Origin of the sequence: Enterobacter chengduensis (assembly GCF_001984825.2) — a bacterium.
Taxonomy (GTDB): Bacteria; Pseudomonadota; Gammaproteobacteria; order Enterobacterales; family Enterobacteriaceae; genus Enterobacter; species Enterobacter chengduensis.
On the sequence record NZ_CP043318.1, the window covers coordinates 1,827,324 to 1,883,497 of the forward strand.

Here is a 56,174-nt window from a genome sequence, read left to right on the forward strand (position 1 = left end):
GCGAAGCGTCAGGCGAAGATGCGTGCCGCGCTTGAGCAGCTGAAAGGGCTGGAAAACCTGTCTGGCGATCTGTACGAGAAGATTGCTAAGGCACTGGCCTGATGTAAAAAAGCCCGGTGGCGCTGCGCTTACCGGGCCTACATAGGGTTTTCTCCCTCTCCCCGTGGGAGAGGGCCGGGATGAGGGCATCAGGCATTAGCCTTAGCTCGCGCTAACTCCGTACCCCCACGCCTCATTACCCGATCCAACACTTCCGCCTCCAGCTCCGCCAGTCGTGCAGAGCCCACGCGACGAGGTCGAGGAAGATCCACCGTCAGATCCAGACCAATTTTCCCATCCTCTATCAACAGCACCCGATCCGCCATCGCGACGGCTTCGCTCACGTCATGCGTCACCAGCAGCACCGTAAAGCCGTGCGCCTGCCACAGGGATACAATCAAATCCTGCATTTCGATCCGCGTCAGGGCGTCGAGCGCGCCAAGGGGCTCATCAAGCAGCAGCAGGCCAGGACGGTGAATCAACGCTCGCGCCAGCGCCACGCGCTGCTTCTGCCCGCCCGAGAGGGCAGCAGGCCATTCACCCGCTCGATTTTCCAGCCCAACGGCCGCCAGCGCCTGACGGGCTTCGTCCCGCCAGCTGCCCTTAAGACCGAGCCCAACATTGTCGATAACCGTTTTCCACGGCAGCAGGCGCGCGTCCTGAAACATCATGCGGGTATCGTCCTGAATATTCGCAAGCGGCGTTGTCCCTGCCAGGATGTCGCCGCCGTTGGGGGCTTCCAGTCCGGCCAGCAGGCGTAGCAGGGTACTCTTGCCGCCGCCGCTGCGCCCGACAACGGCCACAAACTGGCCGGCGGGAATATGCAGATCCAGCCCGTTAAGAATGGTGTTTTCGCCGTAGCGTTTGGTCACGCCGTTCAGCAGCAACGGCGTTCCCTGGTTCAGTCGTGCCGTATTCATGCTTTCACCTCCTGAAGGGTATAGGCCGGGTTCCAGCGCAGCCAGCTGCGTTCCAGCCACTGGGCGCTGACGTCGGCGAGTTTGCCGAGCAGGGCATACAGAATGATGGCAACCACCACCACGTCCGTTTGCAGGAATTCGCGGGCGTTCATCGCCAGGTAGCCAATGCCGGAGTTGGCCGAGATGGTCTCCGCCACAATCAGCGTCAGCCACATCAGGCCGAGCGCGAAACGCACCCCAACCATGATGGAGGGCAGGGCGCCCGGCAGAATCACGTGAACAAAGAGGGAAAAACCCGACAAGCCGTAGCTGCGCGCCATCTCCACCAGCCCGCGATCGATATTGCGGATGCCGTGCCAGGTGTTGATGTAAATCGGGAACAATGTGCCCAGCGCCACGAGGAAGATCTTGGCGCTCTCATCGATTCCAAACCACAAAATCACCAGCGGGATCAGCGCCAGATGCGGCACGTTGCGCAGCATCTGTATCGACGTATCCAGCAGCCGCTCGCCCCAGCGGGACAGGCCGCTGAACAGGCCCAGAACCAGGCCGATGCTGCCGCCGATGGAAAACCCGATTACCGCGCGCCAGGAGCTGATCGCCAGATGCTGCCACAGCTCGCCGCTCACGCTCAGCGACCAGAACGCTTCTACAACGCCCTCAGGTGAGGGCAGAATGCGGCTCGACAGCCAGCCGGTAGACGACGCGAGCTGCCAGAGAGCCACAATGCCGACGGGTAAAAACCACGGCGCGGCGCGCAGCAGCCATTTTTGTGAGGTGGCAGACATGGTCACTCCTTAGCTCTGCGCGGCTTTGCGTGGAATAAACTCGTTCGCCACGGCTTCGCCCTGAAGCTGCAGCCGCTGCGGCTGCGGAATTTCCGGAATGGCGACGTCCAGGTGCGGGAACAGCAGCTCGCCCACCTTGTAGGCCTCTTCCAGGTGCGGATAGCCGGAGAGAATAAAGCTGTCGATGCCCAGCTCGGCGTATTCATTGATGCGCGCGGCCACGGTCGGACCGTCGCCGACCAGCGCCGTGCCCGCACCGCCGCGCACCAGGCCAACGCCCGCCCACAGGTTCGGGCTAATCTCCAGGTTCTCGCGCTTGCCGTTGTGCAGGGACGCCATCCGGTGCTGCCCGACGGAGTCGGTTTTGGCAAACGCGGCCTGCGCCTTCGCGATGGTCTCATCATCCAGATGGGAAATCAGACGGTCGGCGGCCTGCCACGCTTCTTCATTGGTTTCGCGCACAATCACGTGCAGGCGAATACCGAAGCGAACATTGCGGCCATGGGCGGCCGCCTTAGCGCGTACCTGGGCAATTTTTTCTTTCACCAGCTCGGGCGGTTCGCCCCAGGTCAGATAGAGATCGACCTGCTCGGCCGCCAGATCCAGGGCAACGTCCGACGATCCGCCAAAATAGAGCGGCGGGCGCGGCTGCTGCACCGGCGGGAAGTAGAGCTTCGCGTCGCGAACGTGAATATGCTTGCCTTCAAAGGTGACGGTTTCCCCTTCGAGCAGGCGTCGCCAGACGCGGGTGAACTCGGCGGAGGCCTCATAGCGCTCGGTATGGTCGAGGAACACCCCATCGCCCGCCAGCTCCTGCGGATCGCTGCCCGTCACCAGGTTAAACAGGGCGCGGCCGTTGGACAGTCTGTCAAGCGTAGCCGCCTGACGCGCCGCCACGGTGGGAGAGACAACGCTCGGGCGTAACGCCACCAGGAACTTCAGACGCTGGGTGACCGGGATCATCGACGCGGCGACCAGCCAGGCATCTTCACATGAGCGTCCGGTCGGGATCAGCACCCCGGTGAAGCCGATGCGGTCCGCCGCCTGCGCAATCTGCTGCAGGTAGCCGTGGTCAACCGGGCGCGAGCCCTCTTCGGTGCCAAGATAGTGCCCATCACCGTGGGTAGGTAAAAACCAGAAAAGATTCAGACTCATGATTTAGCTCCTTCTTTGCCTGCGGGCTGCCAGATGCGTTCGCGAATAGTGACCTGTTTTGGCACCAGGTGGTTTTGATAGAAGAGGTCAGCGGTTTGCTGCTGAAGCGCGGCGACGTGCGCGTCGACGGGCGTAATGGTGGTCGGTGGACGGTGGTTGAGATAGCTCGCGATCACCGGCTCAGGTAAGCCCATGGTTTTCGCCAGCAGGGCAATGCTCTCCTGACGCTGGGTCTGGGTCAGCGCGTCGGCCTGGGTAAAGGTATCCAGCACGCCCTGAATAAATGCGCCGTTCTTTTCCGCATAAGGGCGCGCGGCCAGATAAAATGAGCCGGTCTGCTTCAGCGTGGTGCCGTCTTTCAGCACGCGAACGCCGCCCTGCAGCAACGCGGCGGAGTAGTACGGATCCCAGATGGCCCAGGCATCCACGTTCTTCTGCTGGAACGCAGCGCGCGCGTCGGCAGGCGTCAGGTAAACGGGCTGAATGTCGGTGAACTTAAGCCCGGCCTCCTGCAGGGCGCGCAGCAGCAGATTGTGTGAGCTGGAACCTTTCTGGAACGCGACCTTATGACCTTTAAGGTCGGCGACGCTTTTAATGCTGCTGTTTTCAGGCACCAGAATCACTTCGGCCTTCGGCTTGGGCGGCTCTACGCCTACATAGACGAGATCCGCCCCTGCCGCCTGGGCGAATATGGGTGGAATATCCCCCGTACTGCCGAGATCGATACTGCCGACGTTCAGGGCCTCCAGCATCTGCGGGCCTGCCGGGAACTCCACCCAGGAGAATTTGGTGTCCGGGAAGCGTTTTTCCAGCAGCTGGTGGCTTTTCGCCAGCACCATGCTGACGCTGCCCTTCTGATAGCCGATTCGTAAACTTTCCGGCGCCGTTTCTGCGGCATGGGCCAGCGAGGTGAGCGCCATCAGTCCTGCCAGTCCGATGCGGGTTAACGTTTTAAACATGGGCGACTCCTTGAGGCTGACCAAACGCCGGGGCCTGGATATCCCGGCGGTGCAGGGCATGCCAGAAGGTTTCCAGAGCGTTGTCGAGGCGGGTTTGCAGGTTGGGCGTAAAGTGGGGTTTGTGCTGATAGTCGATGACCTGGGAATCATCGGCGAAAACGCCGTGGAGGATCTCCTGCGCCTTCAGCGCGTTCAGCACCGGCTTGAGGGCGTAATCTACGGCCAGCAAATGGGCGACCGTACCGCCCGTTGCCAGCGGCAGCACCACCTTACCGTCCAGGGCGCGTTCCGGAAGCAGGTCGAGCAGGGTTTTCAGCGCCCCGGAAAAAGAGGCCTTATAAATGGGCGTTGCCACAATTAAGCCGTCAGCGCCGTTAAGCTGCTCGATGAGCGTTTTCAGCGCCGGGCTGTCGAAACGGGCATAGAGCAGATCTTCAGGTTCGAAGTTATGCAGGTTCCAGTGGCACACTTCCACATCAAGCGCATTGAGTTTTTCGCGGGCATATTCCAGCAGGGCGCTGGAGCGAGAGGGGAATCGTGGACTTCCGGCCAGGGTAATGACGCGCATACTTCCTCCTTATAACCAATTGTTTGCTTTTATCTAACATTCATAACAATTTGAAGGAGTGTGACACCGCGCGGTTATTCCACTAAATGATTTATCTGCAATTAAAATGCGAAAAAGTGCATAAGAATTAAACGGGCAGGAAAACGATTGCGCTTTACGCTGATTTTTTGCCGCAGGTCAATTCCCTTCCGCGCGCGGATCGCCCATAATCCCCTCCCGGTTTGCACACCGGGAATCCAGGAGAGTTCATGTACTACCCCTTCGTTCGTAAAGCCCTTTTCCAGCTCGACCCTGAGCGCGCTCATGAATTGACATTCCAGCAGTTACGTCGCATTACCGGAACGCCACTGGCCGCGCTGGTGCGTCAGCATGTGCCGGTAAAACCGGTGCAGTGTATGGGTCTGACCTTTAAAAATCCGCTGGGTCTGGCGGCGGGTCTGGACAAAAACGGCGAGTGCATCGATGCCCTGGGCGCGATGGGCTTTGGCTCCATTGAAATCGGTACCGTCACCCCGCGCCCGCAGCCGGGAAATGACAAGCCGCGCCTGTTCCGCCTGGTTGAAGCCGAAGGGCTGATCAACCGCATGGGCTTTAATAACCTCGGTGTTGATCACCTCGTTGAGAACGTAAAAAAAGCCCATTTTGACGGAATATTAGGCATCAATATCGGCAAAAATAAAGACACGCGGGTAGAGCAGGGTAAAGATGACTACCTGATTTGTATGGAAAAAGTTTACGCCTATGCCGGTTATATCGCGGTGAATATTTCTTCACCCAATACCCCGGGTCTGCGTTCCTTACAATATGGCGAAGCGCTGGACGATCTTCTGAGCGCCATTAAAAATAAGCAAAATGAACTCCAGGCGATCCACCATAAATATGTTCCGGTCGCGGTTAAGATCGCCCCGGATCTTTCTACCGAAGAATTGATCCAGGTTGCCGACAGTTTAGTCCGTCATAATATTGATGGCGTGATTGCGACCAATACGACGCTCGATCGTTCTCTCGTGCAGGGAATGAAAAACTGTGACGAAGCGGGTGGGTTAAGCGGACGTCCGGTGCAATTAAAAAGCACTGAAATTATTCGCGCTCTGTCTGCGGAATTAAAAGGACGCCTGCCGATTATTGGCGTCGGCGGTATCGACTCCGTCATTGCTGCGCGCGAGAAGATGGCGGCGGGTGCGTCACTGGTGCAAATCTATTCCGGCTTTATTTTTAAAGGACCGCCGCTGATTAAAGAAATCGTTACGCATATCTAATCTTTTCTCCTAATCAGACAACCGGGGCTTTATTTCCAGCCTTGGTTGTTTTATATTCCGTCACTGTTGCTTATTTAAACATTATAGTCTTTTATTAATGGTGTTATAAACGAGGCGGCAAACAGGACATTTTTAGTACAGGACGTTTCGGGGACGGGAGAGAGACATGCGAATTAAACCTGACGATAACTGGCGCTGGTATTTTTGCGACGAGCACGATCGTATGATGCTCGATTTGGCCAATGGCATGTTGTTTCGTTCTCGTTTTGCCCGCCGCATGTTAACTCCGGACGCGTTTTCCCCGTCGGGCTTTTGCGTTGACGACGCTGCACTTTATTTCTCCTTTGAAGAAAAATGCCGCGATCTAGTGCTGTCAAAAGAGCAGCGTGCCGAGCTGGTATTAAATGCGCTGGTGGCGATTCGTTTCCTGAAGCCTCAAATGCCAAAAAGCTGGCATTTTCTTGCGCATGGTATGAGCTGGACTCCGGCAACGGGCGATGCGGCCAGCGTCAATTTGAGCGATACCGCCGAAGAGGTGAGCCTGTTAGTGGTAGAGCCGGGTGAAAATGCCGCGCTTTGCCTGCTGGCGCAGCCCGGCGTAACGATTGCCGGGCGGACGATGCAGCTTGGCGACGCCATTAAAGTGATGAACGACAGGCTGAAGCCACAGCTGCGCGTCGATTCCTTCAGCCTCGAGCAGGCGGTTTAAGCTTCCAGCTGGACGGACGTTTTCGGTACGCAGCTGCAGCACAAAATGGTTCCGTCATCCCCCACCGCCGATTTCTTCAGAGCAGTCACTTCCCCCTCTACCAGCTTAATGCGGCAGCATCCGCAAATTCCCGCACGACAGGAATAGGGTACGCGAATACCGGCCTGCTCCAGCTGTTCCAGCAGCACCTGCTGATTGTTGCCACGAATCACGTTGCCCTGCCAGTGGATATCCACCGCAGAGGCGACGTTCGTCTCAACGTCGACAAACTCCTCCTCCTGGCCCGAACCGTACACTCTTGCAGGCCCGCGGGCGAGGATCTCAACCTCATCACCGACGCGGATGGCGCCGCTGGAGCGTGGGATCAGGTTCTGGCCGAAATCGACGTCGCCGTTGTCCTGCGCGGTGCGGAATGACTGCAGCGTCTTCAGCGGTTCGCCGGAAGGGTGCTTCTGGCCTTTCTCCGGGCTTACCGTCGTGAAAATGCAGCGGCTGCACGGCTTCACCACGTCAAAAATGACGCTGCCGATGCGAATCACTTTCCAGGTGTCTTCTTCCCACGCATCGGCACCCGTTACCACCAGGTTAGGACGGAACTGTTCCATCTGAACGCTGGCTTTGCAGCGGCCTTGTAAATCACGCAGCGAGGCTTCGTTGGTCAGCAGGAACGGGAAGCCGTCGGCAAAGGAAAGCGGTACGGCGTCATGGCGCTTCACGCGACGCGTCAGTTCAGGCCCCACCCAGCGCAGCTGCACGTCGCGAGAGAAGAAGCCGCTCAGCCAGCGGTTAACCTCATCCGGCGCGATGCGCGCGGTAAAATGATTTCCCCACACTTCCGTTGGCGCGTCGACGGGCGCAAAATCAGCAAAGCGAATCACCGCGCTGGAACCGTCCGGCGCGGTCAAATGCAAACCGTCGTGAAGCGGGGAAGGGGTAAAGCGAACCATCTGCGGGAACTGGCGCGCGGTAATGAACGTGCCGTCAGGCTCGGTGACCATAAAAATGCGATCGAAGGCGAATCCGCTCATGTCGGCCAGCGCGTGAGAGACGCCGATGCCGCGCATGGATTTCACCGGATGAATAAAAAGCCTGGATAACGTCGCCACTGCACACTCCCACAAATGAAAATAAGCCTTCAACTTTATGACATACACGCCATATTAGCTATAATGCGCGACAATTTTCTAAGAGTAAAAGTGACGATATGAATTCTCTGTTTGCCAGTACGGCCCGTGGGCTGGAAGAGCTGTTAAAAACTGAACTGGAAAGCCTGGGCGCGCAAGAGTGCCAGGTGGTTCAGGGTGGTGTCCATTTTGAGGGCGACACGCGGCTTATTTACCAGAGCCTGATGTGGAGCCGCCTGGCGTCGCGCATCATGCTGCCGATGAAGGAGTGCAAGGTCTACAGCGATCTTGACCTCTATACCGGCGTACAGATGATCGACTGGACAGAGATCTTCACGCCAAACGCCACCTTTGCGGTGCACTTCAACGGCGTGAACGACGAGATCCGCAACAGCCAGTACGGTGCCCTGCGCGTAAAAGACGCCATCGTGGACTGCTTCACGCGCAAAAATAAGGAACGTCCGAACGTCGATCGCGAAAATCCGGATCTGCGTATCAACGTCTGGCTGAACGGCGACACGGCGAGCATCTCTCTCGATCTGAGCGGCGCGGGCCTGCACCTGCGCGGCTACCGCGATCGCACCGGGATGGCGCCAATCAAAGAAACGCTGGCCGCCGCGATCGTCATGCGTTCCGGCTGGCAGCCGGGTACGCCGCTGCTCGATCCGATGTGTGGTTCCGGTACATTGCTGATTGAAGCCGCGATGCTGGCCACCGATCGTGCGCCAGGGCTGCACCGTGGGCACTGGGGCTTTAAAGGCTGGGCGCAGCACGATGAAGCCCTCTGGAAAGAGGTCAAAGACGACGCGCAGACCCGCGCGCGTAAAGGCCTGGCGGAGTACGCCTCGCATTTCTACGGTTCAGACAGCGATCCGCGCGTCATTGAGCGCGCGCGCAGCAACGCCCGCCGCGCCGGTATCGGCGAGCTGGTCACCTTCGAGGTGAAGGACGTGGCGAACCTGACCAACCCGCTGCCGAAAGGCCCGTACGGTACCGTCATCAGCAACCCGCCATACGGCGAGCGTCTCGACAGCGAACCGGCGCTGATCGCCCTGCACAGCCTGCTGGGCCGCAACATGAAGGACCACTTCGGCGGCTGGAACCTGTCTCTGTTCAGCGCCTCGCCGGAACTGCTGAGCTGCCTGCAGCTGCGCGCCGATCGCCAGTTTAAGGCGAAAAACGGCCCGCTGGACTGCGTGCAGAAAAACTATCATCTGGCGGAGAAGGCGGCCGACAGCAAGCCGTCCGGCGTGGCGGAAGATTACGCCAACCGCCTGCGCAAGAACCTGAAGAAATTTGAGAAGTGGGCGAAGCAGGAGGGCATTGAATGCTATCGCCTGTACGATGCCGACCTGCCGGAATACAACGTGGCGGTTGACCGCTACGCGGACTGGGTGGTGATTCAGGAATATGCGCCGCCGAAAACCATTGATGCGCAAAAAGCGCGCCAGCGCATGCTGGACGTCATTGCCGCCACCATCGCCGTGCTGGGTATTGCGCCAAACAGGCTGGTGTTGAAAACCCGCGAGCGTCAGAAAGGCAAAAACCAGTATCAGAAGATGGGCGAGAAGGGCGACTTTATCGAAGTGGGTGAATACAACGCCCGCCTGTGGGTCAACCTGACCGACTATCTGGACACCGGCCTGTTCCTCGACCACCGTATCGCCCGCCGCATGCTGGGCCAGATGAGCAAAGGCAAGGACTTCCTGAACCTCTTCTCCTATACCGGCAGCGCCAGCGTGCATGCCGGTCTGGGCGGCGCGCGCAGCACCACTACGGTGGATATGTCACGTACCTATCTGGAGTGGGCGGAGCGCAATCTGCGTCTGAACGGTCTGACCGGACGTCAGCACCGCCTGATGCAGGCCGACGTGCTGGGCTGGCTGCGCGATACCGACGAGCAGTTTGACCTGATCTTTATCGATCCGCCGACCTTCTCTAACTCCAAGCGTATGGAAGATAGCTTTGACGTTCAACGCGATCACCTGCGCCTGATGACCGACCTGAAGCGCCTCCTGCGCAAAGGCGGCACCATTATGTTCTCGAACAACAAACGCGGCTTCCGTATGGATCATGACGGCTTAGCGGCCCTGGGACTGAAAGCACAAGAAATCAGCCAAAAAACGCTGTCTCAGGACTTTGCCCGTAACCGTCAAATCCATAACTGCTGGTTGATCACCGCGGTCTGAAAGGAAAAATAAATGTCTTTAATTAGTATGCACGGCGCGTGGCTCTCTTTCAGCGACTCACCGCTTCTCGATAATGCAGAGCTGCACATCGAAGATAACGAGCGCGTCTGTCTGGTGGGCCGTAACGGCGCGGGTAAATCCACGCTGATGAAGATCCTCAACCGCGAGCAGGGCCTGGATGACGGGCGCATTGTTTACGAGCAGGATCTGATTGTCTCCCGCCTCCAGCAGGATCCGCCGCGTCACGTGACCGGCAGCGTATACGATTTCGTGGCGGAGGGGATCTCCGAGCAGGCCGAATACCTGAAGCGCTATCACGAGATTTCGCATCTGGTGATGACCGATCCGAGCGACAAAAACCTCAACGAGCTGGCGAAAGTGCAGGAGATGCTCGATCACCACGGCCTGTGGCAGCTTGAAAACCGCATTAATGAGGTGCTGGCGCAGCTCGGTCTGGAACCAGATATGGAGCTGTCGGCGCTCTCCGGCGGCTGGCTGCGTAAAGCGGCCCTGGGCCGCGCGCTGGTCAGCGGGCCGAAGGTGCTGCTGCTGGACGAACCGACTAACCACCTGGATATTGAAGCGATCGACTGGCTGGAAGGGTTCCTGAAAACCTTCAGCGGCACCATCATCTTTATCTCGCACGACCGTTCGTTTATCCGCAATATGGCGACCCGCATTGTCGACCTCGACCGCGGCAAGCTGGTGACCTATCCCGGTGATTACGATACCTATCTGCTGGAAAAAGAAGAAAACCTGCGCGTGGAAGAGCTGCAAAATGCCGAGTTCGACCGCAAGCTGGCGCAGGAAGAGGTCTGGATCCGCCAGGGCATTAAAGCCCGCCGTACCCGTAACGAAGGCCGCGTGCGTGCCCTGAAGGCGATGCGCCGCGAGCGCAGCGAACGCCGTGAAGTGATGGGCAGCGCCAAAATGCAGGTGGAAGAGGCGTCCCGCTCCGGCAAGATTGTCTTCGAAATGGAGAACGTTAACTATCAGGTCGACGGTAAAGTGCTGGTGAACGATTTCTCCGCGCAGGTTCAGCGCGGCGACAAAATCGCGCTGATTGGCCCGAACGGCTGCGGGAAAACCACGCTGCTGAAGCTGATGCTGGGCCAGCTGCAGGCCGACAGCGGCCGCATTCACTGCGGGACCAAGCTGGAAGTGGCCTACTTCGACCAGCACCGCGCGGAGCTGGATCCTGACCGGACGGTGATGGATAACCTCGCCGAAGGCAAGCAGGAGGTGATGGTGAACGGCAAGCCGCGCCACGTGCTGGGCTACCTGCAGGACTTCCTGTTCCATCCAAAACGCGCCATGACGCCGGTGCGTGCGCTGTCGGGGGGTGAGCGAAACCGCCTGCTGCTGGCGCGCCTGTTCCTCAAGCCAAGCAACCTGCTGATCCTCGATGAACCAACGAACGACCTGGATGTCGAAACGCTGGAATTGCTCGAAGAACTGATTGACGGTTATCAGGGGACCGTGATGCTGGTCAGCCACGATCGTCAGTTCGTGGATAACACCGTGACCGAGTGCTGGATCTTCGAAGGTGAAGGGCGAATTGGTCAATATGTCGGCGGTTATCACGATGCAAAAGGGCAACAGGCACAGTCGCTGGCGACGAAGCAGTCAAAGTCCAAAATAAGTTCTGAACCTGCTGTAACAAAAGCAGAAACTGTCAAGAAAACCTCGGCTAAACTAAGCTATAACCTGCAGCGCGAACTGGAGGGGCTACCGCAGCGTCTTGAAGAGCTGGAGGCCGCGCTTGAGGATCTGCAAACACAGGTTGCTGATGCGTCATTCTTTACTCAATCGCATGACTATACTCAGAAAGTACTGTCAGAACTGTCCGCGGCTGAAAAAGCCCTGGAAGAAGCATTTGAGCGCTGGGAGTACCTTGAGTCTCTGAAAAACGGCGCATAAACAGGGATAACATATGTGTGACCAGCACCATGCCGACAGGCATATTTTATGCTCGCAATGCGATATGCTCGTGGCGTTGCCAGAGCTTGGTCACGGTCATAAAGCCCTGTGTCCACGTTGCGGGACGACGTTGACAACCGAGTGGGACGCGCCAAGGCAGCGTCCCACAGCCTACGCGCTGGCGGCGCTGTTCATGCTGCTGCTCTCCAATCTCTTCCCCTTCATCTCTATGAAGGTGGGGGGGATCACCAGCCAGGTGGATCTGCTTGAGATCCCGGGCGTGATGTTCTCGGAAGATTACGCCAGCCTCGGCACCTTTTTTCTCCTGTTTGTCCAGATAGTCCCGGCGTTGTGCCTGGTCGTCATCCTGCTGCTGGTGAACCGCGTCAGGATGCCGACATCACTGAAAATCCGGCTCGCGCGGATCCTGTTTCAGCTCAAAAGCTGGGGCATGGCCGAGATTTTTCTGGCGGGCATTCTGGTCAGCTTCGTGAAGCTGATGGCCTACGGCGATGTGGGCATCGGCAGCAGCTTTATTCCGTGGTGCCTGTACTGCGTTCTGCAGCTGCGCGCATTCCAGTGCGTGGACAGGCGCTGGGCGTGGGATGATATCGCCCCGGCACCGACGCTTGCGCAGAGGGTGAAGGTCGGCGTGCCCGGTATTCGTCAGGGGCTACGTTCCTGCCCGTGCTGCACCGCCGTGCTGCCCGCCGATGTCGACGTGTGTCCGCGCTGTGAAACGAAAGGTCACGTACGCCGCAAAAATAGCCTGCAGTGGACGATGGCGCTGCTGGTCACGTCCATCATGCTGTATCTGCCGGCCAATATTCTGCCAATCATGATCACCGACCTGCTCGGTGACAAAATGCCCTCGACGATCCTGGCCGGGGTCATTCTGCTGTGGGGGGAAGGTTCTTATCCGGTTGCCGGGGTCATCTTTATCGCCAGTATTATGGTGCCCACCTTAAAAATGATCGCTATCGCCTGGCTCTGCTGGGATGCGAAAGGTCATGGCAAACGCGACAGCGAACGCATGCACCTGATTTATGAAGTGGTCGAGTTTGTCGGACGCTGGTCAATGATTGACGTGTTTGTCATCGCCGTTCTCTCTGCACTGGTGCGGATGGGCGGTTTGATGAGTATTTATCCCGCGATGGGGGCTTTAATGTTTGCACTGGTTGTGATTATGACCATGTTTGCGGCCATGACCTTCGACCCTCGTTTATCGTGGGATCGTGAGCCTGAATCAAGCCATGAGGAAGAGTAAGAGCATGGAAAATAAGAGTGGAGAGGCGAAAGTGCAGAAGGTCAAAAACTGGTCGCCGGTGTGGATATTTCCCATCGTGACTGCGCTGATCGGTGCCTGGATCCTGTTTTATCATTACAGCCATCAGGGACCGGAAGTCACGCTGATCACCACCAATGCGGAGGGCATTGAGGGCGGTAAAACGACCATCAAAAGCCGTAGCGTGGACGTGGGCGTGGTGGAAAGCGCAACCCTGACCGACGATTTAACCCATGTAGAGATTAAGGCGCGTCTGAATGCCGGCATGGAAAAACTGCTGCACGGCGATTCCGTTTTCTGGGTCGTTAAGCCGCAGGTGGGACGTGAAGGGATTAGCGGCTTAGGGACGCTCCTCTCCGGTGCCTATATCGAACTGCAGCCCGGCACGAAGGGTAGCCAACCTGGGCAATACCAGCTTCTCGACTCGCCGCCGCTCGCGCCGCCGGATGCCAAGGGCATCCGCGTGATCCTCGACAGCAAAAAAGCAGGTCAGCTTACGGCGGGCGACCCGGTCCTGTTCCGCGGCTACCGCGTCGGATCGGTGGAGAAAAGCACGTTCGATCCGCAGAAACGCGCGATCAGCTATCAGCTCTTCATCAATGCGCCAAACGATCGTCTGGTTACCAGCAATGTCCGCTTCTGGAAAGACAGCGGCATCGCGGTCGATCTGACCTCGGCAGGCATGCGCGTTGAAATGGGCTCGCTGACAACGCTGTTTGGCGGTGGCGTGAGTTTTGACGTACCGGAAGGCCTGGATCTTGGGCAGCCGGTGGCAGAGAACACCGCTTTTCGTCTCTTTGACGATCAAAAAAGCATTCAGGATGCGCTCTATACCGATCACGTTGACTTCCTGATGTTCTTTAAAGACTCCGTTCGCGGCCTGCAGCCGGGTGCGCCTGTTGAGTTCCGCGGTATTCGTTTGGGTACGGTTGGGCAAGTGCCGTTCTTTGTGCCTGGCCTGCAGCAGGTTCTGGATGATGATTACCGCATTCCGGTGCTGATTCGTATAGAACCTGAACGCTTGATCAACCAGATTGGCGAGAATCAGGATATTGCTACGCATATTTCTCAACTGATGGAGCGCGGTCTGCGCGGATCCCTGAAGACGGGTAACCTGGTGACCGGCGCGCTGTATGTGGATATGGACTTCTACCCGAAAGCACCGCCAATTACCGGTATCCGTGAATTCGGGGGGTACAAGATCATCCCAACGGTGAGCAGCGGTCTGGCGCAGATCCAGCAGCGTCTGATGGAAACCCTGGATAAGATCAACAATCTGCCACTGAATCCGATGATTGAAGCGGCAACCGGCTCGCTCCATCAGAGTCAGGAGACAATGCAGCGTCTGCAAACCACGCTGGATAACATCAACAAGATCACGGCGAGCCAGAGTATGCAGCAGCTGCCGCAGGACATGCAGAAAACGCTGCGCGAGCTTAACCGCAGTATGCAGGGCTTCCAGCCGGGCTCGGCGGCCTACAACAAGATGGTGGCAGACATGCAGCGTCTTGATCTGGTCTTGCGCGAACTGCAGCCGGTGCTGAAAACGCTCAACGAGAAGAGCAACGCGCTGGTGTTTGAAGCGAAAGATAAAAAGGATCCTGAGCCGAAGAGGGCGAAACAATGAAAAAATGGCTAGCGATTGTAGGAGCGATGGTACTCACGGCCTGTAGCTCAGGCAGTGAAACGAAAAGCTACTATCAGCTACCGCTGATGGCGCAGGCAGGTACCCAGAGTACCGCTTCACAAGGCAACCGTCTGCTGTGGGTTGAGCAAGTTGCCGTGCCGGACTACCTGGCTGGCAACGGGGTGGTCTACCAGACCAGCGATGTACAGTACACCATTGCCAACAATAACCTTTGGGCCAGCCCGCTGGATCAGCAGTTGCGCAATACGCTGGTGGCCAACCTGAGCAGCCAGCTTCCGGGCTGGGTTGTTGCTTCCCAGCCACTGGGTAGCGATCAGGATACGCTGAACGTTACGGTAACGGGCTTCCATGGTCGGTATGACGGTGCCGTTATCATCAGCGGGGAGTGGCTGCTGAACCATCAGGGGCAGCTGATTAAGCGTCCTTTCCATCTGGAGCTGAAGCAGCAAAAAGATGGCTATGACGAAATGGTGAAAGTCCTGGCGCAGGGTTGGGCCCAGGAGTCGGCCAGCATCGCGAGGGAGATTTCCCGGCTGCCATAAGTAAAATTCATCATTAAAAACCGCAATTGGCCTGGCGCTGATTGCGGTTTTTTTTTCGTTTTGGCTTCAGGTTGTTACTTGTGCCGGGTCACACTTTTTGTACAAATGATCTTCTGGCTAGCTCACAAATATGACACCCGTATGAATTTTGAACATTGACGCTGCAATGAATTCGGGGTATTCGTTATCTGTGCCTGTGCAATGAGTGCAGACACTGTTTTCTTTCCACCAGACAAAAGAATGAGGGAAACGAGGCATGAAGAGACAGAAACGAGATCGCCTGGAACGGGCTCATCAACGTGGTTATCAGGCCGGCATCGCTGGGCGTTCTAAAGAAATGTGTCCTTATCAGACGATAAATCAAAGGTCACAATGGCTTGGAGGCTGGCGAGAAGCCATCGGCGACAGGGCACTCATAGCCTGATAACGTCTCTTTAAAAAAAGAAACCTCCGCATTGCGGAGGTTTCGCCTTTCTGGAGGTGCCAAAAGCACGATCAGAACGCGGAAGTGTCCTGGAACAGGCCAACTTTCAGGTCGCTTGCGCTATAGATCAGACGACCGTCGACCAGCACTTCGCCATCTGCCAGGCCCATAATCAGGCGACGGTTAACGATGCGCTTGAAGTGAATACGATAGGTCACTTTCTTCGCTGTAGGCAGAACCTGACCAGTGAATTTCACTTCGCCCACGCCCAGCGCGCGGCCTTTACCTTCGCCGCCCAGCCAGCCCAGATAGAAGCCAACCAGCTGCCACATGGCATCCAGGCCCAGACAGCCAGGCATTACCGGATCGCCAATAAAGTGGCAACCGAAGAACCACAGGTCCGGGTTGATATCGAGTTCTGCTTCTACGTAACCCTTATCGAAGTTGCCGCCGGTTTCGGTCATTTTCACGACACGGTCCATCATCAGCATGTTCGGGGCCGGCAACTGTGGGCCTTTCGCGCCAAACAGTTCACCGCGACCAGAGGCAAGAAGATCTTCTTTTGTATAGGATTCGCGTTTATCTACCATGTTCTCAGTAAGCCTTATTTTAGTGAAGGACGCAGGATAGCTAACACGTGTACGCTGAACAAGTCCGATCAGTTCGAACTAAACCAGCCCAGCCAGCGTAACGGCCATGGATAACGGTGGCGAGCATCCTGCTGTGTCGCCTGAGCAATGCGCTCCTGGATAGTCTGCATCAGGGTGGTTTGCCCTTCACCATCCCACACCAGGTTTGTCAGTAAGGGTAGTGCATCCTCAATCCCTTCGATGGCCCAGATAGCGAACTGCTCTTGTTCAACCGCATCCAGAATATCCTGGCTGAGGCTCAAATGGCGCGCATTGGGCGCAGGAATAATCACGCCCTGTTTGCCGTTTAAACCACGCTGCTGACAGATAGCGAAGAAGCCTTCAATTTTTTCGTTGAGGCCACCCACTGGCTGCGCACGACCAAACTGGTCCACCGAACCGGTGATCGCGATATTCTGATTGATAGGCACTTCCGCCAGGGCGCTGATCAAGGCGCACAGCTCCGCCATGGAGGCGCTATCGCCATCCACTTCGCTGTAGGACTGCTCAAACGTCAGCGAGGCGGAGAAGGGGATCTGTTGCTCGAGCTGTAGCTCTGACATCAAAAACGCCTGCATGATCATCATGCCTTTCGCATGAATGTTGCCGCCCAGCTCGGCTTTCCGTTCGATATCGGTGAACTCGCCATCGCCAATGTGCACAACGCAGCTGATTCGGGACGGTTCCCCGAATGCGCGCGGATGGCCAGGAAATTCAATGACCGACAGGGCGTTGATCTGCCCAACGCGTTCGCCTTCGGTTTCCACCAGAATTTGTTCAAGCAGAATTTCATCCTGCATACGGTCAGCAAGGTAGCCTTCTCGCCACTCGCGCTGGGCCAGCATCTGGGAGAGCTGTTCTCCGGTGAACGCGCCGTCACCGCCGATCGCGCCCACTTCACGCAGCTGTTTGCCGATCCAGAGCGGGCAAAGCGGCAGCGTTTCCTGGTCACCGGTGTAGCGTACCGCTTCACGGATTAAGCCCGGCCACGAGTCAGCCGCAGGCGTTGGTAGGGCAAAACGTTCCGCAACGGCCATCACCCACTGGCACCACTGCGCCATATCGTCGGCATCGGCAATCTGGATGTTGTCTTCGTATTCGCTATACACCGCCTGCTCAGCCAGTTCCGGCTCCATTTCCTGGAAGTCAGCCAGCGATTCACGGTCTCCCGTCAGCACGACGGTCAGCGACAGCGGCATAGACGGAACAGAGACTGGCAGAGGACGAGACTCGTCGTAGCCGACCCAGTCGAAACGCTGCTGGTGCACGATGGTTTTCAGACGCATCCACAACAGCGGCTGCGAGAGCAGGGTGCGCAGAGAGATGATGAGAACACCGCCATTTGCGCGGTGTACCAGCCCCGGCTGCAGCGAAAGTTCTCCGTTAAACTGGCGCAGACACCCAAAAAGCTGTTCAGCCTCGACCCAGTTAGCGGTAATCACTTCACCCTTAGCGGCAAAACCGCCATCGGCCTGCGCCGCCGGTTCGAATGTAACATCACGTCCCGCGATACGATACTGGCCGCCAAAAACTGCGTTCGCTTCCGGCTTCAGCTGGCGTACGGCATCTCCGAGCAGCGTCAGGTATTCCGCTTCTTCCGGAGCCTTGAGCAGCATGAAAGGCGCAGTTGCCCACGGGCTTAACACCTGCTCCAGCGCATAATGCAAACGGGGCTGCGTATCGCTAAGGATGAATTCGTGTTCTTTTGCGAGATCTGGCTGTGCAAACAGTTCCTGATAACTTTCGGTATCCGGAACAAGGTCACGCCATGCAAGTTTCGTAATGGTCAAAGTTGATGTTTTTTAGTCAGATGTAAAAGCGTGGAGTATACCGTAAGCGGGGGGCTCTACCCAAGCAGGATTGGGTATTTCGGCAGGCCGATTGGCTGCATTCACTCACAGGATATGATTTCTTTTCAGCAGATTGCTAAAAAACTGATATTCTGAACAGAGTTACGTGGTAACACTGAGATCGCAATGAAATATCAACAACTGGAAAATCTCGAAAGCGGCTGGAAATGGAAGTACCTGGTCAAAAAGCACCGTGAAGGGGAGCTGATCACCTGCTACATCGAAGCCAGCGCTGCGCAAGAAGCCGTGGATATTTTGCTGACCCTCGAAAATGAACCGGTTCAGGTTAACGGCTGGATAGAGAAACACATTAATCCTGCATTGTTAAACCGGATGAAGCAAACTATCCGCGCGCGACGCAAACGGCATTTTAACGCTGAGCATCAGCACACGCGCAAAAAATCAATCGACCTGGAGTTCGTTGTCTGGCAGCGTCTGGCCGGGCTTGCCCAACGACGGGGCAAAACGCTTTCGGAAACCATCGTGCAGTTGATTGAAGACGCCGAGCATAAAGAGAAGTACGCCAGCCAGATGTCGACGCTGAAGAACGACCTTCAGGCGCTGTTGGGCAAGAAGTAGATTTTTACTTTTCTTCAGACAATAAAAAACCCCGCATGGCGGGGTTTTTTTATAAGACGATAACTTATGCCGCTGGCTGAGTTACAACGTCTTTGATGCCTTTAACTTCGATCTCTACGCGACGATCTGGAGCCAGGCAGTCGATCAGTGCAGCGCGAGCTTTCACGTTGTCACAGGTGTTGCCAGTCACTGGGTTAGATTCGCCCATACCACGTGGGGAGATCTTGTTAGCTGGGATACCTTTAGAGATCAGGTAATCAACAACAGACTGAGCACGTTTCTCAGACAGTTTCTGGTTGTAAGCGTCAGAACCGATACGATCGGTGAAGCCCAGAACCACTACGGAACCGTCTTTAGGATCCAGGTTGCTCAGCTGGGTGTACAGCTGATCCAGTGCCTGCTGGCCTTCTGGTTTCAGAGTCGCTTTGTTGAAGTTGAACAGAACGTCAGACTTCAGAGTGAAGTGCTTGGTCTGTACTTCTGGAGCTGGAGCCGGCGCTGGAGCAACAACTGGTGCTGCGTCTTCCTGCTGGCCGAAACGGTAGGAAACACCTACGCTCAGCATGCCGTTGTCTGGACGAACGCCAACGGTAGCACCGTCGCCGATGTTGTTAACCCACTGGTATTCCAGACGGGTAGCGATGTCACGGGTCATAGCCCACTCAACGCCACCAGCGAATACTGGGGAAACACCGGTGTCATGGTCGTCGCCAGCGATGCTGTTGCTGGAGTCAGCGCGCCATACCATGCCGCCCAGACGGGTGTACACGTCCAGATCGTCAGTTACTGGGTAACCCAGTTTAGCGGTCAGCTGAACGCCCTGTGCTTTGAAAGCGCCGTTTACGGTGTCGCCTTTGTATGGCATACGACCTAACCAGTCGTAACCCATTTCAAAACCAACATACGGGTTAACCTGATAGCCACCGAACGCACCTGCACCAAGCTGGCTCTCGTGAGTAGGGCCATCGTTGTTCAGGCTGCTGTTGTACCAGCCGGTGTCGTGGAACTGAGACCAGCCCAGTTTACCACCTGCATACCAGGTATTATCTTTCGGAGCGGCCTGCGCTACGGTAGCGAAGCCAGCCAGTGCCACTGCAATCGCGATAGCTGTCTTTTTCATTTTTTGCGCCTCGTTATCATCCAAAATTCGCCATGAATGTCTCAACTGAGAATCACGGTTAAATCCTTCACCGGGGGGCGTGGTCAAATATAAATCTACCGATATCTTCGGCTTAGGCCGAGCACCCCTAGCGATGTAAAGTCTACAACGTAGCTGAAAACTTACAAGTGTGAAGTCCGTCAGGCATATGAAAAAAAAAGTTCCGTATACCGATTATTTAACATTTTTCGAACGAATTTTGTGCAATAAAATTAAGGAGAACCGCACCAGACAAGCCTTGCCGCAATTTTGAGACCGGGAACTTAAATCCCATCTTGCTGTCAAAAAAAATTCCAGGAAAAATCTTAATTTCACTCAGTGATACAAATTTGAGTGAATTTTCAGCCCAGAAAGTTGTCCTTTGCGGTAAGAATCCGATCGAACCGGACGCATAATGAATCCGATCGCATTTCCTTCTTCAGCGGCTTCCGTCAGACGAAAATGCTCTTCTTCCGTCAACTCTTCCGATAACCATCCAATCACCACGCTGTAATTTCCGGTGCGTAACGCACGAATCATTGACTCAACGGTATCGCACGGTGCGAGCTGATTAATCTGCATGACCTTGGTTAGCGGAAGGCCTGCGGACTGAACCCACTCACGGCTCAGTTTTTGCTGAGGCGTAAGCCAAAGCTGCCAGCGCGATTGCTGACCAAGCTGTTGCAATAACGGCAACAACAGAAGTTGCGTCAACAGGGGCTGGTCTTCACGATAAACCACTTCACTGATAAGCCCCGTGGAAACACGCTCGACGGATTTCTGCGCGACATTGCCTGCGGTGGAAGAGAGAGAGGTTGAGCGATTTGCATAGCCTGAAGTGTGCATATTCATTCCAGCCCTGTAGTTACTGTATGGATATACAGTAACTCCTGTATGCATAAAGATCAACCTCATTTTCGGAAAGCGACTCGCAAAATTCATTCAATCTTGAGGCCCCTTGAAAAATCATCTTGCTCAACGGAGATAAGTTGCCTATTTTCCTGCTAACGGATCCGCTAGTAAGAAATTTCGTTGTTACTTTATGATTTTGAAGGGAAATATCATGAAAAAGATATCTTATGAACGGATTTATAAATCCCAGGAATACCTTTCACCACTTGGCGAGATCCATCATCGCGCGCTGTTTGGAGGCTACACCCTGGCGGTGGATGATGCCGTCTTTGCCATGGTGTCTGATGGCGAACTTTATCTTCGGGCCTGTGAGGAGAGTGCAAAATACTGTGTCAAAAATGCCTCTTCATTTTTAACGCTGATGAAGCGAGGCCGCCCGGTGCTGCTTAACTATTACCGCGTGGATGAGGGATTATGGCAGGACAGGGAGCGGTTGCTCCAGCTCTCTTCCTTTGCGCTCAGCGCGGCAAGAAAAGAGCGCTATCAGCGCCATCAGCGTAACCGACTAAAAGATCTGCCAAACCTGACCTTTCAGATTGAGGTCTTGCTCTTTGAAGCAGGCATCACCAATGAAGAAACGCTGCGGGCGCTGGGGGCCAGAGCGAGCTGGCTAAAGATGCGGGCAAAAAATAAAGCGCTCAGCATCAAGGTTCTCTTTGCGCTTGAGGGGGCAATCGAAGGGCTGCATGAGGCGGCACTCCCGGCAGGCATTCGCCGGGAGCTGACGGAGTGGTTTAATGCGCTGCCTGAGCCACAGGAGAACTACTCCTCCAGGTAGCAATTTGCTGTTGCAGCCGGCAAATTTCAGGCAGCAGAGCGATAAGCAGGCCTATCTGCTGTAGCACCAGCGGCGCTTTGCTGTCGTTTCCTGGATCAAGATGCGCAATGCGTTGAGCCAGTTCATCCAGCGCCTGCTGAACGCGCGGCTCATCGGCCGGGCGGTGGTGAAGTGCGTCATCGACATAGCAGACGGCGTCATCAAGCAGGTTGAGAATTCCCGGGTTGGTGAGCTTCTCTCGGTGGGCGCCCAGCGTTGAAATATAGCTGGTGAACGTATGGTTCAGGCAGAGCAGGCGGAACGCAGTCTCGCGAATCTCCTCCGTGGCGCGAGGCTCCGTCGACATGTTCGAGACAACGGAGGCCAGTTCTGCATCACTATTGTGCGCATCGCGACGGGCTATCCGGTACGCCAGGCGGTTATCGCGCCCCTGGTGGTACTGTTCCAGAATAGCGTCAAGGTAGCGACAGTTGGCGTTCATTGCCCTGTCTACCACCCGCGGCAGATTGCGGAAACGCCAGTCTGGCCAGATAAAGCTGACTGCGGCCCAGGCAATTGCACAGCCAATCAGCGTATCAATCACGCGAGGCAAGGCGACTTCAAACCCTTCACCCAGCAGGTTAAAGCACAGCAGCACCAGCAGCGTGATGAACATGGTGGCATGGGCATACTGCACGTTGCGAAACGCGAAGAACAGCACGCCGGTAATTACGATGAGGATCAGCTGACCTTCGACGGAAGGCACAAAATAGAGCACCGGAAGGCCGATCGCGACGCCAACCAGCGTGCCGATAATGCGCAGCGCAAGACGGTGTCGGGTGGCGTTGTAGTTCGGCTGGCAGACGAACAGGCTGGTCAGCAGGATCCAGTAGCCGTGTTGCAGCCCGGTTATCTGGATAAAGGCGTAACCCACGCACAGCACCAGCGACATTCTCACGGCGTGGCGAAAGAGCGCCGACTCCGGCGTAAAGTTACGGCTCAGCCGTAGCCACATATCGCTAACGCTGTGCACGCTGTCATCAGCAAGCTGATTGTCCACCTCGCTGCCCGGTAGCGCCATCGCCTGTTCGGACTCAATGGTCGCCAGTTGAGCGTCAATCGCCCGCAGGTTGTTCAGCAAAAAACCAAGTGCTTTGATGTGTTCCGGCGACGTTCCGCTGGCCTGAACGCGGTCGAGGGCCGCATCAAGGTGGCTAAAAACGCGTTCAAAGCGCGGGTCATGCTGATAGGGCGTGCGCAGCAGAATGGAGCGCGAGAGCTGCTGGCAGGCCTGGGACTGCATGGACAGCAGACGCTGGAAGCGAAACATCACGTCGCTGTAGCGGAACTTTTCGCGCAGGGCAGCATACTGAACGTGCGATGAGCTGGCGCGTTCATGTATATCCTGGGCAGCAAAATAGTAGTGTAAGGTCCTTCGGGTCCCGCGCTGGCCGCGGTCGCCGCGCAGGCGGGTAAGCAGCGAGGCCTTTGTCTGGTTCAGGGTGGCGACCAGTTGGCCATTTGCCAGCGCCAGATCGTAGAGCGGAGCCTGACTTTCTTCTTCGATATCGGGGTCGAACAGCCGGGATTTGAGTTCCAGATAGTGGGCCAGCTGCTCAAAGCTGCGGGCAAGGTTATCCTGCAGCGGGCGAACCGGGAAGATCAGATGACCGGTCAGCGTCAGCAGGTTGTACCAGACGGCGCCCAGCAGCATCAGAACAGGCTGCTGATACCAGTGGTCGTACAGGGAAACGCCCAGCATGGTGTAGATGGCGATCAGCAGTGCCCCAAACGCGATGGTGGCATAGCGCTGCCCAAGGCCGCCCAGCAAAATAAACCCGCTGGTCGAGAGCGTCAGACCCAGGGCAAACAGCCAGGGCCAGGGGAAAAGCAGCTCAACGGACGCTGACGCGATAAAAAAGCAGACGAGCGTGATGACTAGGTTACGTAAACGCCCGGCCAGGCGATCGTCCAGGTCCGCCAGCGCCCCGGCCACTACGCCAAGGGTGAGCGGAATGGTGAGCTTGACGTCATTCAGCCACCAGGGCAGGGCAACCGTGCCGCAAAGCGCGATAAATATCCTGACGTTATAAAGCCAGGTGCTGTTCCAGGTATAACGGCGAAGCAGTGGGCTTAGCATAAACGCGGCCAGTCCTTATTTACTGAAAACGACGGCGAGCGTTTGCTTCACGCGCCGCCTGGGCCACTTCTACCGGAACAACCCTGCGCCCGACGGGCCAAAGCGCGATAGCGGCGATCTTAAAGTTTGCGATCCCCACCGGAATACCAATAATCGTGATGCATTGTGCAATACCGGCAAAAATATGCATGATGCACAGCCACCAGCCGAAGAATATCAGCCACAGAATGTTAAGCAGGGTTCCGCCCGTGTTCATCAGGGCGTTTTTGCTCTCCGGGTTCAGCTCGTCAACGTGGACGGCTTCGTTCCCGTAAGGAACCAGGGAGAGTTTTGTGATTTCCCAGCAGGAGCGGGTCAGGGGGAGCGTGAAAATCAGGACGATGCTCACCAGCGTGGCAAAAAGCCAGGAAAGGGTGGTGGCAAAACCGCCCAGCACAAAATTCAACACATTCAGAACGGTACGCATAAACCCTCACTTCCTTTCGATAAAATTAACGCCCAATGATTGTAACGTTTTTTTAGGCTGGAGCACCTTAAAACTGGCAGTTAAACTGTCAGGTAAATTATCTCTTCGTGGATGTGGCGGAACATGGAACTGAAAGCAACGTCGTTAGGCAAACGCCTGGCGCAACACCCTTACGACAGGGTGGTTCTCCTTAATGCCGGGGTGAAAGTCTCCGGGGAACGCCACGAATACCTTATTCCGTTTAATCAGCTTCTGGCCATCCACTGCAAACGCGGGCTGGTGTGGGGCGAGCTGGAGTTCGTCCTGCCTGACGATAAAGTCGTGCGCCTTCACGGCACCGAGTGGGCGGAAACCCAGCGTTTCCATCATCACCTCAACGCGCTCTGGCAGCAGTGGAGCCAGGAGATGAGCGTAATTGCCTCCGGGGTGCTTCAGATGGTGCTGGACGATATTGCGCAAATCAACGCGCAGCATTCGTGGCTCACCCGTCAGCAGACCGCCGGGCTGCAGCAAAAAATCCGCCAGGCGCTCTCGGCGCTGCCGATATCCGTGACGCGCCTCGAGGAGTTTGACAATTGTCGCGACGCCTGGCGACAGTGCCAGGCCTGGCTGAATGATAAGGATAAAAGCCGTCTCGCCCATAACCAGGCCTGGACGGACGCCATGCTTACCCAATACGCCGACTTTTTCAGCACGGTGGAGTCTTCTCCGCTTAATCCGGCTCAGGCGCGCGCGGTGGTCAACGGCGAGCAGTCGCTGCTGGTGCTGGCGGGCGCCGGTAGCGGTAAAACGTCGGTGCTGGTCGCGCGTGCCGGCTGGATACTGACGACGGGCGAGGCGGTAGCCGACCAGATTCTGCTGCTGGCTTTTGGCCGCAAGGCAGCCCAGGAGATGGACGAACGGATCCAGGAACGTCTCCATACTCGGGACATAACCGCCAGAACCTTCCATGCCCTTGCGCTGCATATTATTCAGCAGGGCAGTAAAAAAGTGCCTGCCATCAGCAAGCTGGAAAACGACGCGCAGGCGCGTCAGGCGCTGTTCATCAAAACGTGGCGCCAGCAGTGCAGCGAGAAAAAGGCGCAGGCGAAAGGGTGGCGTCAGTGGCTGGAGGAGGAGCTCAACTGGGAGGTGCCTGAGGGCAGCTTCTGGCAGGATGACAAACTCGCGCGTAGGCTGGGTTCGCGGCTTGACCGCTGGGTCAGCCTGATGCGAATGCACGGCGGAACGCAGGCAGAGATGATTGAAAGCGCGCCGGAGGCGATCCGCGATCTGTTTTCGAAGCGGGTCAAGCTGATGGCGCCGCTGCTGAAGGCCTGGAAAACCGCGCTAAAAGAGGAAAATGCCGTCGACTTCTCCGGCCTGATCCATCAGGCCATCATCATTCTTGAGAAGGGCCGTTTTGTCAGCCCGTGGAAGCATATTCTGGTGGACGAGTTCCAGGATATCTCGCCGCAGCGTGCGGCGCTGCTCTCGGCGCTGCGGGCACAAAATAAGCATACGTCGCTTTTTGCGGTGGGCGACGACTGGCAGGCCATCTATCGCTTCAGCGGGGCACAGCTTTCGCTGACGACCGCGTTCCACCACTATTTTGGTGAAGGGGACCGCAGCGATTTGGACACCACCTACCGCTTCAACTCCCGGATTGGTGAAATCGCCAACCGCTTTATCCAGCAGAACCCGCACCAGCTGGCCAAGCCGCTCAATAGCCTGCGCCCGGGGGATAAAAAAGCCGTCACCCTGCTGGCGGAAGACCAGCTGGAGCCGCTGCTGGACAAGCTCAGCGGCTACGCGAAGCCCGATGAACGGATCCTGGTGCTGGCGCGCTACCATCACCTTAAACCCGCGGCGCTGGAAAAAGCGGCCACCCGCTGGCCGAAGCTGCAGCTGGAATTTATGACCATTCACGGCAGCAAAGGGCAGCAGGCCGACTATGTCATTGTGGTGGGGCTGAAAGAGGGCAGCGATGGTTTCCCGGCCCCGGCCCGCGAGTCGGTAATGGAAGAGGCCCTGCTGCCGGTGCCGGAAGACTTCCCGGATGCCGAAGAGCGTCGTTTGCTGTATGTGGCCATCACCCGCGCGCGCCATCGCGTGTGGCTGCTGTTCAATAAAGACGAGCCATCCGCGTTTGTCGATATTTTGAAGAGTCTGGACGTGCCGGTAGCGAGAAAGCCGTAGCGACGACGGGCAAGGATGGGTAGGCCGGGTAAGGCGAAGCCGCCACCCGGCAAAAAAGCTACTTCAGTCTCTCAGAAAGATAACGCTGATAGTCCGGAATCAGGATATCAACCGGCGAACTGAACTGCGGTGATTCGATGATGAAATCCGCCGTCGAGAGGTTTGTCGCCACCGGAATATTCCACACCGTCGCCAGGCGCAGCAGCGCTTTAACATCCGGATCGTGCGGAACCGCGTTGAGCGGATCCCAGAAGAAGATCAGCACATCAATTTTCCCTTCGGAAATCTGCGCGCCGACCTGCTGATCGCCGCCCATCGGGCCGCTCAGCATGGCATTCACCTGCAGACCCGTTTCGCGCTGGATCAGGTTTCCGGTGGTGCCGGTCGCCGACAGGGCGTGCTTTTCCAGCAAAGACTGATGGCGGCGAACCCAGTTAAGCAGCATTTGTTTACAGTGGTCGTGCGCCACCAGCGCAATGTGTTTGCGTTCAGGCAGCGTGCGTGTTGTCAATTCCATAATCATATCCATCAGGTTAACTCACTACACGATGACGGGAACCGCCTGACGCTGCAAGAGAAAGGCGTAAAAAATGTGGCTTATGATGACGGCTGTTGTTTTGCCCACTGTAAAAACCGGGCCCGCGTGTCGGGATCGGCCTGCTGGAACCAGAATTTAAGGCGCTGTTCCGTCAGCGTCTGGGACTGAGGGGGTATAACGTCCAGCTCAGAGACGCCGGACAGCAGCGTGCTGTCGTCCGCCATCATGGTGGCAAATTGCGGAAGCGACGCGCGTTTGCCTGCTTTGTTGTAGGTCTGGGTCGCGGCCTCGTAGTCCGGACCTTTCGGTGAGGCCGTCAACGCCAGAATATCCAGCTTCACCGGAATCGGCATAGCATCCCCGTCCAGCAGCTCAATGCGGGGTGACGCGTCGAAGGCCGCCGATTCCTTCTCCGTTTCAAGGCGAGGAAGGGTAATGTTCACCTGACTGATTTGCCGCGTATTAAAGCTGACGATCAGCGGCGGGGAGATGTACATTCGTTGCTCGTGATTCGCCAGAGCGATCGATTTTTCCACCCGGAAGACCAGCTGGTGCGGCCCGTTATCCAGCTCAATGCTGTCCGCACCGCGCAATAGCGAACTGGAGACCTTTTTTCCGTCCAGGATCAGAAGATCGATGTCGGTCGAGAGCCGGAGCGTCGTAGCAAAAACGCAGGCCGGCATCACTAACGCAATCAGAGCAGTGGCAATACCGGTTTTCATAGAAGGCTCCCGTCAGAAATCCTGTCGCCGCAATAATGTATCTAAATTTTTCGATAATCATGTTTACTAACATATAGACATATTTCGCCGTTTTGCCCTCATGCATCCGTATGGGATGGATGGTTGAGATGTGCGGTTTGGCGTACACTTTTAAAAAAAGCCAGGAGAAAAACCATGAAAGAGAACGACATTGCCGAGATTCTGACATCCACGCGTACCATTGCGCTGGTGGGCGCGAGCGATAAACCCGATCGTCCAAGCTATCGGGTGATGAAATACCTTCTCGATCAGGGTTATCACGTCATCCCGGTCTCGCCAAAAGTGGCGGGGAAAACCTTACTGGGCCAGCAGGGATATGCCACGCTCGCTGACGTGCCGGAAAAAATTGATATGGTCGACGTTTTCCGTAATTCCGAGGCCGCGTGGGAAGTGGCGCAGGACGCTATCGCCGTCGGGGCGAAAACCCTGTGGATGCAGCTGGGCGTGATTAACGAGCAGGCCGCGGTGCTGGCGCGGGATGCGGGGTTGAACGTCGTCATGGACCGATGCCCGGCGATCGACATCCCGCGACTGGGGCTGGCGAAGTAATAAAAAAAAGCCCGTTCATCGGGCTTTTTTTACACGCTTAGTTCCGCAGGCGCGGAGCCTGTAACTGTTTGCGGATAGTCTGAGCAAGTTCATCCATTGTGGGTTGTTCCGGATGTTCTTCCTGCAGCTCGCTGCTCAGCTGCGCTTCGGCCAGATAGGTGTGAACGGGTTGTCCATCATCACCTTCCATCACCACATGGTACCAGGGCGCGGCGCGAAGCTCGGCATTCACCGCCAGCTCGTCTGCTGACGGTTCATCAAGGGAATACTCCGGGTCGATATCCACGACCACACCCAAATACCCGAGCAAAGTGTGGCGGACCTGCTGGCCGATACCGAATTTGCTGGCAATCATAGTCACCTCCCGGGAAATACGACTTACACGTTATGTGCGGGCAATATTTCTCTTTTCAAGTTACATGACGCGACAGGCAAACCCTTTCAGATACAGTCCTTCCGGGTAGGTAGCAATCACGGGGTGATCGGCTGCCTGACGGAACTGCTCTATAAATTGTACATCACGGCCAGCATCTATTGCGGCATCAGCGATGATTTTCTGAAATAAATCTGTGGTCATCAGGCCGGAGCATGAGAAGGTGAGCAGGATCCCGCCCGGGTTCAGCAGCTGGATGGCCAACATATTGATATCTTTATATCCACGGCAGGCACCCATCAGCTGGTTTTTGTTTTCCACAAACTTGGGCGGATCCATCACGATGACGTCGAACGTCTCGCCCTGGTCGCGATACTTACGCAGCAGCTTGAAGACGTCGTCGCGCACAAACTCCGCTTTGCTCAGATCCAGCTTATTCAGCTCAACGTTCTGTTTTGCCACGTCCAGCGCTTCCTGCGACGTATCCACGCTGACGACCTGCGCACAGCCGCCCATCAGCGCCGAAACGGCAAAGCCGCCGGTATAGGAGAAGCAGTTCAGCACGCGCTTGTCGGCGACGTACTGACGCGTCGCCAGGCGGCTGTCGCGCTGGTCAAGGTAGTAACCCGTTTTGTGCCCGCCCTGAATATCCACCAGCAGCTTCATGCCGTGCTCTTCAATCGGCAGCAGGGCTGGCGGCAGCTCACCCGTGACGGGGCCCTGCGTCAGCTCCATCCCCTCTTTTTTGCGCACGGCAACATCGCTGCGGTCATAAATGGCGCACTGCGGGAACAGCGTTTGCAGCGCGCTAATCAGCGCGGCGCGCTGGTATTCCGCCCCGGCGCTCAGGAGCTGCAGCACCAGGAAGTTACCGAAGCGGTCGATGGTCACGCCCGGCAGACCGTCTGACTCACCGGCAATCAGGCGATAGCTGTCCAGACCGTCGCGTTTTGCCAGCCACTCGCGCCACTGCTGCGCCTGCTGCAGGCGGCGGACGAAGAAGTCGATGTCGATGGTTTCGTCTTTATCGAACGTCCAGACGCGCGCGCGGATCTGGGACGCGGGCGAGTAGGCGCCTCGCGCTAACCATTTGCCCTGGTGGTCAACGATATCAATGGTTTCACCGAGGCTGGCTTTGCCTTCCATACGGGCAACCGCGCCGGAAAAGACCCAGGGATGGCGGCGCAGTAATGACTTCTCGCGCCCTTTGGCTAACACTAAACGTACACTCATAATTTGCTGTTCTGTCGATTCAAGAAAATGGCCGCCATTTTCCCGAGTTCAGTGGGGAAATGCAACGCGCCAGACGGATAAGGAGAAGGAAGATGTCAAAAGTCTGCACCATTGCCTGGGTTTACGGCGTCGTTCAGGGCGTTGGGTTCCGCTACAGCACCCAGCGCGAAGCGATTGAGCTTGGGCTGACGGGATACGCGCGCAACATGGATGACGGTAGCGTTGAGGTGGTCGCCTGCGGCGAAGCGGAACAGGTTGAAAAATTGATGGCGTGGCTGAAAGCGGGGGGACCGCGCAGCGCGCGGGTTGATAAGGTCTTAACGGAACCGCATCAACCCGGTCGGGAGTACGTTAACTTCGGTATTCGTTATTAAATGCACTTTACCGGCTTAGGCAGGCCAGCAATTTTTGTTGCCTGTTTTGCCGGGCCCTTCGGGAACAGACGATAGAGATAGCGGCTGTTGCCTTTCTCTTCGCCGAACTTACTTGCCATGGCTTTGACCAGCATGCGGATAGCCGGAGAGGTGTTGAATTCAAGATAGAACTCGCGGACAAAACGCACCACTTCCCAGTGTTCGGGGGAAAGGGTAATCCCTTCGTTTTCCGCAATTTTCTCCGCCAGCGGTTCGCTCCAGAGCGTTGTATCTTTTAGATAGCCTTCGCTATCGGTCTCAATTTCATGGCCTGCAAAAATGAACATAATCTTCTGTCGTAGGTGAAAAATCGGCGACAGTGTAGCAAAAAAGCCGCCTCAGGATAAACCGTGACCTACAGGAGCAGCTGCAGCAGATTGTTGGCATTGAGCTTTTTCAGCGCGTTGCATTTGTGGGTCGACACCTGTTTCTCAGACATGCGCGTCACGATGGCAATGTGGCGCACCGGCAGCCCGGTGAGCATCAGATCGAGCACGTTGAATTCAAGTCCGGTAAGACAGCAGTCCAGACTGCGCACGCGGCGAGGCTCTTTTGCCAGCAGATATGCCGCATCTGCGACGGCGATCCTGTCATCGATGATATAAACGGTTAGCGTGACAAAACGCTTGCGTAAATGCGTCGCCAGCGCCCATCCCTTTTCATTGCAGACCAGATAAAGGCTGCCTTGCCAGCGGGCGGCTTCCAGTCTGAGTAAAATGTTAATCAGCGCCTGATGCGTACCCGCAACGGAAAAACGACAGCGTACGACAACCACGCGGCGGGTAAGCAGGGTTGGCTGCCATTGTACGGTATCGCTTATGACCTCTGGCTGGACGCCACGACGCAGCAGCGCATAGCGCAACCCTTCGGCGTAAAATCGATTATTGTCGAGAATGGCGTAACTCACGGTGACCTCGTTATAACGTGCTGGGCGTGTAGATAACGCGCAGCGTGCCGGTATAGTCACCCGCATTTTTGCTGCTGGCGGCAAATGCAGGCGTTTTCAGGATAATAGGGGCGGGAATGCACAGCACGCTCTCGCGTCCGCCGGGCAGCACGACCTGACGCAGATACTGCGGATCGTTCGTGCCTTGCCAGACGATGGTTTTACCATTGGCGACAGTGTCGGTTGCGCCGGTAACGGGATGGGTAACAAAGACCTGATAGTCGAGACGATCCCGCGCGTCGGTCGGGCTGCCACCGCGTCGCCGGATAGAAAATGCACCTTCGGCACGGCCCGCTGAGGCGAGTCCGTCATCCTCAAATCGCAGATAGGTACGGGTGCTGGTGGCGTTTTTGCCGTCGTACAGGCACATGTCCAGCGAGGCTTCGCCCTGAATCTCGCTGCCGCCGGGGCGACCCGGGAAGTTGGTCAGGTTGAGGTTAACGATCGGCGTTGAGTGGGGGAAGGCGGGCAGATAAATCTGCTGATTGCCGGGATCGACCACCTCGATGCGGATCGATGCCTGCCAGCTGGCGATGGTCAAATATCCCGGGCAGCCCACGTTGCCGTCGTTAAAATTACCGCCGCAGGCGGCGCTGCCCCATTCGCGCAGGTTTTGCCTGAGCGTGGCGGTCCAGATGCCGGCCTGATTGAGCTTGTTCAGCTCGCTTTTCACGATGTAGTAATCAAAATAGGGCTCGCGGTCCCACGCCGCGAGATCGCCCGCGCCGCCGGTGACGTAGCTGGCGAAGGCGTAGGTTTTGCCGTTCATGAACATGTGCTTTTCGCCGTAAACCTTTACGTCCACCGTTTTTTTAGTCACCGAATGGGTAAAGCGCAGGTTAATCGGATAAGGCGATGCCGGGTTGGCCGTAAACCATACCGGTGCGGTCATGCACGCGCCGTAGGTGGGGTCGGTGCGCGACTGGCAGGTGAGGGTATTTCGCCCCCACTTCTGCGGATCGTTGGCGATAAAGCCGCCCGACTCGTGCAGCCAGATGTCCAGGCGCGCCGGAGAGGCCATGCGATCGACGCTCATCCCGACGCTGGTGTTTCTGCCCCCCGCGCTGGCCGCCAGCGCCTGGCCGGATCCTGTGCTTAACAGCAATAAAACTAAGAGTAATTTTTTCACATCACGTTCCTGTCATTATTTTTCAGCGTTCATCGCCGTTGGGCCTGCAGGCGGCATGCGTCCGGCAAGCATCAGCTGCGCCTGCTGCTGCACGGTTTCCGGCAGCGCGGAGAAGGTCAGCTCCTGACAGGTCACCGCGCCGACGTAGCGCACGACGTCGCGCATACTTTTTACGTTCAGCGCACACTGATAAAACTGCTGCTGACGCACCAGGTAGAGGTTATGCAGCAGGGCGTCGCTCTGGGCGCTAAACCCGCCGTTGCCGAGATCGCTCCAGCCGTTAACGTTTAGCGGCACGCCGCCGATAAACGGCGCATGACGCTCGTCGGTTAGCTGGCCGAGCCAGGTGTAGCTTGCGGTGGTTTGCACATCCCGACGCAGCAGTTTGCCCGGCACCATAAACAACGTTCTGCTGCCTGAACCTTGCGTGATCTCGCTGCTGGCCCCCCGGGAGACGTCCAGCGATTCGTTAATCGTCAACGTGGTTTGCTGATAGCCCGGCACCGCGAAGAGGGCGCGGCCATTGCCCGGAATGTCTGCACTGCCGCCGTTATCCAGCGACACGGCGACGCGCGGATCCTGGGTATCTTCCGGCGTTGCCACGTTCACCGCGACGGCGGAAGCAGGGCGCCCGTCGCTCCAGCGGCCCAGCCACAGGCCAGAACGCGACAGCGCGAGCGTTGAGCTGTAGTTGCCGCTGCTGCTGAGCGTATGGCGGCTGTCCTGACGATCCCAGGCGTCGCTGACCGTCAGGCTACCGTTGCCGTATCGGCCGCCCTGTCGCGTATACGCCGAGGCGTTGACCGAGTCGCTATTAATGCCCGAGGCATTGAGGCCAAATTCATTTTCCCCGCGCGCGTCGGTGTACCAGTTATGCGAGGCGCTGTAGGTCATCTGGTCTTTTTGACGCTGCTGGTGCTGCCATGTCGCGCCCAGCGAGGTATAGCTTGATGCATTGCCCTGGCGGTTGTGCGCCATTGACACGCTTACGCTGAGAAATCCGCCCTTGTCGCGCCCCTCCTGAGCGTGGTCGTTACGCATAAACAGGTTGATGCTGCTGTTAACGTTCAGACCTCGCACGCTGAAGGCGTTGCTCAGCCCACCCTGCCACGCCTGCGAGCGCGAGCGGGTCATGTAGACGCTGTCCCATGGAAGCCCCTGGTCGTGACGATCGTCGCGATCCGGGAGCTCGCGGCGCGAGACGTAGCGCCCTTCGTTGCGGTTATCCGAGTAGCCCAGGCTTGCGTACCAGCTGCCGACGGGCACGGAAAACATCACCGACAGCGAGCGGTAGCAGCCGCCGATCGCGTCAAAACCGGTGCTGAAAGAATCACAGCTCTCCGCCGACAGCGCGTTACGGTAGAAGCTCAGCGAAAAGCCGTCGTTGTAGCTCACCTGCTGGATATTGCCGCGCTCGCCTTTGCTGCCATAGAGGTAGCTAAAGCGGGTGCTCAAGACCCCGTCAACGGGGCCAGCGTTGAACCCGCGGCTCCAGTCGAGCGCATTTTCCATGAACTGGTGCCGTTTTGTGGTGGTCGCGCCGCTGGTCAGCGCCAGCGTTGGCGTAACGGGCAGGCGAACGCCCGCCTGCGCCACGGCTGAACGGGATGCGTCAGTACCGTCATTGTCCGTTTCTCCCGCCTGCACAAACCACTCTACCCGGTCAAACGGCGTAATGCCGGTACGCGTAAACGGCACCTGCTCGGTGCGCGTCAGGCGGTTATTTTCATAGACGGACAGGGTCACGGTGTAGCTGCCGTCCGGGAAGGCGCGTGTATCCAGGGTTTGCGCCCCGGCATTCAGGTAAAAGCTGGCCAGCAGCTGGTTGCCGCGGCGGGCGTCGACACGCGCGTCATGGGAAAGCAGCACGGTAATCGGGGTTCCCTTCGACTGCTGAACCGGATTCATCCATGCCCTTGTCGAACCCGCGCGCAGGCCGCGAATTTTGCCCAGCGGCAGCTGGCTCAGCGTGATATTTCCGCCGGCGTTACTGAACAGATCGCGGGTATCCATCTCGCCAAGCTGGACATAGTACTGACGCAAAATGTCCTGGCGGAACCAGGCGTTGTTGACGGTGATGTCCTGCTGCTGCTGGTGCTTTGAACGCTGCCCCAGCCAGGTCCAGTCGAGATTCACATAGCCGTCCTGGGTGAGCGCCAGCGCGCCGTTCCCCTGCACGGTGGCTGACTGGTAATTCCTGTCGGCCACAAAATTAATATTCTGTTGATGGATGAGGGCATTTTCGCTGTCCTGCGTGGGCTGATACCACTGATTTTCTGCGATGGCTTTAGGCAGAAATGTCTTGTCCAAAAACAGGTTAATGCGGGCGTTATTCTCATCATAAATAATGGCCGCGCGGTCGGTATCCATGTAATCACAGCCCGCTGCGGAGCCGTTGCTGCTGCAGGCCAGGTTGCCGTTTCGGGCAAGGGGAACGGCCAGCGCGGCGGACACGGTGGAGATGAGAGCGGGATCGTCATTAAACCGGCGTTTGATAGCCGCTACCACGTTTTCAGGCGCGACAAAACTGACCGTTTCAAGCGTGATATCCGTTTCAAAAAGACCAAGCGATTCGCCGTAGAGGTTCACCTCAGTCCAGAGGCGCTGCGTTTTTGCCAGATCTTCAAAACCTGCCGGGACGGCCATGTCGGCACAGGCGAGTTGGATGGAAGCGGGTAACAAAGCAACAAAGAGGAGAGTATTTCTGTGAAACGCCATGAACGAGCCTCGACATCATCCTGACGTCAGAGGGTAAGCACCCTCTGACGTTATTCCTTAGGTGCTGTGGTGTTACGCACCGCCTTCCGTGGTTGTCGCTTGCGTCAGCATCAGGCTGACAACGCCGCTGTACTGACCGGTTTTCAGAATACCTTTGGTGGTCTGAGAAATGGTCAGGGGCAGCACCGCTGAACCGTTTTCAATGCTGCCCGGGAACAGTTCGGTGCCGGTATATTCAACATCGGCGGTGGTGAGAGTCTTATCGCCCAGCTTTACCGTCATCGGGATGGTGTCAGCGCCGTCGGCATTTGCCAGCTTCGCCGCGCTGACCAGACGAACCTTCACGTTGCTGGTCGCGGAGTTAGACCATACCTTGGTGTTCAGACGGTAGCTTTCCAGACCGCGACCGGGCAGGTACTGCATATCGATGCTTGCCGGCAGCGGCGTGTTATCGGCCTGGGTCATATCCAGCTGTGAATCGACGCTGGCGTTAACGGTAATATCCTTTTGAATCGCCAGCGCGCTAACGGACGTGGTCATCGCGGCAACAATCATCAGAGGTTTAAAATACTTACGCATTGATATCTCCATATTTACAAATGAGCACCCTGGCTCTTTAAACAAACCCTGTGGGGGTTTTTACAGTGACGTCGTGTTATTGCACGACGGGTAAATCAGCTTCTTCAGCGGTTTTATTCAGCCAGTTGAAGTAGCGGAATTTATATTTTTGTCCTTGTACCTTCGCGAGCGTTTTTAATTTCCGCTCGGTGTCCGGATAAATCGTCGCGTCTTCTTTAATCCATTTACACGATGAATCTGCATCACAAATACCGATCTCTCTGAGCGGCACGCGCAGCGTGCCGTTGTTTTTTAACGTTCCCCTGAGAGGGTCAATCGACAGTGAAACCACGCTCTTTTCCGGGGCGAGGTGGATAAGCGCACCCCAAATCACGTTGACGCCCAATGTTGCCGTGGCCGCAGGGCTTTCCGTCTTGCCGGGGATAATGCTGTCAGGTTGCTTTACCCCTTCAAAATAGATGCGCCAGGTGGTCTCTTTTTCCGGCGGCGTAAGCGATATCAGGCGAACCACGCGCATTGCACCCGCCGCAAGGGCAAATTTTTCGGGCGTGACAACAACGCCACCCGCTTTCCAGGAGGCCACATCAACCTCTTTTTCCTGTGCCGTGCCGGGATTAAGAATTTTCTTTTGCCTCACCCGAATGAACTGAATATCATCCGTTTTCGACGCCACCTTAATTTGCGCCGCACCGGACTTATCTACGTTAAGTTCCATGGGGTACACGCTCATATTGGCCATTGCCATTTCTGAGAAAAATGGCAATGACAGCGCGGCGACATAAAAGGCGGTTGTCATGTTCACTCTATTTTTCTGTTTCATATTCAGACTGTCTGCTCTGCGTTTTATCGGCGGCGCGTTAACACCAGGACACCGTCTGCTTTCGTCTTGCTTCAGGGCAGGGAAACTTTAACCAGAACAGGGGTTTGTGAAAATTTGTATTAGTTAACTCGCTAAATACAGTTTTTTATCCTGCTTTCCTGGCTTTAAGGTTGTATAGTTAAGCGAAAATACCGCGACCAGGGATAGGAAGAAAATTCCTTCTGATTACAAAATAAGCAGATCGGGAGGCAGTTTTCATGTCGATGTACCATGGATTAAAAAGCATGCGGTAACAGCCGAGAATAAAAGATGTTTTTTATATGCAATAATTCGTTGTTATTTGATCCTGAAGCACATGCAATAAGTCTTGTTGGACAACCAGAATCTGTATTAACGCTGTCGGCACCCGCCGTTCGGCTTTTACAGGAATTTATTAAGCATAGAGGCCGCGATCTGAGTCGGGAGGAATTGATCGCCCGGGTGTGGGAGGAGTTTGGCTTTACGCCGTCAGGAAATAATCTCAATAAAGCGGTGAGTGAATTACGTAAAAGCGTCCAGGCACTGGGAGAGAGGCATGAATTTATCGTCACCGTGCCCCGCTATGGGTTTCGTTTTGAGGCCGATGTGATTTTTCAACCCAGAGAGAATATTCCGTCCGCCGTGCCTCAGCCCTCGTCCACGCCGCAAGAGGTAAAGCCTCAGCGCGCACCCATAAAAAAACGGGCGATGATAGCCGGATCGATCGTTGCCGCGTTGGGGGCGGGCGTCTACTTCAGCCTACAGCAGGGGATATTCGTTCCGGCGAAGCTCAACCCGGTTAAGGAAAAAATTGCGCGGTGCAGCATCTGGATTATCAACGATCACGGAAGACCATTAGTGCTGTCGAAATTAGCGAAGCAACTGGAGGCGAATAACGTGGCATGCGAGCGGGAGGCGTATGATATTTATTATTTCAGCGCCCGCTTTGCTATATCCGCCGCGGATGAAGTTTTCATTGGTGCCTGCCCGGCCAGTCAAACCAGCCTGTGCAAAACCATTCGTTATAAAAGCGGGGCTGAAAAATGAAAAGAAAACTTCTTTTTGCCCTGGGGGGAACCCTTATCGGCGGGGCAATCGCGTTATTTTTCTGTTCCGGCGTCTTTGATAAAAAGGACGTGCTGGCCTGCAGCACCGAATTTAACTTCACGCGCAATGAGGGAAGAGCAAGTGAAGTGAAGGTCAATAGCGTGGCACAGTTCTATTTTCATCGGGACGGTACCGGGGTGACGACCTACAAAGGCGCGGCAAAGGCCGGCGGGCAATGCCTGATTGTTGACAGAGATGTCGACTTTACCTGGGAGCAGCGGGACGATGATAAGGTCATTGTGTTGAGCTACACCAAAACCTGGCGTCGGCACAATGATAATACCCCGGATGACCAGTGGGGAAGCTTCGCCAGGCCGACCGCACGTTACTACCTCACGATCTCTGAACTCTCGCCCTCCGTGTGGCTAATTCAGGACCGGCGTTATCCGACCTATATTTGCCGGGGCGAGTAGGGCATAAAAAAAGGAGAATGCCGCGGCATTCTCCTTTTTATTTCAGCGAGTCGGCTTAATCGCGGCTGGCGAAGCCCAGGATGCTCAACAGGCTGACGAAGATGTTGTACAGCGACACGTACAGGCTCACGGTGGCGCGAATATAGTTCGTCTCGCCGCCGCGAATGATGTTGCTGGTTTCAAACAGGATCGCGCCGGAGGAGATCAGAATAAACACGGCGCTGATCGCCAGGTGCAGAGCAGGCAGCTGCAGGAAGATGTTCGCCACCATACCCACCAGCACCACCACGACGCCCGCCATCAGCATACCGCCGAGGAAGGACATGTCCTTACGGGTGGTCAGCACGTAGGCCGAGCAGCAGAAGAACACCAGCGCGGTACCGCCCAGCGCCATGCCGATAAGGTCACCCATTCCGGCAGACAGGTACGCATTCAGCATCGGCCCGAGAATGTAGCCCAGGAAGCCGGTGAAGGCGAACGCGGACAGAATACCGACCGGTTTATCAGCGGTTTTGTAGGTCAGGAACATCAGACCATACATCCCCACCAGCGTCAGGATCAGCCCCGGAGACGGCAGCATCAGCACGGTGCTGGCGGTGGCGGTGATGGCTGAGAATGCCAGCGTCAGGCTGAGCATGAAATAGGTATTGCGCAGCACCTTGTGGGTGCTGAGTAGCGATGTGCGGTCGCGCGACGAAGTAATTATACGATCCATGAGTCACTCTCTTATGACAGATGTAATTAGCGGAAAGAATAGGAAACCGCACGCCAGTCTCAAAGTGGTTTTACCCATCTTTACTCAGCACCTTAGCGCCGGAGGCGGTTATTTCTTCTGCAGAAATGTGTTTCATTAGTAGGAATAGCGGTTTGAGAAAATTTACCAGATCAACCTCTTATAGGTTACTGAAAAATATTGCGTTATTACCATCCGAGCGCTAAGAGTTATCTCCGGATCGTCATAAAACAGACAATAAGGCGAAGGACATGAAACCACAAACACGCACGCGCTTTACGCTTTCTTTACTCACCGCCGGGATCCTGTGCGCCAGCACGGCAGCCTGGGCGGCTAACGTGCCGGCAGGAACCGCGCTGGCCGATAAACAGGAACTGGTCAGGAATAACGGCAGTGAACCGGCCTCGCTCGACCCGCATAAAGTTGAAAGCGATGTCGAATTCAATATTATCAGCGATTTATTCGAAGGTCTGGTCGGCGTCTCTCCTTCAGGCGAGATTCAACCCCGGCTGGCGGAAAAATGGGAGAACAAGGACAACACCGTCTGGACGTTCCATTTGCGTCCGGGCATCACCTGGAGCGACGGCACGGCGATTACCGCAGAAGATGTGGTCTGGAGCTGGCAGCGCCTGATCGATCCGAAAACGGCGTCACCGTATGCCAGCTATCCGGGCAACATGCATATCGCTAACGCGGCCGAGATCGCCCAGGGGAAAAAAGCGCCCGATACGCTGGGCGTAAAAGCGATAAACGACACCACCCTGGAAGTGACGCTCACGCAGCCCAACGCGGCGTTCCTCCCGATGCTGGCGCACCCGTCGCTGGTGCCGGTGGACAAAGTGCTGATTGGGCGATTCGGGGATAAGTGGACCAAGCCGGAGCATTTCGTCAGCAGCGGGGCGTATAAGCTGTCGCAGTGGGTGGTCAACGAGCGCATCGTGGCGGAGCGCAACCCGCGCTACTGGGATAATGCGCATACGGTAATCAACAAGGTGACCTATTTACCCATCACCTCCGAGGCCTCGGACGTGAACCGCTATAAGGCGGGCGAAATCGATATTGTCTACACGGTGCCGATTAACCAGTTTGCCCAGCTGAAGAAAACTCTCGGCAGCCAGCTGGACGTTTCTCCACAGCTGGCGACCTATTATTACGAGTTCAACACCACGCGCCCGCCGTTCAACGATGCTCGCGTGCGTAAGGCGCTAAACATGGCCCTGGATAAGGACATCATTGCCGGAAAAGTGTTAGGGCAGGGGCAGCGCCCGGCGTGGCTGATCAGCCAGCCGGACATTGGCGGCGTTAAGCTACAGAACCCGGATTACGCCAGCTGGCCGCTGGACAAGCGCATCGCGGAGGCGAAAAAGCTGCTGAACGAGGCCGGATATAACGCCAGCCACCCGCTGAGCTTTAACCTGCTGTACAACACCTCAGAATCGCACCAGCGCATTGCGATTGCCGCCAGCTCCATGTGGAAGAAAAACCTCGGCGTGGAGGCAAAGCTGCAAAACCAGGAGTGGAAAACCATGCTGGATACCATGCACACCCACAACTTTGACGCGGTGCGTTACGCGTGGATTGCCGATTATGACGATGCGGCGACCTTCCTGAACACCTTCCGCACGGGAGACAGCGAAAACACCAGCCAGTACAGCAATCCGGACTACGACCAGGCGCTGCTCAATGCCGCCAAAGCCAAAACAGCGGAGGAGCGGGGCAAGTTCTACCAGCAGGCGGAAGATCTGCTGGGGCGCGATGTGCCCGCCATTCCGGTGTATCACTACGTCCGCACGCATCTGGTCAAACCGTGGGTGGGCGGATTTACGCCGGATAAGCTGGGGTACTATTACACGAAGGACATGTACATCAAGAAACACTAGGCCTGTGCTGATAAAATCGTCGATGTGTCGTCAGTTCAACCGATTAAACACGTTTTGACTATTTTTACAGCGAACGAATGACGCCACTCTTTACAGCGCGCGGGGAGGTGTTTATAGTTCGCCTCACTTAGGAAGTGTGGCCGAGCGGTTGAAGGCACCGGTCTTGAAAACCGGCGACCCGAAAGGGTTCCAGAGTTCGAATCTCTGCGCTTCCGCCAGATATAAACCCCAGGTTACTCGTTAACCTGGGGTTTTTCTTTTGGCGTGAATGTAAAACCCGACTTTATGAACGAATAAAGACATGTAGGTCGGGTAGCGCAGCGCCACCCGGCAACAAACGCGGCGTTATGAGCGGATAAACGCCAGAATGTCCGCGTTGATGGTATCCGCATGGGTGGTGTGCATCCCGTGCGGGAAGCCCGGATAAATTTTCAGCACGCTGTTCGCCAGCAGCTGGTCCTGCAGCAGGGCCGCATTCTTATACGGCACGACCTGATCGTCATCGCCCTGCATCACCAGAACGGGGACCGTGATGGCTTTTAAATCTTCCGTCTGGTCGGTCTCAGAAAACGCCTTAATCCCCTCATAGTGCGCTTTGGCGCTGCCGATCATTCCCTGACGCCACCAGTTCTGGATCGTACCCTGTGAAACCTCGGCGCCATCACGGTTAAAGCCGTAGAAAGGCCCGCTGGCGACGTCGAGATAAAACTGAGCGCGATTAGCCGCCAGCGCGCTGCGGAAGCCGTCGAAAACCTCGATGGGCGTTCCGCCGGGGTTATTGTCCGTTTTGACCATCAGCGGCGGTACGGCGCTGACGAGCACCGCTTTGGCGACGCGCCCCTGCGGCTGGCCATACTTTGCGACATAGCGGGCGACCTGGCCGCCGCCGGTAGAGTGGCCCACGTGCACGGCATTGCGCAGGTCCAGGCTTTCAACCACGGCCGACGCGTCGGCCGCATAATGATCCATATCGTGGCCGTCACTCACCTGGTCCGAACGCCCATGACCGCGACGATCGATAGCGATAACGCGATAGCCTTCTGCGAGGAAGAAGAGCATCTGGTTATCCCAGTCATCGGCACTGAGAGGCCAGCCGTGGTGAAATACAATAGGTTGAGCTTCTTTCGGACCCCAGTCTTTATAAAAAATATTGACGCCGTCTTTCGTGGTTACGAATGCCATACCGCAGACTCCTCTGTTAAAAACAACACGACCCCTAAAGTGTAGGAGAAATCATAAACGCGGTGGGTTTCATTCCGGTGAAGGATATTCAACTGGCGTTCTGGGCTCTGGCACGCGGTGCCAGAGCCTTCAGGGGAGGGGCTACGGCAGAGGCGTTTAGCGGTTTTCTTCAATATAGCGGGCCAGATCGGCCGGGGTTTTCAGCACCGTCGCCACGTCGGTTGGTGGGATCATACAGCCGTAAACGTCCTGCACTTCCAGCACCATGTCGACCGCCAGGATGGAGTCGAGAATGTCGGATTCAATCAGCTCATCGTGAAAGCCCACCTTACGGGATAACACTTTTTCGAACAGGGCGAGAATTTCTTGTTCCATAATTTTTCCTGGGGTCATTAATTTGTGCGGGCGTAAGCGTCCAGCAGCTTGCGGTCAATTTTGCCGTTAGGATTCAGCGGCAAAGCGTCTTTTACGATAATTTGTGACGGCACCATATAGGGCGGAACCACCTTCGACAGCGAGGTTTTGATGGTATCCGGCGCCAGATCCGTCACGCAGAACGCGGCAATGCGCAGCACGCTGCCGCAGGATTTCATCAGCGGCAGCACCACCGCTTCGTTGATGCCGGACATCGCCAGCAGGCGGTTTTCGATCTCGTTGATTTCAATACGGTAACCGTTCAGTTTGACCTGGCTGTCGTTGCGGCCCTGGCAGTAGATGAGCCCGTCTTCATAGCCCAGATCGCCGGTCCGGTAGCCGCGAAACGCGTCATCTTCCCGATGAAGTAATTTCGCCGCGTTCTCCTGGGGCAGGCCAAGGTAGCCGCGCATGACGTTTTTCCCCCAGATAATCAGCTCGCCTTCAGCGGAAATTTCCATTTTGCTCTCAGGCATCATGACCCCTACCGGCAGCACGGCGCCGTCGCTGTTCAGGATCGCATCCGTGATTTCAACCACGGTTGTCGCGATGGTCGCTTCCGTTGGGCCATAGGAGTTGATGATTTTTGCCTGCGGGAAGCGGCGGCGTAGCTGTTTAACCAGCGCCTTGTTTAACACTTCACCAATGAAGATAAACACGCCGAGTTCAGGCAAATACTCGCTGTTGAACTGCGGGGAAAGCAGCTGCTGGTAGGCAAAAGAGGGGGTGGAGACCCAGGCGGAGACGGCGTTGCTTTTCAGTCGCGCCAGCCAGGTCTCTTTCTGAATGTCCTCTTTGGCGTTCAGGACGATGTGTCCGCCCATCGCCAGATTCGCCAGCAACGGGATCAGGGAGAGGTCAAAGCTGAACACCGCGTGGTTCATCAGGACCGGTTTTTCCGGCAGGGAAAAGTCCTTGCTGACCCATTTCATGAAGTGCCATACGCTTTCACGGCCAATCTGCACCCCTTTAGGCTTGCCGGTGCTGCCCGAGGTAAACATGATGTAGGCCAGATCCTGCTCTTCCAGCACCTTGCCCGACTCACCGGTGGCGATGAACTGCCGGGTCGCGACGTCGTAATAGTAAGGGGCACTCGCCAGATGGCAGATCTCCCGAAGGCGCTCCTGCGGGTAAATGCAGTCCACCGGGATGTACGGAATGTTGTGCAGCAGGCAGCTGTAAATCGCCACGGCGAACTCGGCCTGCTGGTGGCCGTACAAGACGACCGGCGTCCCGACAGCAGGCTGGCAACGCCGATAGCGCGCTGCCCAGTCCGTCACGGCGTCGGAAAGCTGCAGCCAGCTTAAGGCTTCGTCGCTGCCGCTGATGGCCAGCTGCTGCGGGGAGGCGGGATCGCACAATGCCGCACGCAGGAAATCCTGCAGTTCCTGAAGCTCGGTGTGATTTTTCATAGAGGTGACATTCCACTAAAGATGTAAAGGGATCCCGCGGCGCTCGCCAGCGTCAGAATTCGCCCTAAAAACGCAACGGCCGGATACTGCAGCCCGCGGTGCAGTGCCGGGCTACGTTTGGCCGACCACAGCAGCATGTTGTGCGCGACGGAAATCGCGCCAAACAGCGCGCCGCTAATGACGTAATGGCGCTCCAGACCATTCCATGCCCCCATGCAGAACAGGGTGCAAAAAATACCGATATTTTGCGCCAGCGTTTTGTTTTGACGGAAAAAGTTGAACTTCATCAGGTTCATATAAACGGGCATAAAGACCACATCGCGCAGCCATTCAGACAGGCTGATGTGGAAGCGACGCCAGAAATCCTGCGGGTTTTTAGCCAGAAGCGGCATATTGAAGTTTGCCGGAATGTTGAGCCCAAACAGGCGGCCCGCGCCGATGGCCATATTGCTGTAGCCCGCAAAATCAAAGTAGAGGTAGGCGCTATAGGCAATCGACATCACCACGCCCACGGTCAGCGTAAACGGCTTATGGCTCCAGGGCTGGACGACAAGCGAATCAATCAGCATGGCAAACAGGAACTTCTGGACAATGCCGGTAATGATTTGCTCTAGCGCGACTAAAAACTGTTCGCGGTTAAGGGCAAATACGGGCTTGCTGACGTCACTCATCCATGTCCGCCAGCGGTACATCGGGCCAGCCAGGATAATAAAGGGCATAAACAGGTAGCAGAAATAGTGCAGGAAATTCTGCCCTTCCTTTTTGCTGCGATAGAGCAGCACGTCCACCGCGCGGAACGTCATGAAGGAGAGGCCAATCATGCCGAGATGATGATTAACGTGCAGTTTCACCAAAAATAAAGGAAGCAGCGTTAACACAATCGCCTGCCAGGTTTTTAACCATCCCTTTTCTTTTAACGTGGCGACAAGATAAAAGCTGAAAAATACGGCCGCGGGAACCCGGTAGTCACCCTGAAAAATATAGCCCCAGCCTAATGCGGCCAGCACGGATAAGGCCGATAAATAGGTCAGACGATGGCGTAATACGCGATTGACCAGCGCAAACGCCAGGGCGGATGAAAATAAATAGACAAAAAACATTCCCGAGCTGTACATCATTCGGCCTCAGAACTTTTGATATTCAAAATGCAGCTGCATACTCATGCTGTCATCGACAGAGGTCCACGCGACGATGGTGATCGCCAGCAGGAGATAAAGGAAAAAAAGACGGATCGCAATTTTCATCATTTAAAACTCTGTGCAATAAAACGAATCATAGGAACCCAGGCCAGTTCGGAAGGGTGCAAACGATCCCAGTTCCAGCCATTCTGATACGGCATGGCGTACATATCTAAATAGGGGATCTGGTTCTCTTCCAGAATGGTTTTAATTTGCTTATCAACCGGGCGGAAGGTATCGGTATTGTAAAGCGCCCAGGGGTTAACCGGGTCGACGATAGCAATCACCTGCACGTGACGATCTTTCAGCAGCTGAACGGTTTTACGGAAAGCGGCAATTTGCGCAGGCACGACCGGCGTATCATCCCACTGCTGCGGCTTACCGTCCTCTTCGTAAATCGTTTTGTCCATCCACAGCGTTGCCGCGCTCTGCTGGCGTTTTTTATTTAACTCGCGCGCATTCGCCAGCTCTTTATCCCAGTCCGGTGAAATGTGGGCGGCTGGCTGCTGCGGCCAGGGCTGCACCGTCTGGGGCGTCACGTTGAGCAGCGCCAGCCAGTCGTTTTTTATCTGGGTGCAGATGTTCGCAAACTGGAAGCTCAGCTCGTCCCACATCAGGTCGGGGTGCCAGCCAAAGACGCGCATCTGGCCAAAGGTTAAATGGCTTATTTCTTTAGCATCAATATGTTTTAAGTAATTAACCAGCAGCGGGCGAGCCTGCGGATCTTTCATCAGCGGATTGAAGATAGAGCCTGGGAAGTTATCGGCATAAATAGCCGGCGGCAGCCCTTTTGAGTAAAAGCTGTCAGGTGCCAGGAGTAACACCACTTTACTGTTTGCGTTAAGGCTATTTTTAAAACGAGAGAACAGTAAAAATTGCGTTTCATCATCAACAAACGCATCGCCATACGCCACGACGGGCTGGTGCAATTGCTTATTAAAGTAATTATATACCGCGTAATGTTCATCTTCTGAGGTCGCAACCTCAGACGCGCCAATGAAAAAAATAGCATTCCCCTGTAAGGCATGGGAAATAGTCGCAATTTTTTCCGCTTGTTCTTTAGGCGTGCCCGTCATGGATTTAATCAGCGGCTGGAAGGTGAGCGGTGGATTGACGCTCGTCATCAGCGGATGAACACAAATGAACATAATGGCCAGCGTCGCCATCAGGATATGTAAGCAAAACGTATTTTTGATTTTCATCATTAACCAGTAAAACTACGTGGCAGTAATTTCTACAATCTGTAGGCGCTCAGATTTATAACAATTACACAACAAATGGCCGTCTATTTTTGTGGCATTCTATACCAGAGCGATTTAAAAAGATGAGCGTCGCTGTGTTACGGTTTGTACAAGGGAGAAGAGCGTCATGCAGGGAACGCGTTTCGGTGGCTTTTTGCGCAGTCAAACGCCCGCGGGTAAAAATAGAAAAATTCCTGCTTTACAAGGCGCTAATAGATGTTTATAGTGCGCCTCACTTTGGAAGCGTGGCCGAGCGGTTGAAGGCACCGGTCTTGAAAACCGGCGACCCGAAAGGGTTCTAGAGTTCGAATCTCTACGCTTCCGCCAAATTCGAAACCCAGGTCGTTATGCGACCTGGGTTTTTTTGTGCGCGCAGAAAATCCCCCTTTGATTGGTAAAAACTGCCTTAAGCGGGAATCCTGGTGCTGAGGATACTGCGTCGATACTGCAGCGGCGTCTGGCGCATCATCTTTTTAAAGCAGGTAATGAAATAGGTCACCTCGCTAAAGCCCACCGCCAGCGCAATGGCGTCAACAGGCTCATCGCTGTACCGCAGCAGATCGCAGCTGCTTTTTATCCGGCGGGTTAGCAAATACTCATGGATGCTGCCGCCGGTCTGCTGGCGAAAAATGCGTGAGGTATAGCTGCGCGAGAGCCCCAGGTCGTGCGCTAGCTGGTCGAGCGAAAACTTGCTGGCATAGTGGGCTTCGACCCAGCTCATAATCCGCGAGGCGACGGTCTGCTGGCGCGGCGGGTAGGGCTGCGGCTGCTCGGGCAGAAATGCCATGAGCTGCATCGCCAGAAATGCCACCTCGCAGGCTGCGGTCTGCTCGTTATCCTCCAGGCCCTGAAACTGTTCAAGGATCCTCTCGATAAACGCCGCGTGCTCGCTGAGATCGTAGATTTGCGCCGGCAGATTGCTGGCGGCCAGCGCGGCGAACCGGGCCTGATGGCGCGGGAAGGCGCTGAGCGCACTTTCGACGACGGACTGCTCAATGTGCATGGTGGTGCGGTGATAGGGGTTCTTATCGCTATGATCCACCTGCACCTTATGCAAACGGAAGGGCGGGAAGATAAATAGTCGCCCCGGACGCGCGGTATAGTGCTGATTATCCACCACCACGATGCCGTAACCGCTGGAAATATAGAGCAATTCAACGCACTGATGCCAGTGGTAATAAATCGCGCTGGTGGTAGACATGCGGTTAAATGATATTGCCTGCCGATCGAGCGTGATCCGTTCCAGCAGTTGCGTTTCCCTCATTTTACCTCCAGGACAACAGATTTAAATTTTTAGGCCATCGTTTGTAATTTATCCCTCTCGCGGCCAGCAAAATCCAGAAAAAATGAAATAGCGGTTCAATTTTGTGAGTCTGCTCACTCAGCGCCGGGAATAAAAGCAGTTACTCTTCATCCAGACGTCGCACTCATGGCGTTAAAAAGCCTAATAACAACAACTTATCTCTACCCTCGTGTAATGCGGGAGGACCCTGTGCAACCTAAAAACATCAATCTGGATAATCCACTGACAGGCCGGGAAGAGGTGCAGCGGCTGGTCAACGAGATGCTCAACGCGGTGGCGCCCTGGTTTGAAAAAGACGCCAGCCGTATTGATTTAGCAAACTTCACCGCTCACTACGGCCAGCAGGTCGCGAGCATGGAAGCCTTTTCCCGCCTGCTGTGGGGCGTCACGCCGCTGCTGGCTGGCGGCAGCGAGCCGCAACGCTTCTCCTTCTATTTACAGGCGATAAAAAACGGCACCAATCCGCAGCACGCTGACTACTGGGGGGATGTCGGCCCTTACGATCAGCGCATCGTCGAGATGGCGGCCTACGGTCTGCTGCTGGCGCTGGCGGGTGAAACCGTCCTGGCACACTTCACCGAGACGGAGAAAGCGAATTTATGGCGCTGGCTAAGGCAGTGCGAGACCCAGGACATCCCCGATAACAACTGGCACTTCTTCCCGATTCTGGTGCAGGTCGGCTTCCATCACTGCGGCATGCCGACCAACCCGCAGGCGCTGGAGGACCATTTTGCTGCCATGGAGCATTACTATCTCGGCGATGGCTGGTACGCCGATGGTCCGGGCCGGCCGCGCGACTATTACATCTCGATGGGCTTCCATTTCTATGGCCTGATCTACGCGAAGCTGATGGTCGATGTCGATCCTAAGCGGTGTGCAACCCTGCGCGATCGCGCCGCGCGTTTCTCCTCTGACTTCATCCATTTCTTCGCCGAAGACGGCGCGGCGATCCCGTTTGGCCGTAGCCTGACCTACCGCTTTGCCGAGGCGGCGTTCTGGAGTGCGGCGGCCTTCGCCGGGCTGGAGGTCTTTTCGCCGGGCGTGATGAAGGGCATCGTGCTGCGCCATCTGCGCTGGTGGCTGAAGCAGCCGATATTTGACCGCGACGGCATACTGAGCGTCGGCTACAGCTACCCGAATCTGGCGATGGCGGAAGACTACAACGCGCCGGGTTCGCCCTACTGGGGCCTGAAGACCCTGCTGGTGCTGGCACTAGATGAGGGCGACGCCTTCTGGCAGTCCGCAGAGCTGCCGCTGCCGCCGCTGGCAGCGCAGCACACGATAGCCCACGCGGATCAGGTCGTGGTGCATCAGGCCGATCACCTGTGGATGCTGACGTCCGGCCAGCTTGAGCTGAACAACTTCGTCAATACCGAAGCGAAATACTGCAAGTTTGCCTATTCCACCCGCTTTGGCTTCACCCTCGAACGCGGGCGCTATGGCCTGAACCACGCCGCGCCCGATTCGATGCTGCTGCTGGCCGAAAAGGATAACTACTGGCGTGGCCGCCGTGAATGCCAGCAGGTGGTCACCGCTGACGGCACCATTTACAGCCGCTGGCTGCCGTGGCGCGACGTGGTGATTGAGAGCTGGCTGCTGGCGCTGGGCGACTGGCAGCTGCGCGTCCATCGTATCAACACCCGGCGCGCGCTGGACTGCGCGGAAGGGGGCTTTAGCCTGGCGAACCGCCCGCAGCCGCAGGTTCACGAGAGTGACGGCGCCTGCTGGTTGCGCAGCCCCCGGGATGCAACGGCCATTTTCTGTTTACATCCCCACATCCGCCGCGGCGAAACGGTACTGACGCCGCCAAACAGTAATCTGCTGTTCGCCGAGCGCGCGGCGGTGCCGGTGCTGCGCGGCGAGCTCGCCCCCGGTAAGCATGTGTTAATCAGCGCGGTGTGGGCGGGAAATGCCGCCGACTTCGATCCGCAACATTGCCCACAGGCCATCATCAGCGACGACGCGGTACGCTTCGTGACGGCACGACAGGAAACGACGCTCGTTCTGGCCCCGGAGGCATCGCTATGAGCACATCATCGTCCGTACGCGCCGCGCAGTACAAAATGAGTACCTTTATTTTTCTCTATTTCTTCACGTGGTCATCAAGCTTTGGCCTGTACGCCCTGTGGCTGAGCCAGAAAGCGGGCCTCGATAGCGTCACCATCGGCAGCGTGTTCGCCATCAATGGCGTCTTTGCGGTGATTCTGAAGCCGGTTTACGGCTACATCATGGACAAAATCGGCATGAGCAAGTGGCTGCTCTATTTTGTCTGCGCCATTTCCGCACTGATGGCGCCGTTTTTTGCGCTGGTATACCAGCCGCTGCTGCAAAGCCATGCGATGGCGGGGATTATCATCGGCGCGCTGTATCTGAGCCTGGGCTGGTACGCCGGCGTGGCGGCGTCTGAATCCTACGCCGACCGCTTTAGCCGCCTGTACGGGCTGGAGTTTGGCCGCATCAGAATGTGGGGCTCGCTGGGCTGGGCGATGGCGGCGTCGGTCTCCGGGCTGTTGTTTAACGTCACGCCGCTGGCCAACTTTCTGCTCAGCAGCGGCACCTCGGTACTGATGCTGCTGGTGCTGATGAGCCTCAAAATCGGCGATGAGCAGCTGCGCAATAACAGCGTTATTTCCGCCAATAAGATCGTCTTTGCCGACGTGCTGATGCTCCTGAAAAACCGCAAGTTCTGGATGTTCAGCCTCTACGTCGCCGGGGTGGCGTGGATGATGTTTATCGCCGAACAGCAGTTCCCGCGCTACTTCGTGTCGTTCTTCGCCACCAAAGAGCAGGGTAATGCCTGGTACGGCTACCTGAGCACCGTCCAGTCGGGGATGGAGTTCGTGATGATGATGTTTATCCCGTGGCTGGTGAACCATTACGGGGCCAAGCGCGGCCTGCTGTTTTGCGGCTGCGTGGTAGGGGCTCGGCTGATCGCCTCCGGGCTCACGAGCGACCCGATTGTCATCTCCATCATCAAACCGTTTTACGGCGTCGAGATCGCGCTGCTGCTGATCTCGGTCTTCAAATACATCGCCGAACATTTTCATCGCCGGGTTAACGCCACGATGTACCTGCTGGGCTACCAGGCGATGATTTACGTGGGTTCAATTGTGGTCGCGCCGCCTGCCGGCTATCTGTACGACAGGATAGGCTTTGAGCATACCTATCTGCTGATGGGCTGCTGCGCCCTGCTATTTACGCTGATTTCCGCCTTTACGCTGTCGCGCTGCCGGTCGACGCGCGATGACTCACGATCCTTTGCTCCGGCGTTAGATACCGCCCCGGCTGAACCGGCCAAACATTAATTCAGGAGTTGTTATGACCCAATCTGTTATCACCGAAGCGCTGCGGCCGATCGAACTGCATCTGGTCGATCGCCTGGCCCTGAGCCAGAAGCTGGAAGCGGCGTTAACCCGCATCACGCGCAAGCTCGACAGCAATATTGTCGCCTTCGGCGATAAATTTCCCGGCGAAGCCTGCGAGAAGGGGGTTTGGCCGCGCACCGATAACGTGGAGTGGACCACCAGCTTTTGGCCCGGCCAGCTGTGGCTGGCGTGGGAGATGACCGGCAAAGCGCATTATCGCGAAGCCGCCGAGCGCTATTTACCGTCGTTCGCCCGGCGTATTGAGCAGCGCATCGATACCGCAACGCACGATCTCGGGTTCCTCTATTCGCTCTCCTGCATCAGCGCCTGGCGCCTCATCGGCAACGAAGCCGCTCGCCGGTCGGCGCTGCTGGCAGCCGAGCGCCTGATGGAGCGTTTTAATCCGACGGCCAAAATTATTCAGGCATGGGGGGATTTAAACGACCCGGAGCAGCAGGGGCGAATGATCATCGACTGCAATATGAACCTGCCGCTGCTGTACTGGGCCAGCGAACAGACCGGCGATCCGCGCTATGCGCAAGCGGCGACGGCTCACGCCGGACAGGCAGCGAAGTATATCGTGCGTGAAGATGCCTCGACGTATCACACTTACTATATGGACGTGCAGACGGGCGAGCCGCGCTTTGGCAACACCCACCAGGGCTACAGCGACACCTCCTGCTGGTCGCGAGGCCAGGCATGGGGCATCTACGGTTTTCTGCTTAGCTATCAGCACACCGGCGATAAGCAGATGGTTGAGCTGTCGCGCAGCCTCGCGCATTACTTCCTCAACCGTCTGCCGGACGATGATGTCTGCCACTGGGATCTGGCGCTGCTTGGGACCGACGCCGTGCGCGACAGTTCAGCGGCGGCGATTGCCGCCTGCGGCCTGCTGGAGCTGGTCAAGGCGCTGCCGACGCTCGACCCAAACCGCGCGTATTACGAAGAGATGGCGCTGCGCATTGCGCTGTCGCTGACCGATAACTACCTTGCTCGCGACGACGATCCGACCGAAGGGCTGCTGCAGCACTCGGTTTATCATATGGGCAGCGGGAAGGGCGTCGATCAGTGCTGTAGCTGGGGAGACTATTTCTATCTTGAGCTGCTGGCGCGGCTGCGACAGATTTGGCACCCGTACTGGTAACCCTGAAGTCATGGAGAGCAAAATGAAAAGCGTAGCCGTACTATTAGCCCCGGGTTTTGAAGAGGGGGAAGCGATCGTCACCATCGATATCCTGCGCCGCCTGAATCTGACGGTGCAGACGATTGCCTGCGGCGAGAGCCGCGACGTGTTGAGCTATCACGGCATCCCAACGGTGGCGGACAGCACCCTGAAGGCTAGCCTCGAACAGACCTTTGACGCCGTGGTGTTGCCGGGCGGCCCGGAGGGCAGCGTTAACCTGGCGAAAAGCGCGGAGGTTATCGCCTTCGTCCGCCGCCACGATGACATGGGCAAATATATCTGCCCGATCTGTTCCGCCGCCGCCCGCGTGTTGGGCGGTAACGGGCTGCTGAAGGGTCGCCGCTATGTCTGCTCCGGCGAGTTGTGGAAAACGGTCAGCGACGGCATATACGTCAATGCCGACGTGGTGGAGGACGGTAATCTGCTCAGCGGCCGCGGGCTGGGCAACGTGTTCGATTTCGCCTTTACCCTGGCGGCGCGATTGCAGGGCGATGGGGCACTGGCGCGCGAGCAGGCCAGCCATATTGAGTACGCCTGGCAGGATAGCGATCCCGCTTACGGGCTGGCAAAAAGCGATAGGTGAGTTTCGCCCGGCGGCGCTACGCCTGCACGGGCCTACAATAAAACGTGCAACCAATTGAAAAGTCTGCGCAATGTAGGCCGGGTAAGCGCAGCGCCACCCGGCAAGAAAGACTGTGCAGGTGGTTTACAGCCCGATCACCAGCTCCCCGGAGTGGCTCCGCGAGCAGCACAGTGCCACCTGCTGCTCCGTCGCGCTTTTTTCCGCCTCCGACTGCACGCTGTCCCGGTGATCCACCACGCCGTCAATCACCGGCGTCAGGCAGGCGCCGCAGATCCCCATTTCGCAGGACAGCGGCACGTCCACGCCGTTTGCCTGCAAGACTTGGGCAATGGTCTTATCCGCAGGCACCGGCCAGCGTTCGCCGGTTGAGGCCAGCTTGACCGTAAAGATCTCGCCGGCTTCACCGCCAGCGGCGGGCGCGGCGGGCTGAAACGCCTCGCTGTGAATGTGGGCGTCACCCCATCCCTTCGCCGCTGCCACGTCTCGCACTTTGTCCATAAAACCCGCCGGTCCGCACACCCAGGCGTGCAGTCCCGCTCCCGGCGTCGGGAGATGCTCTGCCAGCGCGGTGCGGGGGCTGATGGTGTGTATGAGGCACTCACCGCACTGCGAGAGCTCCCGAACAAACGCCGCGTTTTCCCGGCGTTTAACGTAGTAGTGCAGCGTGAACGGCGTTCCGGCCGCCTTCAGCTGCAGGGCCATCGCGTACAGCGGCGTAATGCCAATGCCCGCCGCCAGCAGCAACACCCGCTCTGCCTGCTGCAGCGGGAACAGATTGCGCGGGGCAGAGATCGCTAATTTCTGCCCGGGCCGCAGCGTCTCGTGAACGTAGCGCGATCCGCCGCGCGAGGCGGTTTCCCGCCCCACGCAGATAAGATAGCTCTCGTCTCCACATGCCCCGGTAAGGGAATACTGGCGCACCACGCCGCAGGGCAGGTGCACGTCAATATGCGCCCCGGGCTGCCACGGCGGCAGCGCGTTACCGTCTTCAGCCACCAGCCTGACGGCGAGGCTCCTGTCGCCTTCCCGCCACAGCCCGTCAACAATTACGCGCAGCATATCGGCCTCCGTCATGCCAGGAAAAATTCGCCAAAGCCCATCTTCTTCAGACCGCGACGGTAGGCAATCGAGCTTTTATCCGCGGGGATATGGGCCTCCAGCGTCAGGTCCAGCGGCAGGCTTTCCGGGCGCTGGGTTTCGACCATCAGGCGATCCTCTTCAAATATCCGCAGATTGAAGGCATGCACGTCCTCCACCGGAATATGCAGATCAAAGTTGCGCGCGATGGGCGCGAACATCCGGGTGACCCGCGAGGACACCGGCGACGCGGCGTTCATGATGACCAGCCGGGATTCCCCCGGGAAATGGATCGTCAGGGTGGCGGTGAACGGCAGATGCATTTCAAAATGGCGCAGCCACTGGAATCCTTCCGGCGCCTGCACGGGTGAACTGGCGGGGTAGTTGCTCACGCTGCTCCAGTAATCGGCCACGAAGCCAAACGGCGTCTCCTGCGGCTGATAGTGGGGCACCAGCGGGTTATCCGGATCCGCAAAGGTATCGGTGTGGATCCAGGCAAAGTGCGCCACGTCCAGAAACCCTTCCACCTGACGCCCGGCGAAGCCGTTCACCTCGAACGCCGGACAGTTAATCTGCTGAAATCCGTCGTCATCCCAGTGCGGCATGGTGGGCAGCGGCACGGGATTGTCCGGATCAAATGCCAGGCAGGTCCAGATCAGGCCGAAGCGCTCCTCCACGGCGTAGTTAATCAGGTTCAGCTTCGCCGGAACGGGCTGCTCGGGGCTGGACGGGATACGGTTGCAGCGCCCGTCCTCCCCGAAGCGTAGGCCGTGGTACGGGCAGATAATGCCGTGCTCGTCGTGAAAGCCCAGCGTCAGCGGCACCCCGCGGTGCGGACACACGTCACGGGCGACCACGACCCGGTCGTTAATCCGGTAAATGACCAGCTGTTCATCCAGCAGGGTCGCTTTAACCGGCGCCGGGCCGACGTCGCAGGCGCGCGCGACCGGGTGCCAGCATTTCGCCAGACGCAGCCAGTCCTCTGGCTCAAAGGTGCAGTGGGCGGGTGGAGTCGGTTCTCTTTTCATCGTTGTCCCTCTTACGTTCAGCCTAACGGGCCGCCCTGAATGGTCTCGCACAGACCGTTGATGATGCGCTCCCCGGTCTCCTCTGCCAGCTCCTGATACCAGGCCTGGGTCAACGCCATGTCTTTCCCGTGGGTGACGTCGCAGCGCTTGCGTGCCTTCAGCACCAGGTCGCGCACCCGGTCGCAGCGCAGCGCTTCGTACTGGCGCAGCGCCAGCGTGATGCTGTGGTTTTCACGCAGGCACTCGCCCAGCACCACGGCATCTTCCATCGCCGCGCAGCCGCCCTGGCCGATATCCGGCGTGGTGCTGTGTGCGGCATCGCCCAATAGCGCGACGTTGCCGCGCACCAGGGTGTCGAACGGCTCGATGTCGTGGATCTCAATGCGGTTGGTGGTCTCGGGATCCAGCGCCGCGATAAGCTTCTGCACCGGCGGGGCCCAGCCGCGGAAGTAGCCCGTGAGATCGGCGCGCAGGGTGGTGCGATCTTCTGCCAGACCCGCAGGGAGCGGCACGTCAAAAAAGAAATAGAAGCGACCGGCGGAGACGGGCATCAGCGACACGCGTTTGCCTTCGCCGACGAAGGTGGTCCACTGGTGCGCCGGGGCGATCTCTTCGTCAATCTTCACTAGCCCGTTCCAGTTCACGTACCCGGCGTAGCGGCGCTCCGGCGTATACCCCAGCACGTACGGGCGAACCGCGGAGTGGCTGCCGTCGGCGGCAATCAGGAAATCGCCGGTTGCCGTGGTGCCGTCGGTAAAGGTGACGCTCACGCCCGCGTCGTCTTCACGGACGCGTTCGACGCGCTTGCCAAACTGCACCCCGTCGCGTCCCCAGAAGTCCAGCATTTCGCGCTGAAGTTCCGCGCGCGAGACGGGGCAGGGACGCCCGCCGGTGCGCTCGACCAGCGGGGCAAGGCTAAAGCGGGTCAGGGTCTCGCCGCGCCGGTAATCCTTGTAGGCCATAAACCGCATCGGGCCGCCGTAGGTCTCGATGATGTCGCCCATGCCGAGGTGCTGCATGCACTTCACGCCGTTCGGCCAGATGGAGATGGCCGCCCCGACGGGCCGGATCTCTTTGACGGCTTCAAACACGGTACAGTCGATGCCCGCTTTCTTCAGCGCGACGGCGGCGCTCAGGCCGCCAATACCCGCGCCAATGACGATTGCTCTCATGCTTCTCTCCTTTTGCAGGGTGTAAATACCTTCAGCAATTTGCGTACCAGGCTGCAGAGTGGCGAAAACGGCGTTGTGGGGCGGGCGTTTGCACTGCTAAGGTGCGCAAACGCCCTGAGCGTGCCTTTTTTTGAATCAAAAATTTCCCGTTGAGCTATGCGGAATCGACTGTTTCACGCTCTCGCTCAGAGTGGCGTGGTTTGTGCAATAACCCGGAGGAAGACAATAAAGGAGACGCTATGATCGCACTGCACGACTTCAATCATCTTTCCCACGAAAAGGCGTTAGCGCTGGTTCACCCCTGCGTGGCGCTGCCCGACTGGGCCGATGCGCTGGTTCGCGGGCGGCCTTACGCCAGCCGGGACGAATTGCTCAGTACGGCAAAAGCGCTGACGCAAGGCTGGGACGACGCGGCATTAACGCAGGCATTGAGCGCCCATCCGCGCATCGGGGAAAAGCCCGCGGGTTCAGCGGCGGAGGCAGCGCTGTCGCGCCAGGAGCAGAGCGCGGTGAATGAAGGCGACGCTGACCTCGCCAGGGCGCTGCGCGAGGGCAATGCCCGCTACGAGGCCCGCTTTGGACGCGTCTTTCTGATCCGCGCGAAGGGTCGCAGCGGCGAGGAGATATTACAGGCCCTGCACGCGCGGC

At 57.0% G+C, this 56,174-nt stretch carries 55 protein-coding genes and 2 tRNA genes (2 of these 57 cut by a window edge); 24 read left to right on the forward strand and 33 right to left on the reverse strand.

All coding sequences use genetic code 11. The features are described from left to right. Positions 1–102, forward strand: the final stretch of a protein-coding gene (gene pepN, locus FY206_RS08915) for an aminopeptidase N (RefSeq protein WP_032639301.1). The gene continues 2,511 nt to the left of window position 1, outside the view; 102 of the gene's 2,613 nt are visible here — the last part of the coding sequence; its start codon lies off the left edge, out of view; the stop codon is at positions 100–102. An 86-nt stretch (positions 103–188) separates the two neighbouring features. Here pepN and ssuB read toward each other — a convergent pair whose 3' ends face one another. From ssuB to ssuE, 5 genes are read right to left on the reverse strand one after another with little or no spacing between them, the layout of a single operon-like run. Then, entirely contained in the window at positions 189–959 is a 771-nt protein-coding gene (ssuB, locus tag FY206_RS08920; RefSeq protein WP_032639303.1) for an aliphatic sulfonates ABC transporter ATP-binding protein, read from the reverse strand. Next, positions 956–1,747: an aliphatic sulfonate ABC transporter permease SsuC gene (gene ssuC / locus FY206_RS08925; RefSeq protein ID WP_032639305.1), complete on the reverse strand. Its 792-nt coding sequence runs from the start codon at positions 1,745–1,747 to the stop codon at positions 956–958. Before ssuC ends, ssuB begins: the two co-directional genes overlap by 4 nt. A gap of 9 nt (positions 1,748–1,756) precedes the next feature. Then, positions 1,757–2,902, reverse strand: a complete 1,146-nt coding sequence (ssuD, locus tag FY206_RS08930; protein WP_077064058.1) for an FMNH2-dependent alkanesulfonate monooxygenase — start codon at positions 2,900–2,902, stop codon at positions 1,757–1,759. Continuing rightward, a complete protein-coding gene (locus tag FY206_RS08935) occupies positions 2,899–3,861 on the reverse strand; it encodes a sulfonate ABC transporter substrate-binding protein (protein ID WP_032639309.1) in 963 nt (320 codons plus the stop codon). The genes ssuD and FY206_RS08935 overlap by 4 nt, the downstream gene beginning before the upstream one ends. Beyond that, a complete protein-coding gene (gene ssuE / locus FY206_RS08940) occupies positions 3,854–4,429 on the reverse strand; it encodes an NADPH-dependent FMN reductase (protein ID WP_008499940.1) in 576 nt (191 codons plus the stop codon). The genes FY206_RS08935 and ssuE overlap by 8 nt, the downstream gene beginning before the upstream one ends. 248 nt (positions 4,430–4,677) lie before the next feature. Here ssuE and pyrD point away from each other — a divergent pair, with 248 nt between their 5' ends. Both pyrD and zapC read left to right on the forward strand, forming a co-directional pair. Then, on the forward strand, positions 4,678–5,688 hold the full coding sequence (gene pyrD / locus FY206_RS08950) for a quinone-dependent dihydroorotate dehydrogenase (RefSeq protein ID WP_077064057.1): 1,011 nt from the start codon (positions 4,678–4,680) through the stop codon (positions 5,686–5,688). A gap of 166 nt (positions 5,689–5,854) precedes the next feature. Further along, entirely contained in the window at positions 5,855–6,397 is a 543-nt protein-coding gene (gene zapC, locus FY206_RS08955; RefSeq protein WP_023311020.1) for a cell division protein ZapC, read from the forward strand. Here the strand turns inward: zapC and FY206_RS08960 are convergent. Next, positions 6,394–7,503 (reverse strand): YcbX family protein, encoded by a 1,110-nt coding sequence (locus FY206_RS08960; RefSeq protein WP_032639313.1) that lies wholly within the window; start codon positions 7,501–7,503, stop codon positions 6,394–6,396. The genes zapC and FY206_RS08960 overlap by 4 nt on opposite strands. 98 nt (positions 7,504–7,601) lie before the next feature. Between FY206_RS08960 and rlmKL the strand changes: the two genes are divergently transcribed. From rlmKL to rmf, 6 genes are all read left to right on the forward strand, one after another. Further along, a complete protein-coding gene (gene rlmKL, locus FY206_RS08965) occupies positions 7,602–9,710 on the forward strand; it encodes a bifunctional 23S rRNA (guanine(2069)-N(7))-methyltransferase RlmK/23S rRNA (guanine(2445)-N(2))-methyltransferase RlmL (RefSeq protein WP_032639315.1) in 2,109 nt (702 codons plus the stop codon). Positions 9,711–9,722: 12 nt separating this feature from the next. Then, complete coding sequence (locus tag FY206_RS08970; protein WP_032639317.1) at positions 9,723–11,630, forward strand: ABC transporter ATP-binding protein; 1,908 nt, start codon at positions 9,723–9,725, stop codon at positions 11,628–11,630. A gap of 13 nt (positions 11,631–11,643) precedes the next feature. Then, entirely contained in the window at positions 11,644–12,897 is a 1,254-nt protein-coding gene (gene pqiA / locus FY206_RS08975) for a membrane integrity-associated transporter subunit PqiA (protein WP_032639319.1), read from the forward strand. Between the two features lie 4 nt (positions 12,898–12,901). Continuing rightward, on the forward strand, positions 12,902–14,542 hold the full coding sequence (gene pqiB / locus FY206_RS08980) for an intermembrane transport protein PqiB (RefSeq protein WP_032639321.1): 1,641 nt from the start codon (positions 12,902–12,904) through the stop codon (positions 14,540–14,542). Beyond that, on the forward strand, positions 14,539–15,105 hold the full coding sequence (gene pqiC, locus FY206_RS08985) for a membrane integrity-associated transporter subunit PqiC (RefSeq protein ID WP_014883249.1): 567 nt from the start codon (positions 14,539–14,541) through the stop codon (positions 15,103–15,105). Before pqiB ends, pqiC begins: the two co-directional genes overlap by 4 nt. A gap of 256 nt (positions 15,106–15,361) precedes the next feature. Beyond that, complete coding sequence (gene rmf, locus FY206_RS08990) at positions 15,362–15,529, forward strand: ribosome modulation factor (protein WP_013097261.1); 168 nt, start codon at positions 15,362–15,364, stop codon at positions 15,527–15,529. A 71-nt stretch (positions 15,530–15,600) separates the two neighbouring features. Here rmf and fabA read toward each other — a convergent pair whose 3' ends face one another. Together fabA and FY206_RS09000 are read right to left on the reverse strand one after the other, a co-directional pair. After that, the gene (gene fabA, locus FY206_RS08995) at positions 15,601–16,119 is read right to left on the reverse strand and encodes a 3-hydroxyacyl-[acyl-carrier-protein] dehydratase FabA (protein WP_008499931.1); all 519 of its coding nucleotides are present in this window, start codon (positions 16,117–16,119) and stop codon (positions 15,601–15,603) included. 68 nt (positions 16,120–16,187) lie between these two features. Next, positions 16,188–17,948, reverse strand: coding sequence for an AAA family ATPase (locus tag FY206_RS09000; protein ID WP_032639324.1), 1,761 nt, complete (start codon positions 17,946–17,948; stop codon positions 16,188–16,190). Between the two features lie 186 nt (positions 17,949–18,134). Between FY206_RS09000 and matP the strand changes: the two genes are divergently transcribed. After that, the gene (matP, locus tag FY206_RS09005) at positions 18,135–18,587 is read left to right on the forward strand and encodes a macrodomain Ter protein MatP (RefSeq protein ID WP_032639326.1); all 453 of its coding nucleotides are present in this window, start codon (positions 18,135–18,137) and stop codon (positions 18,585–18,587) included. 64 nt (positions 18,588–18,651) lie between these two features. Here matP and ompA read toward each other — a convergent pair whose 3' ends face one another. Beyond that, positions 18,652–19,707 carry a porin OmpA gene (ompA, locus tag FY206_RS09010; RefSeq protein WP_120286683.1) on the reverse strand — a complete coding sequence of 352 codons (1,056 nt, stop codon included), beginning with the start codon at positions 19,705–19,707 and terminating at the stop codon, positions 18,652–18,654. Between the two features lie 354 nt (positions 19,708–20,061). After that, a complete protein-coding gene (sulA, locus tag FY206_RS09015; RefSeq protein ID WP_032639331.1) occupies positions 20,062–20,571 on the reverse strand; it encodes an SOS-induced cell division inhibitor SulA in 510 nt (169 codons plus the stop codon). A gap of 217 nt (positions 20,572–20,788) precedes the next feature. Here sulA and FY206_RS09020 point away from each other — a divergent pair, with 217 nt between their 5' ends. Beyond that, positions 20,789–21,415, forward strand: a complete 627-nt coding sequence (locus tag FY206_RS09020; protein WP_032639334.1) for a TfoX/Sxy family DNA transformation protein — start codon at positions 20,789–20,791, stop codon at positions 21,413–21,415. Here the strand turns inward: FY206_RS09020 and yccS are convergent. Both yccS and FY206_RS09030 read right to left on the reverse strand, forming a co-directional pair. Then, positions 21,372–23,534, reverse strand: coding sequence for a YccS family putative transporter (gene yccS, locus FY206_RS09025; RefSeq protein WP_077064056.1), 2,163 nt, complete (start codon positions 23,532–23,534; stop codon positions 21,372–21,374). The two genes, FY206_RS09020 and yccS, sit on opposite strands and share 44 nt — an antisense overlap. 19 nt (positions 23,535–23,553) lie before the next feature. After that, positions 23,554–24,000: a YccF domain-containing protein gene (locus FY206_RS09030; RefSeq protein WP_032639339.1), complete on the reverse strand. Its 447-nt coding sequence runs from the start codon at positions 23,998–24,000 to the stop codon at positions 23,554–23,556. Positions 24,001–24,123: 123 nt separating this feature from the next. On the opposite strand from FY206_RS09030, the gene helD reads away from it, so the two are divergent. Beyond that, on the forward strand, positions 24,124–26,178 hold the full coding sequence (gene helD, locus FY206_RS09035) for a DNA helicase IV (protein ID WP_077064055.1): 2,055 nt from the start codon (positions 24,124–24,126) through the stop codon (positions 26,176–26,178). 58 nt (positions 26,179–26,236) lie between these two features. On the opposite strand, the gene mgsA is transcribed toward helD, so the two are convergent. Next, entirely contained in the window at positions 26,237–26,695 is a 459-nt protein-coding gene (gene mgsA / locus FY206_RS09040; RefSeq protein WP_032642515.1) for a methylglyoxal synthase, read from the reverse strand. Positions 26,696–26,775: 80 nt separating this feature from the next. Then, positions 26,776–27,438 carry a curli synthesis inhibitor gene (csgI, locus tag FY206_RS09045; RefSeq protein WP_032639343.1) on the reverse strand — a complete coding sequence of 221 codons (663 nt, stop codon included), beginning with the start codon at positions 27,436–27,438 and terminating at the stop codon, positions 26,776–26,778. 174 nt (positions 27,439–27,612) lie between these two features. On the opposite strand from csgI, the gene FY206_RS09050 reads away from it, so the two are divergent. Further along, positions 27,613–28,026: a CoA-binding protein gene (locus tag FY206_RS09050; RefSeq protein WP_008499920.1), complete on the forward strand. Its 414-nt coding sequence runs from the start codon at positions 27,613–27,615 to the stop codon at positions 28,024–28,026. Between the two features lie 37 nt (positions 28,027–28,063). On the opposite strand, the gene hspQ is transcribed toward FY206_RS09050, so the two are convergent. After that, positions 28,064–28,381 (reverse strand): heat shock protein HspQ, encoded by a 318-nt coding sequence (hspQ, locus tag FY206_RS09055; protein WP_008499919.1) that lies wholly within the window; start codon positions 28,379–28,381, stop codon positions 28,064–28,066. Positions 28,382–28,441: 60 nt separating this feature from the next. Beyond that, the gene (rlmI, locus tag FY206_RS09060; protein ID WP_032639345.1) at positions 28,442–29,632 is read right to left on the reverse strand and encodes a 23S rRNA (cytosine(1962)-C(5))-methyltransferase RlmI; all 1,191 of its coding nucleotides are present in this window, start codon (positions 29,630–29,632) and stop codon (positions 28,442–28,444) included. A gap of 92 nt (positions 29,633–29,724) precedes the next feature. On the opposite strand from rlmI, the gene yccX reads away from it, so the two are divergent. After that, a complete protein-coding gene (gene yccX / locus FY206_RS09065; protein WP_032639346.1) occupies positions 29,725–30,006 on the forward strand; it encodes an acylphosphatase in 282 nt (93 codons plus the stop codon). Here the strand turns inward: yccX and tusE are convergent. The 6 genes from tusE to FY206_RS09095 form a co-directional block, all read right to left on the reverse strand. Further along, entirely contained in the window at positions 30,003–30,332 is a 330-nt protein-coding gene (tusE, locus tag FY206_RS09070; RefSeq protein WP_032639348.1) for a sulfurtransferase TusE, read from the reverse strand. The genes yccX and tusE overlap by 4 nt on opposite strands. Positions 30,333–30,400: 68 nt before the next feature. Beyond that, positions 30,401–30,952 (reverse strand): LuxR C-terminal-related transcriptional regulator, encoded by a 552-nt coding sequence (locus FY206_RS09075; RefSeq protein WP_032639350.1) that lies wholly within the window; start codon positions 30,950–30,952, stop codon positions 30,401–30,403. A 10-nt stretch (positions 30,953–30,962) separates the two neighbouring features. Then, the gene (locus FY206_RS09080) at positions 30,963–32,120 is read right to left on the reverse strand and encodes a CfaE/CblD family pilus tip adhesin (protein WP_032639352.1); all 1,158 of its coding nucleotides are present in this window, start codon (positions 32,118–32,120) and stop codon (positions 30,963–30,965) included. A gap of 15 nt (positions 32,121–32,135) precedes the next feature. Then, on the reverse strand, positions 32,136–34,838 hold the full coding sequence (locus FY206_RS09085) for a TcfC E-set like domain-containing protein (RefSeq protein ID WP_032639355.1): 2,703 nt from the start codon (positions 34,836–34,838) through the stop codon (positions 32,136–32,138). 72 nt (positions 34,839–34,910) lie between these two features. After that, complete coding sequence (locus tag FY206_RS09090; RefSeq protein ID WP_032639357.1) at positions 34,911–35,417, reverse strand: CS1 type fimbrial major subunit; 507 nt, start codon at positions 35,415–35,417, stop codon at positions 34,911–34,913. A 76-nt stretch (positions 35,418–35,493) separates the two neighbouring features. Continuing rightward, entirely contained in the window at positions 35,494–36,237 is a 744-nt protein-coding gene (locus tag FY206_RS09095; RefSeq protein WP_032639359.1) for a fimbrial protein, read from the reverse strand. Positions 36,238–36,546: 309 nt separating this feature from the next. Here FY206_RS09095 and FY206_RS09100 point away from each other — a divergent pair, with 309 nt between their 5' ends. Next, positions 36,547–37,302, forward strand: coding sequence for a winged helix-turn-helix domain-containing protein (locus tag FY206_RS09100; protein WP_032639361.1), 756 nt, complete (start codon positions 36,547–36,549; stop codon positions 37,300–37,302). Further along, positions 37,299–37,775 (forward strand): hypothetical protein, encoded by a 477-nt coding sequence (locus FY206_RS09105; protein ID WP_032639363.1) that lies wholly within the window; start codon positions 37,299–37,301, stop codon positions 37,773–37,775. Before FY206_RS09100 ends, FY206_RS09105 begins: the two co-directional genes overlap by 4 nt. 55 nt (positions 37,776–37,830) lie before the next feature. Here FY206_RS09105 and yccA read toward each other — a convergent pair whose 3' ends face one another. Continuing rightward, the gene (gene yccA, locus FY206_RS09110; RefSeq protein WP_023335168.1) at positions 37,831–38,490 is read right to left on the reverse strand and encodes an FtsH protease modulator YccA; all 660 of its coding nucleotides are present in this window, start codon (positions 38,488–38,490) and stop codon (positions 37,831–37,833) included. A 269-nt stretch (positions 38,491–38,759) separates the two neighbouring features. Between yccA and FY206_RS09115 the strand changes: the two genes are divergently transcribed. Together FY206_RS09115 and FY206_RS09120 are read left to right on the forward strand one after the other, a co-directional pair. After that, complete coding sequence (locus tag FY206_RS09115) at positions 38,760–40,388, forward strand: ABC transporter substrate-binding protein (RefSeq protein WP_032639365.1); 1,629 nt, start codon at positions 38,760–38,762, stop codon at positions 40,386–40,388. A 130-nt stretch (positions 40,389–40,518) separates the two neighbouring features. Continuing rightward, a tRNA-Ser gene (locus FY206_RS09120) sits at positions 40,519–40,606 on the forward strand. A 127-nt stretch (positions 40,607–40,733) separates the two neighbouring features. Here FY206_RS09120 and FY206_RS09125 read toward each other — a convergent pair. The 6 genes from FY206_RS09125 to FY206_RS09145 all read right to left on the reverse strand — a co-directional run bounded on the left by FY206_RS09125 (position 40,734) and on the right by FY206_RS09145 (position 45,776). Beyond that, a complete protein-coding gene (locus tag FY206_RS09125) occupies positions 40,734–41,570 on the reverse strand; it encodes an alpha/beta fold hydrolase (RefSeq protein WP_032639368.1) in 837 nt (278 codons plus the stop codon). Positions 41,571–41,726: 156 nt separating this feature from the next. Next, positions 41,727–41,945, reverse strand: coding sequence for an acyl carrier protein (locus tag FY206_RS09130; RefSeq protein ID WP_008499867.1), 219 nt, complete (start codon positions 41,943–41,945; stop codon positions 41,727–41,729). A gap of 17 nt (positions 41,946–41,962) precedes the next feature. After that, positions 41,963–43,396, reverse strand: coding sequence for an AMP-binding protein (locus tag FY206_RS09135; RefSeq protein ID WP_032639370.1), 1,434 nt, complete (start codon positions 43,394–43,396; stop codon positions 41,963–41,965). Continuing rightward, complete coding sequence (locus FY206_RS09140) at positions 43,393–44,511, reverse strand: MBOAT family O-acyltransferase (RefSeq protein WP_032639372.1); 1,119 nt, start codon at positions 44,509–44,511, stop codon at positions 43,393–43,395. Before FY206_RS09140 ends, FY206_RS09135 begins: the two co-directional genes overlap by 4 nt. 9 nt (positions 44,512–44,520) lie before the next feature. Then, the gene (locus FY206_RS25700) at positions 44,521–44,643 is read right to left on the reverse strand and encodes a hypothetical protein (protein ID WP_023335174.1); all 123 of its coding nucleotides are present in this window, start codon (positions 44,641–44,643) and stop codon (positions 44,521–44,523) included. After that, positions 44,640–45,776, reverse strand: a complete 1,137-nt coding sequence (locus FY206_RS09145; RefSeq protein WP_032639374.1) for a D-alanyl-lipoteichoic acid biosynthesis protein DltD — start codon at positions 45,774–45,776, stop codon at positions 44,640–44,642. Before FY206_RS09145 ends, FY206_RS25700 begins: the two co-directional genes overlap by 4 nt. A 278-nt stretch (positions 45,777–46,054) precedes the next feature. Here FY206_RS09145 and FY206_RS09150 point away from each other — a divergent pair. Next, positions 46,055–46,142 (forward strand) — tRNA-Ser (locus tag FY206_RS09150). A 79-nt stretch (positions 46,143–46,221) separates the two neighbouring features. Here the strand turns inward: FY206_RS09150 and FY206_RS09155 are convergent. Further along, entirely contained in the window at positions 46,222–47,079 is an 858-nt protein-coding gene (locus tag FY206_RS09155; protein ID WP_032639376.1) for an AraC family transcriptional regulator, read from the reverse strand. Between the two features lie 228 nt (positions 47,080–47,307). Between FY206_RS09155 and FY206_RS09160 the strand changes: the two genes are divergently transcribed. The 4 genes from FY206_RS09160 to FY206_RS09175 are packed head-to-tail and all read left to right on the forward strand — an operon-like array spanning position 47,308 to position 52,249. Beyond that, positions 47,308–49,146: a DUF2264 domain-containing protein gene (locus tag FY206_RS09160; protein WP_032639378.1), complete on the forward strand. Its 1,839-nt coding sequence runs from the start codon at positions 47,308–47,310 to the stop codon at positions 49,144–49,146. Further along, on the forward strand, positions 49,143–50,423 hold the full coding sequence (locus FY206_RS09165; protein ID WP_032639380.1) for an oligosaccharide MFS transporter: 1,281 nt from the start codon (positions 49,143–49,145) through the stop codon (positions 50,421–50,423). The genes FY206_RS09160 and FY206_RS09165 overlap by 4 nt, the downstream gene beginning before the upstream one ends. A 13-nt stretch (positions 50,424–50,436) precedes the next feature. Further along, entirely contained in the window at positions 50,437–51,627 is a 1,191-nt protein-coding gene (locus tag FY206_RS09170; RefSeq protein ID WP_077064054.1) for a glycoside hydrolase family 88 protein, read from the forward strand. 22 nt (positions 51,628–51,649) lie between these two features. Beyond that, entirely contained in the window at positions 51,650–52,249 is a 600-nt protein-coding gene (locus tag FY206_RS09175; RefSeq protein ID WP_032639385.1) for a DJ-1/PfpI family protein, read from the forward strand. 123 nt (positions 52,250–52,372) lie between these two features. Here FY206_RS09175 and FY206_RS09180 read toward each other — a convergent pair whose 3' ends face one another. The 3 genes from FY206_RS09180 to hpxO are packed head-to-tail and all read right to left on the reverse strand — an operon-like array spanning position 52,373 to position 55,526. Continuing rightward, positions 52,373–53,308, reverse strand: a complete 936-nt coding sequence (locus FY206_RS09180; RefSeq protein ID WP_080500329.1) for a PDR/VanB family oxidoreductase — start codon at positions 53,306–53,308, stop codon at positions 52,373–52,375. An 11-nt stretch (positions 53,309–53,319) separates the two neighbouring features. Then, complete coding sequence (gene hpxD, locus FY206_RS09185) at positions 53,320–54,354, reverse strand: molybdenum cofactor-independent xanthine hydroxylase subunit HpxD (protein ID WP_032639386.1); 1,035 nt, start codon at positions 54,352–54,354, stop codon at positions 53,320–53,322. Between the two features lie 17 nt (positions 54,355–54,371). After that, positions 54,372–55,526, reverse strand: coding sequence for an FAD-dependent urate hydroxylase HpxO (gene hpxO / locus FY206_RS09190; RefSeq protein ID WP_032639388.1), 1,155 nt, complete (start codon positions 55,524–55,526; stop codon positions 54,372–54,374). Between the two features lie 239 nt (positions 55,527–55,765). Here hpxO and uraD point away from each other — a divergent pair, with 239 nt between their 5' ends. Then, positions 55,766–56,174 carry the 5' portion of a 2-oxo-4-hydroxy-4-carboxy-5-ureidoimidazoline decarboxylase gene (uraD, locus tag FY206_RS09195; RefSeq protein WP_032639389.1) on the forward strand. Its footprint extends 92 nt past the window's final position, so the window shows 409 of its 501 coding nt (coding positions 1–409); its start codon is at positions 55,766–55,768; its stop codon lies off the right edge, out of view.

Excerpts from the sequence above, each read along its gene's own strand:
- ssuB (WP_032639303.1), bottom strand. The coding sequence starts at position 959 with ATGAATACGGCACGACTGAACCAGGGAACGCCGTTGCTGCTGAACGGC.
- ssuC (WP_032639305.1), bottom strand. The coding sequence starts at position 1,747 with ATGTCTGCCACCTCACAAAAATGGCTGCTGCGCGCCGCGCCGTGGTTT.
- ssuD (WP_077064058.1), bottom strand. The coding sequence starts at position 2,902 with ATGAGTCTGAATCTTTTCTGGTTTTTACCTACCCACGGTGATGGGCAC.
- FY206_RS08935 (WP_032639309.1), bottom strand. The coding sequence starts at position 3,861 with ATGTTTAAAACGTTAACCCGCATCGGACTGGCAGGACTGATGGCGCTC.
- ssuE (WP_008499940.1), bottom strand. The coding sequence starts at position 4,429 with ATGCGCGTCATTACCCTGGCCGGAAGTCCACGATTCCCCTCTCGCTCC.
- pyrD (WP_077064057.1), top strand. The coding sequence starts at position 4,678 with ATGTACTACCCCTTCGTTCGTAAAGCCCTTTTCCAGCTCGACCCTGAG.
- zapC (WP_023311020.1), top strand. The coding sequence starts at position 5,855 with ATGCGAATTAAACCTGACGATAACTGGCGCTGGTATTTTTGCGACGAG.
- rlmKL (WP_032639315.1), top strand. The coding sequence starts at position 7,602 with ATGAATTCTCTGTTTGCCAGTACGGCCCGTGGGCTGGAAGAGCTGTTA.
- FY206_RS08970 (WP_032639317.1), top strand. The coding sequence starts at position 9,723 with ATGTCTTTAATTAGTATGCACGGCGCGTGGCTCTCTTTCAGCGACTCA.
- pqiA (WP_032639319.1), top strand. The coding sequence starts at position 11,644 with ATGTGTGACCAGCACCATGCCGACAGGCATATTTTATGCTCGCAATGC.
- pqiB (WP_032639321.1), top strand. The coding sequence starts at position 12,902 with ATGGAAAATAAGAGTGGAGAGGCGAAAGTGCAGAAGGTCAAAAACTGG.
- pqiC (WP_014883249.1), top strand. The coding sequence starts at position 14,539 with ATGAAAAAATGGCTAGCGATTGTAGGAGCGATGGTACTCACGGCCTGT.
- rmf (WP_013097261.1), top strand. The coding sequence starts at position 15,362 with ATGAAGAGACAGAAACGAGATCGCCTGGAACGGGCTCATCAACGTGGT.
- fabA (WP_008499931.1), bottom strand. The coding sequence starts at position 16,119 with ATGGTAGATAAACGCGAATCCTATACAAAAGAAGATCTTCTTGCCTCT.
- matP (WP_032639326.1), top strand. The coding sequence starts at position 18,135 with ATGAAATATCAACAACTGGAAAATCTCGAAAGCGGCTGGAAATGGAAG.
- ompA (WP_120286683.1), bottom strand. The coding sequence starts at position 19,707 with ATGAAAAAGACAGCTATCGCGATTGCAGTGGCACTGGCTGGCTTCGCT.
- sulA (WP_032639331.1), bottom strand. The coding sequence starts at position 20,571 with ATGCACACTTCAGGCTATGCAAATCGCTCAACCTCTCTCTCTTCCACC.
- FY206_RS09020 (WP_032639334.1), top strand. The coding sequence starts at position 20,789 with ATGAAAAAGATATCTTATGAACGGATTTATAAATCCCAGGAATACCTT.
- yccS (WP_077064056.1), bottom strand. The coding sequence starts at position 23,534 with ATGCTAAGCCCACTGCTTCGCCGTTATACCTGGAACAGCACCTGGCTT.
- FY206_RS09030 (WP_032639339.1), bottom strand. The coding sequence starts at position 24,000 with ATGCGTACCGTTCTGAATGTGTTGAATTTTGTGCTGGGCGGTTTTGCC.
- helD (WP_077064055.1), top strand. The coding sequence starts at position 24,124 with ATGGAACTGAAAGCAACGTCGTTAGGCAAACGCCTGGCGCAACACCCT.
- mgsA (WP_032642515.1), bottom strand. The coding sequence starts at position 26,695 with ATGGAATTGACAACACGCACGCTGCCTGAACGCAAACACATTGCGCTG.
- csgI (WP_032639343.1), bottom strand. The coding sequence starts at position 27,438 with ATGAAAACCGGTATTGCCACTGCTCTGATTGCGTTAGTGATGCCGGCC.
- FY206_RS09050 (WP_008499920.1), top strand. The coding sequence starts at position 27,613 with ATGAAAGAGAACGACATTGCCGAGATTCTGACATCCACGCGTACCATT.
- hspQ (WP_008499919.1), bottom strand. The coding sequence starts at position 28,381 with ATGATTGCCAGCAAATTCGGTATCGGCCAGCAGGTCCGCCACACTTTG.
- rlmI (WP_032639345.1), bottom strand. The coding sequence starts at position 29,632 with ATGAGTGTACGTTTAGTGTTAGCCAAAGGGCGCGAGAAGTCATTACTG.
- yccX (WP_032639346.1), top strand. The coding sequence starts at position 29,725 with ATGTCAAAAGTCTGCACCATTGCCTGGGTTTACGGCGTCGTTCAGGGC.
- tusE (WP_032639348.1), bottom strand. The coding sequence starts at position 30,332 with ATGTTCATTTTTGCAGGCCATGAAATTGAGACCGATAGCGAAGGCTAT.
- FY206_RS09085 (WP_032639355.1), bottom strand. The coding sequence starts at position 34,838 with ATGGCGTTTCACAGAAATACTCTCCTCTTTGTTGCTTTGTTACCCGCT.
- FY206_RS09090 (WP_032639357.1), bottom strand. The coding sequence starts at position 35,417 with ATGCGTAAGTATTTTAAACCTCTGATGATTGTTGCCGCGATGACCACG.
- FY206_RS09095 (WP_032639359.1), bottom strand. The coding sequence starts at position 36,237 with ATGAAACAGAAAAATAGAGTGAACATGACAACCGCCTTTTATGTCGCC.
- FY206_RS09100 (WP_032639361.1), top strand. The coding sequence starts at position 36,547 with ATGTTTTTTATATGCAATAATTCGTTGTTATTTGATCCTGAAGCACAT.
- FY206_RS09105 (WP_032639363.1), top strand. The coding sequence starts at position 37,299 with ATGAAAAGAAAACTTCTTTTTGCCCTGGGGGGAACCCTTATCGGCGGG.
- yccA (WP_023335168.1), bottom strand. The coding sequence starts at position 38,490 with ATGGATCGTATAATTACTTCGTCGCGCGACCGCACATCGCTACTCAGC.
- FY206_RS09115 (WP_032639365.1), top strand. The coding sequence starts at position 38,760 with ATGAAACCACAAACACGCACGCGCTTTACGCTTTCTTTACTCACCGCC.
- FY206_RS09125 (WP_032639368.1), bottom strand. The coding sequence starts at position 41,570 with ATGGCATTCGTAACCACGAAAGACGGCGTCAATATTTTTTATAAAGAC.
- FY206_RS09130 (WP_008499867.1), bottom strand. The coding sequence starts at position 41,945 with ATGGAACAAGAAATTCTCGCCCTGTTCGAAAAAGTGTTATCCCGTAAG.
- FY206_RS09135 (WP_032639370.1), bottom strand. The coding sequence starts at position 43,396 with ATGAAAAATCACACCGAGCTTCAGGAACTGCAGGATTTCCTGCGTGCG.
- FY206_RS09140 (WP_032639372.1), bottom strand. The coding sequence starts at position 44,511 with ATGTACAGCTCGGGAATGTTTTTTGTCTATTTATTTTCATCCGCCCTG.
- FY206_RS25700 (WP_023335174.1), bottom strand. The coding sequence starts at position 44,643 with ATGATGAAAATTGCGATCCGTCTTTTTTTCCTTTATCTCCTGCTGGCG.
- FY206_RS09145 (WP_032639374.1), bottom strand. The coding sequence starts at position 45,776 with ATGAAAATCAAAAATACGTTTTGCTTACATATCCTGATGGCGACGCTG.
- FY206_RS09155 (WP_032639376.1), bottom strand. The coding sequence starts at position 47,079 with ATGAGGGAAACGCAACTGCTGGAACGGATCACGCTCGATCGGCAGGCA.
- FY206_RS09165 (WP_032639380.1), top strand. The coding sequence starts at position 49,143 with ATGAGCACATCATCGTCCGTACGCGCCGCGCAGTACAAAATGAGTACC.
- FY206_RS09170 (WP_077064054.1), top strand. The coding sequence starts at position 50,437 with ATGACCCAATCTGTTATCACCGAAGCGCTGCGGCCGATCGAACTGCAT.
- FY206_RS09175 (WP_032639385.1), top strand. The coding sequence starts at position 51,650 with ATGAAAAGCGTAGCCGTACTATTAGCCCCGGGTTTTGAAGAGGGGGAA.
- FY206_RS09180 (WP_080500329.1), bottom strand. The coding sequence starts at position 53,308 with ATGCTGCGCGTAATTGTTGACGGGCTGTGGCGGGAAGGCGACAGGAGC.
- hpxD (WP_032639386.1), bottom strand. The coding sequence starts at position 54,354 with ATGAAAAGAGAACCGACTCCACCCGCCCACTGCACCTTTGAGCCAGAG.
- hpxO (WP_032639388.1), bottom strand. The coding sequence starts at position 55,526 with ATGAGAGCAATCGTCATTGGCGCGGGTATTGGCGGCCTGAGCGCCGCC.